General features: G+C 71.0%; 43 protein-coding genes and 10 pseudogenes (1 of these 53 running past the window's edge). 30 read left to right on the top strand and 23 right to left on the bottom strand.

The features are described 5' to 3' along the window. On the top strand, positions 1-424 hold the 3' portion of the coding sequence (locus ACFV6E_RS33070; protein ID WP_385466776.1) for a hypothetical protein. The gene continues 212 nt to the left of window position 1, outside the view; the window shows 424 of its 636 coding nt (coding positions 213-636); its start codon lies beyond the left edge, outside the window; it ends in the stop codon at positions 422-424. A gap of 670 nt (positions 425-1094) precedes the next feature. On the opposite strand, the pseudogene ACFV6E_RS33065 reads toward ACFV6E_RS33070, so the two are convergent. Continuing rightward, positions 1095-1436 (bottom strand): annotated as a pseudogene (locus ACFV6E_RS33065) (helix-turn-helix transcriptional regulator); the annotation flags it as partial. A 294-nt stretch (positions 1437-1730) separates the two neighbouring features. Here ACFV6E_RS33065 and ACFV6E_RS33060 point away from each other — a divergent pair. Further along, positions 1731-3605 (top strand): hypothetical protein, encoded by a 1875-nt coding sequence (locus ACFV6E_RS33060; RefSeq protein WP_385466764.1) that lies wholly within the window; start codon positions 1731-1733, stop codon positions 3603-3605. Positions 3606-3799: 194 nt separating this feature from the next. On the opposite strand, the gene ACFV6E_RS33055 is transcribed toward ACFV6E_RS33060, so the two are convergent. Then, on the bottom strand, positions 3800-3967 hold the full coding sequence (locus ACFV6E_RS33055; RefSeq protein WP_385170099.1) for a hypothetical protein: 168 nt from the start codon (positions 3965-3967) through the stop codon (positions 3800-3802). A gap of 344 nt (positions 3968-4311) precedes the next feature. On the opposite strand from ACFV6E_RS33055, the pseudogene ACFV6E_RS33050 reads away from it, so the two are divergent. From ACFV6E_RS33050 to ACFV6E_RS33040, 3 genes and pseudogenes are all read left to right on the top strand, one after another. Continuing rightward, positions 4312-4518: pseudogene (locus ACFV6E_RS33050) on the top strand (transposase); the annotation flags it as partial. 202 nt (positions 4519-4720) lie between these two features. Next, the gene (locus ACFV6E_RS33045; RefSeq protein WP_385466782.1) at positions 4721-4966 is read left to right on the top strand and encodes a hypothetical protein; all 246 of its coding nucleotides are present in this window, start codon (positions 4721-4723) and stop codon (positions 4964-4966) included. A gap of 44 nt (positions 4967-5010) precedes the next feature. After that, positions 5011-5370 (top strand): annotated as a pseudogene (locus ACFV6E_RS33040) (transposase); the annotation flags it as partial. A 3-nt stretch (positions 5371-5373) separates the two neighbouring features. Here the strand turns inward: ACFV6E_RS33040 and ACFV6E_RS33035 are convergent. From ACFV6E_RS33035 to ACFV6E_RS33015, 5 genes and pseudogenes are all read right to left on the bottom strand, one after another. Further along, entirely contained in the window at positions 5374-5844 is a 471-nt protein-coding gene (locus ACFV6E_RS33035) for a GNAT family N-acetyltransferase (protein WP_385170101.1), read from the bottom strand. 275 nt (positions 5845-6119) lie between these two features. Beyond that, positions 6120-6919, bottom strand: a pseudogene (locus tag ACFV6E_RS33030) (helix-turn-helix domain-containing protein); the annotation flags it as partial. Then, a complete protein-coding gene (locus ACFV6E_RS33025; protein WP_385466761.1) occupies positions 6916-8094 on the bottom strand; it encodes a Cmx/CmrA family chloramphenicol efflux MFS transporter in 1179 nt (392 codons plus the stop codon). The pseudogene ACFV6E_RS33030 and the gene ACFV6E_RS33025, both read right to left, overlap by 4 nt. 265 nt (positions 8095-8359) lie before the next feature. Then, positions 8360-9604 carry a hypothetical protein gene (locus tag ACFV6E_RS33020; RefSeq protein ID WP_385466758.1) on the bottom strand — a complete coding sequence of 415 codons (1245 nt, stop codon included), beginning with the start codon at positions 9602-9604 and terminating at the stop codon, positions 8360-8362. 213 nt (positions 9605-9817) lie between these two features. Next, positions 9818-10161, bottom strand: a pseudogene (locus tag ACFV6E_RS33015) (NADP-dependent oxidoreductase); the annotation flags it as partial. Between the two features lie 45 nt (positions 10162-10206). Here ACFV6E_RS33015 and ACFV6E_RS33010 point away from each other — a divergent pair. From ACFV6E_RS33010 to ACFV6E_RS33000, 3 genes are all read left to right on the top strand, one after another. Further along, the gene (locus ACFV6E_RS33010; protein ID WP_385170152.1) at positions 10207-10344 is read left to right on the top strand and encodes a hypothetical protein; all 138 of its coding nucleotides are present in this window, start codon (positions 10207-10209) and stop codon (positions 10342-10344) included. A gap of 183 nt (positions 10345-10527) precedes the next feature. Further along, entirely contained in the window at positions 10528-11061 is a 534-nt protein-coding gene (locus ACFV6E_RS33005) for a Repetin (protein ID WP_385170112.1), read from the top strand. 33 nt (positions 11062-11094) lie between these two features. Continuing rightward, positions 11095-11352, top strand: a complete 258-nt coding sequence (locus tag ACFV6E_RS33000; protein ID WP_385466756.1) for a hypothetical protein — start codon at positions 11095-11097, stop codon at positions 11350-11352. 236 nt (positions 11353-11588) lie between these two features. Here ACFV6E_RS33000 and ACFV6E_RS32995 read toward each other — a convergent pair whose 3' ends face one another. From ACFV6E_RS32995 to ACFV6E_RS32950, 10 genes are read right to left on the bottom strand one after another with little or no spacing between them, the layout of a single operon-like run. Then, positions 11589-12029: a cupin domain-containing protein gene (locus tag ACFV6E_RS32995; protein ID WP_385170117.1), complete on the bottom strand. Its 441-nt coding sequence runs from the start codon at positions 12027-12029 to the stop codon at positions 11589-11591. Next, positions 12026-12862, bottom strand: a complete 837-nt coding sequence (locus ACFV6E_RS32990; protein WP_385466753.1) for a cysteine hydrolase family protein — start codon at positions 12860-12862, stop codon at positions 12026-12028. Before ACFV6E_RS32990 ends, ACFV6E_RS32995 begins: the two co-directional genes overlap by 4 nt. Then, positions 12859-14463, bottom strand: coding sequence for an amidase (locus tag ACFV6E_RS32985; protein ID WP_385466750.1), 1605 nt, complete (start codon positions 14461-14463; stop codon positions 12859-12861). The genes ACFV6E_RS32990 and ACFV6E_RS32985 overlap by 4 nt, the downstream gene beginning before the upstream one ends. Then, entirely contained in the window at positions 14457-15542 is a 1086-nt protein-coding gene (locus ACFV6E_RS32980; protein WP_385466747.1) for an acetamidase/formamidase family protein, read from the bottom strand. The genes ACFV6E_RS32985 and ACFV6E_RS32980 overlap by 7 nt, the downstream gene beginning before the upstream one ends. Further along, positions 15539-17005 (bottom strand): amidohydrolase family protein, encoded by a 1467-nt coding sequence (locus tag ACFV6E_RS32975; RefSeq protein WP_385466744.1) that lies wholly within the window; start codon positions 17003-17005, stop codon positions 15539-15541. The genes ACFV6E_RS32980 and ACFV6E_RS32975 overlap by 4 nt, the downstream gene beginning before the upstream one ends. Then, on the bottom strand, positions 17002-17808 hold the full coding sequence (locus ACFV6E_RS32970) for a creatininase family protein (RefSeq protein WP_385466741.1): 807 nt from the start codon (positions 17806-17808) through the stop codon (positions 17002-17004). Before ACFV6E_RS32970 ends, ACFV6E_RS32975 begins: the two co-directional genes overlap by 4 nt. A 32-nt stretch (positions 17809-17840) precedes the next feature. Continuing rightward, complete coding sequence (locus ACFV6E_RS32965) at positions 17841-18695, bottom strand: ABC transporter permease (protein WP_385170134.1); 855 nt, start codon at positions 18693-18695, stop codon at positions 17841-17843. Next, entirely contained in the window at positions 18692-19465 is a 774-nt protein-coding gene (locus ACFV6E_RS32960; RefSeq protein WP_385466738.1) for an ABC transporter ATP-binding protein, read from the bottom strand. Before ACFV6E_RS32960 ends, ACFV6E_RS32965 begins: the two co-directional genes overlap by 4 nt. A gap of 50 nt (positions 19466-19515) precedes the next feature. After that, positions 19516-20592, bottom strand: coding sequence for an ABC transporter substrate-binding protein (locus ACFV6E_RS32955; RefSeq protein WP_385466736.1), 1077 nt, complete (start codon positions 20590-20592; stop codon positions 19516-19518). 36 nt (positions 20593-20628) lie between these two features. Further along, the gene (locus ACFV6E_RS32950) at positions 20629-21339 is read right to left on the bottom strand and encodes a FadR/GntR family transcriptional regulator (RefSeq protein WP_385170143.1); all 711 of its coding nucleotides are present in this window, start codon (positions 21337-21339) and stop codon (positions 20629-20631) included. Positions 21340-22452: 1113 nt separating this feature from the next. On the opposite strand from ACFV6E_RS32950, the pseudogene ACFV6E_RS32945 reads away from it, so the two are divergent. From ACFV6E_RS32945 to ACFV6E_RS32915, 7 genes and pseudogenes are all read left to right on the top strand, one after another. Continuing rightward, positions 22453-23985: pseudogene (locus ACFV6E_RS32945) on the top strand (ISL3 family transposase). 356 nt (positions 23986-24341) lie between these two features. Further along, on the top strand, positions 24342-26465 hold the full coding sequence (locus ACFV6E_RS32940; RefSeq protein ID WP_385466733.1) for an ATP-binding protein: 2124 nt from the start codon (positions 24342-24344) through the stop codon (positions 26463-26465). Between the two features lie 786 nt (positions 26466-27251). Beyond that, entirely contained in the window at positions 27252-27779 is a 528-nt protein-coding gene (locus tag ACFV6E_RS32935; protein WP_385466730.1) for a hypothetical protein, read from the top strand. 377 nt (positions 27780-28156) lie between these two features. After that, positions 28157-29572: a Rieske 2Fe-2S domain-containing protein gene (locus ACFV6E_RS32930; RefSeq protein WP_385466727.1), complete on the top strand. Its 1416-nt coding sequence runs from the start codon at positions 28157-28159 to the stop codon at positions 29570-29572. Beyond that, on the top strand, positions 29559-31217 hold the full coding sequence (locus ACFV6E_RS32925; RefSeq protein WP_385466724.1) for a glutamine synthetase family protein: 1659 nt from the start codon (positions 29559-29561) through the stop codon (positions 31215-31217). The genes ACFV6E_RS32930 and ACFV6E_RS32925 overlap by 14 nt, the downstream gene beginning before the upstream one ends. Positions 31218-31299: 82 nt before the next feature. After that, positions 31300-32751: an aldehyde dehydrogenase family protein gene (locus ACFV6E_RS32920; RefSeq protein ID WP_385466721.1), complete on the top strand. Its 1452-nt coding sequence runs from the start codon at positions 31300-31302 to the stop codon at positions 32749-32751. Then, positions 32748-35522: an FAD-dependent oxidoreductase gene (locus ACFV6E_RS32915; protein ID WP_385466718.1), complete on the top strand. Its 2775-nt coding sequence runs from the start codon at positions 32748-32750 to the stop codon at positions 35520-35522. Before ACFV6E_RS32920 ends, ACFV6E_RS32915 begins: the two co-directional genes overlap by 4 nt. Positions 35523-35629: 107 nt before the next feature. Here ACFV6E_RS32915 and ACFV6E_RS32910 read toward each other — a convergent pair whose 3' ends face one another. Beyond that, entirely contained in the window at positions 35630-36352 is a 723-nt protein-coding gene (locus tag ACFV6E_RS32910) for a GntR family transcriptional regulator (RefSeq protein ID WP_385466715.1), read from the bottom strand. Between the two features lie 98 nt (positions 36353-36450). Between ACFV6E_RS32910 and ACFV6E_RS32905 the strand changes: the two genes are divergently transcribed. From ACFV6E_RS32905 to ACFV6E_RS32845, 13 genes and pseudogenes are all read left to right on the top strand, one after another. After that, complete coding sequence (locus ACFV6E_RS32905) at positions 36451-38394, top strand: primary-amine oxidase (RefSeq protein WP_385466712.1); 1944 nt, start codon at positions 36451-36453, stop codon at positions 38392-38394. 204 nt (positions 38395-38598) lie between these two features. After that, a complete protein-coding gene (locus ACFV6E_RS32900) occupies positions 38599-40266 on the top strand; it encodes an ABC transporter substrate-binding protein (protein ID WP_385466709.1) in 1668 nt (555 codons plus the stop codon). After that, positions 40259-41197: an ABC transporter permease gene (locus ACFV6E_RS32895; RefSeq protein ID WP_385466706.1), complete on the top strand. Its 939-nt coding sequence runs from the start codon at positions 40259-40261 to the stop codon at positions 41195-41197. The genes ACFV6E_RS32900 and ACFV6E_RS32895 overlap by 8 nt, the downstream gene beginning before the upstream one ends. Beyond that, the gene (locus ACFV6E_RS32890) at positions 41194-42279 is read left to right on the top strand and encodes an ABC transporter permease (protein ID WP_385466703.1); all 1086 of its coding nucleotides are present in this window, start codon (positions 41194-41196) and stop codon (positions 42277-42279) included. The genes ACFV6E_RS32895 and ACFV6E_RS32890 overlap by 4 nt, the downstream gene beginning before the upstream one ends. Positions 42280-42285: 6 nt before the next feature. Next, on the top strand, positions 42286-42975 hold the full coding sequence (locus tag ACFV6E_RS32885) for an alpha/beta fold hydrolase (RefSeq protein WP_385466700.1): 690 nt from the start codon (positions 42286-42288) through the stop codon (positions 42973-42975). Next, positions 42972-44054, top strand: coding sequence for an ABC transporter ATP-binding protein (locus tag ACFV6E_RS32880; protein WP_385466697.1), 1083 nt, complete (start codon positions 42972-42974; stop codon positions 44052-44054). Before ACFV6E_RS32885 ends, ACFV6E_RS32880 begins: the two co-directional genes overlap by 4 nt. Continuing rightward, positions 44051-45124, top strand: a complete 1074-nt coding sequence (locus ACFV6E_RS32875; protein WP_385466695.1) for an ABC transporter ATP-binding protein — start codon at positions 44051-44053, stop codon at positions 45122-45124. The genes ACFV6E_RS32880 and ACFV6E_RS32875 overlap by 4 nt, the downstream gene beginning before the upstream one ends. Next, positions 45114-45905 carry an amidohydrolase family protein gene (locus ACFV6E_RS32870; RefSeq protein ID WP_385466693.1) on the top strand — a complete coding sequence of 264 codons (792 nt, stop codon included), beginning with the start codon at positions 45114-45116 and terminating at the stop codon, positions 45903-45905. Before ACFV6E_RS32875 ends, ACFV6E_RS32870 begins: the two co-directional genes overlap by 11 nt. Then, on the top strand, positions 45902-46381 hold the full coding sequence (locus tag ACFV6E_RS32865; protein ID WP_385466690.1) for a cytidine deaminase: 480 nt from the start codon (positions 45902-45904) through the stop codon (positions 46379-46381). The genes ACFV6E_RS32870 and ACFV6E_RS32865 overlap by 4 nt, the downstream gene beginning before the upstream one ends. A 56-nt stretch (positions 46382-46437) precedes the next feature. Continuing rightward, positions 46438-47358 (top strand): creatininase family protein, encoded by a 921-nt coding sequence (locus tag ACFV6E_RS32860; protein ID WP_385466687.1) that lies wholly within the window; start codon positions 46438-46440, stop codon positions 47356-47358. Beyond that, on the top strand, positions 47355-47987 hold the full coding sequence (locus ACFV6E_RS32855) for a cyclase family protein (RefSeq protein WP_385466684.1): 633 nt from the start codon (positions 47355-47357) through the stop codon (positions 47985-47987). The genes ACFV6E_RS32860 and ACFV6E_RS32855 overlap by 4 nt, the downstream gene beginning before the upstream one ends. Before the next feature lie 2 nt (positions 47988-47989). Further along, positions 47990-49195, top strand: a pseudogene (locus ACFV6E_RS32850) (gamma-glutamyltransferase); the annotation flags it as partial. A 524-nt stretch (positions 49196-49719) separates the two neighbouring features. After that, a pseudogene (locus tag ACFV6E_RS32845) lies at positions 49720-49866 on the top strand (IS5/IS1182 family transposase); the annotation flags it as partial. A gap of 232 nt (positions 49867-50098) precedes the next feature. Here ACFV6E_RS32845 and ACFV6E_RS32840 read toward each other — a convergent pair. Then, positions 50099-50464, bottom strand: coding sequence for a hypothetical protein (locus ACFV6E_RS32840; RefSeq protein WP_385466681.1), 366 nt, complete (start codon positions 50462-50464; stop codon positions 50099-50101). A gap of 93 nt (positions 50465-50557) precedes the next feature. Next, a pseudogene (locus tag ACFV6E_RS32835) lies at positions 50558-50794 on the bottom strand (ISAzo13 family transposase); the annotation flags it as partial. Positions 50795-50878: 84 nt separating this feature from the next. On the opposite strand from ACFV6E_RS32835, the gene ACFV6E_RS32830 reads away from it, so the two are divergent. Next, positions 50879-52228, top strand: coding sequence for an IS4 family transposase (locus tag ACFV6E_RS32830; protein WP_385466678.1), 1350 nt, complete (start codon positions 50879-50881; stop codon positions 52226-52228). Positions 52229-52245: 17 nt separating this feature from the next. On the opposite strand, the pseudogene ACFV6E_RS32825 reads toward ACFV6E_RS32830, so the two are convergent. The 3 genes and pseudogenes from ACFV6E_RS32825 to ACFV6E_RS32815 all read right to left on the bottom strand — a co-directional run. Further along, positions 52246-52881: pseudogene (locus ACFV6E_RS32825) on the bottom strand (ISAzo13 family transposase); the annotation flags it as partial. Continuing rightward, a complete protein-coding gene (locus ACFV6E_RS32820; RefSeq protein ID WP_385466675.1) occupies positions 52818-55772 on the bottom strand; it encodes a BTAD domain-containing putative transcriptional regulator in 2955 nt (984 codons plus the stop codon). The gene ACFV6E_RS32820 and the pseudogene ACFV6E_RS32825, both read right to left, overlap by 64 nt. A 99-nt stretch (positions 55773-55871) precedes the next feature. Beyond that, positions 55872-56174 carry a hypothetical protein gene (locus ACFV6E_RS32815; protein ID WP_385466672.1) on the bottom strand — a complete coding sequence of 101 codons (303 nt, stop codon included), beginning with the start codon at positions 56172-56174 and terminating at the stop codon, positions 55872-55874. 163 nt (positions 56175-56337) lie between these two features. Here ACFV6E_RS32815 and ACFV6E_RS32810 point away from each other — a divergent pair, with 163 nt between their 5' ends. Beyond that, entirely contained in the window at positions 56338-57363 is a 1026-nt protein-coding gene (locus ACFV6E_RS32810) for a hypothetical protein (RefSeq protein WP_385466669.1), read from the top strand. Positions 57364-57530: the final 167 nt, after the last annotated feature.

Raw genomic sequence — 57530 nt, 5'->3', positions numbered from 1 at the left:
CGCCGTCGGAAACCCGGCGACAGTGGCGACGTTCAACGGACTGTCCTTCGGCACCAGCGTGTCGCCGTGCCAGACTGCCCTGGGCATCGCAACCTTCGTTCCCAGCGCTCCGTGGCACTTTGTCGCGGTGGACTACAACCCGGCCACAGGAGTCGCCTCCGGCTACCTCGCAGACGTGTACCTGCGCATATCGGAGGGAATCTCCTGCGTCTTCACGACGGCGGGGAAGGCGTCTGCCACCTACCGCAATTCCACCGGCGTACTGTCCGTCAACAGTGTGCCCGGCGAACTCGCAGTGACCAGTGTCACCAGCGGCTGCGGGACGACCGTCACCACCGCTACTCTCCCCACCTTCCGCGGGAACTACATCATCAGAATTTCCGGGACCACCACGGCTCCAACCCTGGTCGGCTCCAATCCCTGAGCCGGCCGGTGAATTCTCTTGACTGGCGGCGCCCGTACGCCGACCGGAGCCACGACTGCGCCACGTACCTTCCCCGCCCGCGAACCTCAACCTGAGACCACCAGTCACACGGTGCCGGCCTGCTGAGGGGTGAGGCGCGCAGGAGTGAGGTGCGCAGCGAGGAACGCACGCTCCGCCTCGTTGCCGGTGGGCAGTCTCCGTGGGCCACGGCGCCTGGTGCTCCCGGCGAGGGGCCGCACCCGCAAGTGGTACCGGACGGGCGGCGAGTCGAGCGTGCGAGGCTTTCCGCGAACTGCGTACCTGGCGTAGAACTGCGTACCTGGCGTACGACCCGTGCATGCCTGCTGCCGCGGGTAAATGTGCAAGGCCGCCCCGTCCGACGCTGGCGCGCCGGTGCGGGGCCGTCACGCGTATCCGCGAGGGTCGGATGCAGTAACGCGCTGCCGTGTCCATCGCCCGTACTCGCGTCAGGTCACGGTCCGCGGCTGCTCGTGGTGCGGTCGGCAAATCGGGCCGCGCAGACGGCTGTTCGGCCGGCCGCCTCCTTGAGCCGCAGTCCGGGAGGCGTGCGGGAGCTTCCGCCGGTGGGCCGGGCAAGCGCGGTGACCTGCGAGAGCCAGAAGCATCGTGTCACCGTGCGGGTCCTGGTCGTCCAGGGTCTGCTGGGGGTGCGGCTGGGGTCGGGGTGGGTGGTGTGGTCGGCTTCGCTTGCGGCGAGGAGGGCGAGCAGGCGGGCCACGGGCAGGACGGATTCGGCCGGGTGGCGCAGCACCCTGTCGGGGGCGAGCTGGTAGATGTTGCTGCGTCCTTCGCGGGTGCGGGAGAGGTAACCCTCCTGCTCCAGGTCGGTGATGATGTTGTGGACGGCGCGTTCGGTGAGCCGGCAGTGCGCGGCGAGGTCGCGGATCCGGGCGTGCGGGTCGTCGGCGATGGCGGCCGGCACGCGTGCGTGATGGGTGAGGAACGTCCATCCGGTGGGGGAGGGCGACGTCTTCGCCCCACCGGGCCTCACACGAGATGTCCTGAGCGGCTGCGCACGCGGCACGGACCGCACTCAGCGGACAGCGCGGGCGAATTCGGCACGGACGGCAGGGTCGCGCCAACTGCCCGGCGGGTAACTGCCTCGCGCGGTCAGCGCGTTCAGCCACCGGGGCCGCCGGTCCCGGGGCGCCCGGCCCCGTTCACGAGAGGGCCCGGGCGCCCGTGCCCCGACCTGCGTCGCGATGGTCCCCGGGGGTGGTCAACGACCACAACGTTGCCCGACCACCCGGTGAACGTGTCTGGTCGCAGCACTAGGGTCATGGGCATGACCTCGATCACCGAAGGCGGCGAGTCGGCCGATGTCACCGTGGCCTATTGCGATCCCGAGTCGCTGCGGACGGCGAAACCCGCCCAGGCCCGCAAGGCGGTACGGGAGCTGGTGACAGTTGTCGACGACGGCACCGCGCTGACACTGGCGGCCCGCTACGCGCCGGTCGCGGACCTCGCCCTCGACACGCTGCTGCGCCTGTGGCCGACGGCCGCCGACCCGGACGGCTTCGCCGCGGTCCTGCTGGCGCCGGCCTTCCGCCGTGCGGGCCGTACGGAGTTGACCCTGCGGCGGGTGACCTCGCTGGCGGGCCTGCGGCACCTGACCATGCTGCGCACGCTGACGGTGGAGCGCTCCAAGGAGATCACCGACCTCGCGGAGGTCGGCGCGCTCACGGAGCTGCGGCACCTCGATCTGAACGGCTGCGCGGGCGTCGAGGACCTGACTCCGCTCAGCGGTCTCGGCCAGCTCACCCGGCTCGGCCTGCACCGCTGCCGGCCGGTGTCGGACGTCAGGCCGCTGCTGGCCCTCAGCCGCCTGCGCGACCTCGACCTGAGCATCACCAGGGTCACCTCGGTGTCCGGTTTCGCGGCGGCGTTCCCCCAGCTGGAGCGTCTGAAGCTGCGCGGCTGCCGGTCCTTTGCGTCACCGGCGCAGCTCTCCGGCCTGACCCGGCTCACCCACCTCGATCTCGGCTGGACCGCCGTCCGCGACCTGACCGGCCTGGCGAACGTCCCCGCACTCGCCTTTCTGAGTCTGGCGAGCTGCAAGCGGCTTCGCGACCTGACCGGCGTCGCCGCGGCGCCGAACCTCCGCGAGCTGGTCATCGAGGACTGCCCCCGGCTGCGGTCCTGCCGCGGCTTCGGCCACCACCCCCGCCTGACGACGCTGGCAATCAAGGGCTGTCCGGACCTGCGCGACCTGCGCGGAGTCTCCGCGCTGACGCACCTGACCGAGCTGCGGGTCGTGGACGGCGAGCGCTTCGCCTCCGTCGCGGGGATCGGGCCGCTGCCCGCCCTGGAGAAGATCACCTTCGAGAACTGTCCCGTGCTGGCGGACTTCGCAGACCTGGCCGGACTCACCGCTCTGCGCCGACTCCAGCTGGTCGGGCTTGACCTGATCCGGGACCTCTCCCCGTTCGCACCCCTTCCCGGCCTCCGCGGACTCGGCCTCGACCGGTGTCCCGGGCTGCTGGACCTCACCGGCCTCGGCTCCCATGACGCGCTGGAGGAGCTGTCCGTCAGCGACACCGGCAGCCTGAGCGCCCCTGGTGACCTGGGCGAGCTGCCGGCGCTGCGCGAGCTGGAGTTGCGCGCGCTCCCCGCGCTCACCGGTCTCGGCCGCCTCGACGGCCTGACCGCCCTCGCCAAGGTCGTCGTGCGGGACTGCCGCGCGCTCACGGACATCGGCGGGCTGGCCGGCACCCCGGTCACCGACCTGACGTTCGCGAGGGTCACGGGCCTCGACTCACTCGACGTCCTGGAGGAGTGCCCCGGCCTGCGGGCACTGAGCGTGGACCGGATACCGCTGCTGACCGGCCTCCCCGCCTTACGCTTCCTGACCCGGCTGTATCTCTCCGGCCTGCCCTGGAGCGACCTGTCGCCTCTGGCCGGCCTCACGTCCCTGCAATCGCTGCGCATGGGGTCCCTGGACGAGCTGACGGACATCAGCACCCTGGCCGGCCTGCCCGACCTCAGCGAACTCCTCTTCGGCAGCCATGACGCCCTCACCGAACTCGGCCCGCTGCTCGCCATGAAATCGCTGCGCCGGCTCAACAAGTCGCTACAGATGAACGGGCAGATCCTGGACGGCCGACGCGACCCCGTCCTGGCCGAACTCAAGGAACGCGGGCTCGCGATCGACCAGCGCTGACCGTCACCGGCACCTCGGCCGCCGGGTGGGTCGCGCCTGTCTAGTCTGTGACCACGTACGTTCGCCGGATCGCTCGTGGCGAGGGCATGTCTGTCGGCGCTTCCCGTGCCACGATGTCGGGACGCAGCTGCGGGATGCTTTCGTGGGTCTTCAGCTGTCCGCCTGTCGGGAGCGAAGTGCGCCGGCCGCATCTGTCAGGTGAGGCCGCCCTGGCAGATGATCTCCGCACCGGAATGCTCGGTGAGCCAGACTGCCAACGTTTCGGAGGCGCGGTCGGGCGGCACGTCCACGACTCGGCCGGCTCCGATGTCGACCAGCACGGTGCCGTGGGTACAGCCCTTGCGGGAGGCGAATTCGCCCACCGCCCAGCACCCGCGGGGATGTTCTTTTCAGCTCCACGAAACCCTGTGCGCGTACATCCAGCTCCCGCACCTGCGGGGATGGTCCCATCGTGCGCGCGGCGATCGGCGCGATCGCGCCCCATGAAGTGGTGTGGGCGGGCAGAGTCCCGGAACGCGCGGGTGTCTGCCCGGGGCGTGCATCCGTTGGCTGTGCATGCTTCCTGAGCAAGGGCAGGCCATCGCGCGAGCCTCCTGGTGAACGGGCAGTTCGACCGGAGGAGCACACGACGGCCCTGTCCCAGTCTGAGCTGATACGTCTGCTTGAGGTGTCTACGTCGGGCGGATGGAGTTGAGGCAATCAGGGGGTGCGTGAGCGTATATCGCAGGAGCTCATCGAGGCCGAGGCCACCGACGTGATCGGTGCCGCCCCGGGCGAGCACTCCGACAAGCGCATGGCCTGGCGCAATGGCCACTGGGACCGTCTGCTGACCACCCAGGCCGGCGATCTGGACCTGCGGATCCCGAAGGTGCGGACCGGGTCGTTCTTCCCGTTGCTGATGGAGCGGCGCCGGCGGATCGACCGGGCACTGTTCTCTGTGGTCATGGAAGCGTACGTGCACGGTCTGTCCAGCTTTGCTCGGCAGCCGGCTCGCCTCCCATTCCGGCGGGGTCATCGTCCACGTCCGTACCCACACCACCACTTGAGCCCACCCGGACAGGAAAGATCCGATGGACGCATAGAGTTGCACCGCAGCACTCGCCAGCCTGCGCACCATGCGCGACGAGATGGAGCGGGCCTGCTGGGTGAAGTTCGGCGGGGTGGAGGCCGGACCGGTGGTGTGGGTGAACCAGGCATCCCCGGTATCGCCCGCGGGGACGGCCGGCAGGGCGCGCGACTCCGGCGGTGCGGCGGCCGACCGGCCGGGCCCGGGGCCAGGGTCGGCAGCAGCAGCAGCAGCAGCAGCAGGAGCAGGAGCAGCGGCGGGCTGTGAGGGGACGGCGGGCGTCACCGGCAGCTGACCGCCCCAGTCTGCGCAGGCGCAGGCTCGACGGTCGGCGAGGGCGCGGCCCGCCCGGACGGCGCCCCGATCTACGTGATCCTGGACGACCTGTCCGCCCACAAGAACGTGCGCATCCTGCGCTGGACGGCCAGGAACGAAGTCGAGCTGCGCTTCACTCCGACGAACGCGTCCTGGGCGAACCCGATCGAGGCGCACTTCGGACCGCTGCGGCAGTTCACCTTCGCCGACTCCCACCACCCCAACCGCACCGGCCCGACAGGAGAGTCGCACCGTTACCTGCGCTGGCGCAACCAGAATGCCCGCCACCCCGACGTGCTGGCCGCCCAGCGACGTGAGCGCGCCCGCGTCCGCAGTGAGAAGGGCATCCGCTGGGGTGGGCGACCACTCACCCAGGCGGCCTGAGCTTCAGGACTCCTGCTTCTCAGGCCACCACCGGTATCGAATGTCCGGCTCCCGTTCCTCGTTGCGGTGACCGTCGGTGCGCTCGGCGGCGACGAAACCGTGCCGCTCATAGAAACGGCGTGCCGGCCCGTTGACCTGGAATGTCCACAGCGCCAGACCTGCCGGTCGGCGCTGCTTCGCCACCTCCACGAGACGACCGCCAATACCCCGGCCCTGCCAGGCTGGATCGAGGTAGAGCTGATCCAGGTCCTCGCCGTCCAGCACCATCATCCCGATCACTGACCGGTCGACCGTCGCCACCCAGGTCTCCAGGCCGGGCACGACCACCTCTCGGATCCAGGACCGAACCTGGTCGTCCGTATAAGCTCGTCGCACGCTCGGAAGCGCCGCCATGAAGGAACACAGCCACACCTCGGCCACCGCCGCGGCGTCGGAGTCGACCGCACGTCGGACGGCGAAATTGTTGATCTCCACAGCGCCGCATGCTCGCAGACACACAGCATGGCCGCAACCGACTTTCCGCGACGGTCGGACCTGGGCGAAACCCGTGAACCTAATTCGTTCTCAGCAGCCCACACGGAGCGGTTGTCGCTCCAGCGGGCTGTTCGAGTACGGGGCTGCGACGCCTCCGCTGAACCGGGCGGGTCTGTAAGGCGAGCAGACCCACGGCTTGCCGGCTGTCCCCATGCCTGTCTACCGGTTGAGGCAGCCAAGATCATCAACGGCATCACGGCTTTGGCCCAGGTGTTGCTGGCCATGACGTTGATGATGCTCGCGTGGAGGCGTGAGGCTGGGGGACTGTCACCGGCGGCGGTGTGAGGCCGGTGGTAGTTGTAGTGGACGTTCCAGACCGCGATCGCCCGAGCCCGTTCTGTTTCGGAGGGCCACTGTCTGGCGTAGCGGAGTTCTTCGGCGGGGATGCGCGGGTAGCGCTCGACCTTGCCGTTGTGCCGGGGCGTGTAGGGCTTGATCCGCCGGTGGCGGGAAGCCCACGTGGACGTACCCGCCCTCGGTGCCACCGGTCTTTGCGCGCTGTGCGGCCCTGGCCTGCTCGGAGCCGCGTCCGTGGGCCCGCCACCCGCCGCCGTCGGGGATGCGCCCGACCTTCTCGACGTCCAGGTGGACCATGTGGCCCCGGTAGCGGGCCACGATCCGCTTCGGACTCCTGTTGGTCGAGCCGTCGGGATCGAGGAAGCGGCGCTGGTTGACGCCCAGGCGCGCCAGCCACCGGCTCACGGTGCGCTCGTTGATCCGCACGCCTTGGTTCGCGAGTTCGAGGGTGATTCGGCGGGCGGACCACTTGTTGTTCCGCCGCAGCCGCTCGATCCGTTCGGCGACAGCAGGCGGGATCTGGGTCGGTGAAGACCGCGGGACGCTCGGACGGTTCCGCAACTCCCTCGCCGTGTGTGTCGTAGCGGTTCTTCCACTTGGACAGGCAGGCGCGGGAGACACCGGCCTCGGCGGCGACGTGCGCGATCGGACGGGTGCGGCAGCGCTCCACGAGCCGCCGGCGTCCCTCGAAATCCGAGGGAGCGTTCGGATGAGTCACCGCAGCACCCCGGTGCTGCGGCCGGACGTGATGACGGTGAGGAGGGGGAACGCGATGAGCAGCGCAACCGCGACCAGAAGTCCACTCGCCCAGAGCGGCCCGAGGACCCCGGCTCCGGTGCTGAGCGTGGCCGCAGCGATGACGGGGCCTACGGCGGCGCCCACGTTGAGCGCCGCCGTCGCATACGAGCCGGCCATCGTGGGGGCTCCCGCGGCTTCGTAGAGGACCCGCGTGATCAGTGCGCTGCCCAGCGCGAACGACAACGCGCCCTGCACGAACACGAGGCTGAACAGGGCGGCCGGCTCGTCGGCCAGCACCGCCAGAGCCGGCCAGCCGATGAGCAGCAACGGACCGGCGACCGCGATGACCGGACCGGGACTTCGGTCGGACAGCCGTCCGGCGACGGTGACGCCCACGAAGGAACCGGCACCGAAGAGCACCAAAGCGACGGAGACCCATATTTCTCCCGGTCCGGCGCTGTCGGTCACCACGGGGGCGAGGAAGGTGAGGCTGCCAAAGGTGGCCGCGTTCACCAGCGCGCCGAGCAGCATCACCAGAACCAGCCGCGGCAGGGCAAGCTGGGCGAGCTCCGCTCGCAACGCCGGTCGGTCAGCGGCCTCATTCCCGTCACGTCCTGCGGAGATGCCTTTCAAGATGCCGAGAGCGGCAGGCAGGCAGAGAGCGGCGACGGCCCAGAAGGTGGCCCGCCAGCCGAGCGTCGTGCCGAGCACCGCCCCACCAGGGACGCCGACGATCGTGGCCACTGTCGTGCCGGACAGCAGCACGGCCAGCGCGCGTCCCTTTCTGTCAGGTGAGACCAGCCCAGCCGCAGCCGTCAGAGCGACGGCGAGGAACCCCGCGTTGGCGAGCGCGGCGACGACTCGAGTGGCGAACAGGATGGGAAAGTTCGTGGTGACGGCGCCCACGGCGTGGGCTGCCGCGAACACGAGGACGAACGCGAGAAGGACCGGGCGCCTGGGCCAGTTGCGGGCAAGCGCGGCCGCCAGCGGGGCCCCGACGATCATGCCGATCGCGAAGCCCGAGGTGAGCACGCCTGCTGTCCCGACGGTGACGTCGAGATCCGAGGCGATGTCCGGCAAGAGGCCGGCGAGCATGAACTCCGAGGTGCCCATGGCGAAGACCGCCAGGGCAAGCAGGTACAGCGGGAGAGTCATCGAGTGGCTCCGAGGTGAGGAGAGGCACGAGAAGGTCATCTCGTCACCGCGGCCAGCCCGGGGCGCACACTCGTCCCACCGCAGAAAGCGACGCGACGACTGGGCTATGAGCTCAGTGGTGCAGGGGGCTGACGGCGTGACCGAAAGCCCCCACCTTGTCTGACTCAGGACTCGACATGTCCCGCACGCTACCCGACCGATGCCCGCCAGAGCATCTTGCTTTCACGGGCATCGCCTGCGTCACCAATGTCCTGTCCCGCGACACCTAGGCGCTCTGCAACGCCTTGAACTCGTCGAAGAACGTCGGGTGGTGGGCCTTGGCGCCGCCGGCTGAGGGCTGGGCCACCAGGTTGGTGTAGAGGCTGTTGAGCAGCCAGGGCATCTTGTCCGCGGTGATGTCCTTGACCATGGCGGGCTGCTGGAGGGTGCCGTAGGTGGCGACCGCCAGCCGGCCCGTCGCGCGGAGCTGGCGCACCTGGTTGGTGAGGTAGTTCTGCCGGGTGGAGAACCAGGAGCTGTTCATCAGCAGGTCGCTCCAGCGCTGCTGGGTGACCGGGGCGGCCGCGGCGTCGCGGACCTCCTGCCACACGAGGGTGCCGGCCGGTATGCCGTAGCGGCTGGCGTAGACGGCGGGCACCTGGTCGCTCCAGTGCTCCTTCCACCAGTGCACCAGGGAGAACTCCGTGGCCAGGAAGCGCTGTTCGGCGCGCATCCGTGTCATCACGTAGTCCGTGTAGATCGCCGTGTGCTCGATGGCGGCGACATGCGGGTGGATGTCCACACCGGCGATCTCGGGCGTCGCCTTCACATAGGCCAGCCAGACGTCGGTGGCTGCGGTGCGCCAGGCGGCGTCCTCCAGACGGTTGAGGGCGCCCATGTACAGGGTCGTACGACAGCCGCTCCCGCAGCTGCTCGCGCGTTTGGCGATCACATGGGCGGCGACCGCCTGATAGAACGGGTTCAGCAGGGCGGCACGGTCCTGCTGGCGCGTCTCGATGAACGGCTCGTTGCCGATGACCAGGATGTCGACCTTGCCCAGCACCGCCGCGAGCACCTTGTCGACACGGGCCAGCTCCACGTCCATGGCAGTGCTGCCGGGCTGCGGGATCTGCTTGTCCGCGAAGGGGAACTTCAGCGACAGCACGGTGCGGTAGCCGGCCGCGGAGAACGCCAGCAGCGACTGGATCGCCGGCTGCTGGGCCGCCGCCACGGAGTCCAGCTTCGGCATTGCGACGAAGCCGCGCACCCACTTCGTGCCCAGGGTGTCGAGGACCGTGTTGGTCATGCCGCTGGGCTCTTCGTTGAAGTTGGCGCCCAGCATGCCCTTCGGGTCGGCGGCGAGCGTGGTGTCGGCTGCGGCCTCGTCCTGCCCCTGCGTGGCGGCGTTCGCCGTCAGGGCGAGCCCGCCCAGCGCCAGGGCCGAACCGCCGGCGAGTCCGAAGAGCCCGCGGCGGCTGAGCCCCCGCCGCTCGGCCTGGTGACCGCCGTTCGATTCCCCGAGGTCCTTCATGTCTGTCCCCTCCTGAGGTTCCGGGAGCATGGTGGGCGCGGCACGAGTGCCGGGTGACACGTGTGCCGGGTGATCCGGACAGTAGTGGGGCGGCGGGGGTCGTGGGTGGCATTCGTGTGTTCGGTGTCAAGTACCGTGCGTTATGCCGTGTTTGCGCCGCACCGGTGCCCGTCGGGTGCCCGTTCGGACGACCCTCACGCGGCGTCCGCAGGTGACGACCCTCACGCGGCGTCCGCAGGTATGGCCCGCCTGGCTGCCGGCGTGCGCCTGAGCGGCCCCGGGAAGGGTGTACGGCTCCTCGACCGGGATGTGCAGCCGTCCCCGAAAGATCAGCCCTGCGGCCTCGGCGAGCGCGTAGGGCACGCTCCCGCCCACGCCGGAGAGCCGCCCCCCGGAGTCCGCCGCGCCCAGGTCGGCGAGGGTGTACGACTTTCCCCGGGTTGCCGGTCAGTTCCACCCGTTCGCTCCACCGGTTCCCGGAGCACGAGCGAAGCGGGCAGGCCGAGGGGCGCGTCGGCCCGCCCGAGCCGCAGCACCCGCTCCACCCAGCCGTCGCCGCGCGCAGCGCCATCGTCCGGGAGCCGGAACGGAATCGGCGTACCGTGGCCAAGAACGCACGCGCCTTCTGCTGGCGGGAGTGCGTACGGCGCACTCCGCCTCGCCGGTCCACGAGCCTCGACCCGTATCTGGAGTACTTGCGTCGGCGCTGGGAGAAGGGGGAGTACGAGCTGAGCAGTTGACGGCCGTTGCGATCCGGTGCGCGGCCTCGACCTCGGTCGTACGCGGGGCTCCCTCTGAGGACGCAAGCCGCGGGCGTCCATCACCCCTGAGGTGTAGGCCCGTTGCCGCCTCGGGCGTGATGTGGCGGGAGCGCGGAGCCCGGAAAGTGGGTGCCGTCCGAGCAACTCACCGAAAGGACCGGCATGAATCGCATCACGAAGACCGCCGTGCTTGGTGTCACGCTCCTGCTTACCGCGGCGGCGGGTTCCGCCGCCGCGTCCGGCGACGACCGACGGGAAGCCGCCGCCCTCACCGGCACCGCGAAGCTGGACCGGGTGGCGGCCGGGAGCGACATCACGTTCTCCTTCGACGCCCACCTGGCGGCGAAGGACACCGACAACCCGCTCAAGGCGACGGGGACCTTCGAGTGGAGCCATTACCACGATGGCCACGGCGCCTGGGCGAAGGCGAAGGTCAACTGCCTGCTCACCGGTGGCAAGGTGGCCGTCGTCTCCGGTGTCATCACCGACACGGATCTTCCTGGCGCCAAGGGGAAGCAGGTCGGCCTGACCGTCCACGACCTCGGCCGCCATGACCGGCTCGGCTACAGCTGGGCCGCGACCGGCACACCCGTCGAGACCGGTGACATGCCCAAGTGTGTGAGTTCAGCGCCGTTCGAGAAGGTCAAGCAGGGTACGGGCGACTACCAGGTCGTCCCCTGGCAGCCGGATTTCTGAGCGGCCCACAGCTCGTGACACGACTGCTGCGCGGTGACCGGCACCCAGCTCGCCGCCTGGATCAAGGGCCACTGGAAGATCGAAAACCTTCTCCACCACGTCCGCGACCGCACGTTCCGCGAGGACGACTCCACAATCCATGTCGGCCACCTCCCCCGCACCATGGCCAGCCTGCGCAACCTTGCCATCGGCGTCCACCGCCAGGACGGCCACACTGATATCGCCGCCGCCCTACGCCGCACCGCCCGCGACTACCGAAGGCCTCTGGCCGCCCTCGGTCTCACCGGATGAATCCGGACAGATCTCGATCATGCAACGGGCCCTGCTCACCGACCTGGCAGTCTCACCACGAGGCACCAACTGCATGGGCGATCACGGCCCGTACCTCAAGCCGCTGCGGGAAGAGTGGCAGCAGCGATGTTGAACGGGTGGCACGGAGCCGAGAGTCTCCGTGCGGGGCCGTCGGGCAGGAAACGGCGTGCGCCCGCGGTCGCTGCCACCGTGGCCGCAGGCGCGTGCCGTGCGGTTCAGCCGCTGCCCAGTACCGCCCGGTCGGTGGCGTCCCATGCGGAGGTGGTGCCGGCGGTGACGAGGGCGGCGAAGCCGCCGGGCATGGCACCCGTGTCCTCGGCCATGACGGTGACGGTGTACATGCGCTCGGTCGCGGAGGTGTTCTCGATACGGTGGACCGAACCCGGTGGCAGGACAAGTACGTCGCCGGGTCCGAGCGGTACGGAGTGCTCGTCGCTGTGGGCCAGGCCGTGACCGGAGAGAACCACGAAGATCTCGGTGGACTCGGGGTGGGAGTTGTCGGGCTGGGCGCCGCCCGGCTCCCAGACCTCGTAGAACACGCTGGTGGGTGAGCCGTCGGCCGGTCCGGCCAGCAGGGCCAGCCTGACGGTGTCCGACGGGGAGATCAACTGCGGTGTGACGTCGGTCAGGCGGCGCACGACGGGAGGGGTGCTCATTCGCTGTCCTTCAAGGTGGTGGATCCGGTGGGAGGTTCGGCGCCGAGGGACCGCGCGGTGGCGAGGGCGTCGAGCAGGTCGGCGGTCGAGGTGGTGAAGCCGTAGCACTGGCGGACGTTGTAGACGGTCGCGTCATGGCAGTAGGACGGTGACGTCGTGGCCGACGCGTCGGTGAGCATCACGACGTCGTAGCCCAGGCACGCGGCGTCGACGAGCGTGGCATAGACACACTGGTCGGAGTTGACGCCGGCGAAGACGAGCGTGTCGACGCGGAGATTGCGCAGGATGCTGTCCAGCGGGGTGTCCCAGAAGCCGCTCATCCGGTACTTGTCGACGTGGAGGTCGCCCGGCGCGCTGCTCACCCCGTCGGTCAGGGCGGCGCCCCAGCTGTCCTTGGTCAGTACGGGGGCCCCGGAGGGGGCCGCGCGCGAGCCGATTCCCTCGCCGGTGCCGCGCGGATCGTAGACGTGGGCCACGCCCGGCGGGAGGTTGGCCTGGTCAGGGCGGTTGCCCCAGTTCAGCCAGATGACGGGCACTTTCGCGGCGCGCGCCCCGGCCACCGCCTGTGCGCTGAGGGCCACGGCCGGTGCCAGGACCGACACGTCGACGCCGATGCCGGCCAGCCAGCCGTCGGGGGCGCAGAAGTCGTTCTGGAGGTCCACGACGATCACGGCCGTGCGCGAGGGGTCGAGCACCACGGACGAGGGCCGGGCGCGCAGCGTGGCGGTGCGCGCGGGCAGGTCCGGACGGTGCAGGTCCACCGTGTCGCCGTCGGTGGTGAACTGCCAGCGGTTGCGGTGCCGCAGGGGTGCGAGGTGGTCGCCCGTGCTCATCGGGACACCTCCAGAACGGCGGCGAGGGCCAGCAGGGCGTGGTCGGATCCGGGTGGGCCGAGCAGGCACACGCCCGCCGGCCGGCCGGCGGCGAGCCGCAGCAGGGGCAGGGACAGCCCCGGTGCCCCGGCGAGACCGGCCAGGCAGGTCATCCGCAGCGTCGCCGCCCGTTCGGCCTCGATCCGCTCGCCGGTCGCGGTACGGGCCGGTGCCGGGCCGGACGCCGAGGGGATCACCAGAACGCTTCCGGCCAGCCAGGTACACAGTTGTTCCCGTGCCTGGGCGACCACCTCGCGGGCCTGCGCCGCCTGCTCCCCCGTCACCTCGGCGGCCTGGGCGAAGCGCGCGCCGACGTCGGCACCGAGCGCGCCGGGATGGGCGGTTATCCATGCGCCGTGGGATTGCCACGCCTCCCGCGCCTGGACGGTGCGGAACGCCGCGAACCAGCGTTCCAGCAGGTCGCGGGGGAGATCCTCGGACTCGCACGGCGGAAGGTGCCCCGCGTCGGTGAGTGCCTGGACGGTGGAGGCGAAGGCGTCGCGTACCTCGGGTGCGGCCAGGGACTCCAGCACCGGGAGCCGTACCGTCCGGCGCGGGGCCATGAGCGCGTCCTCGCGCGGCTGCCCGAGCAGGGTGCGGGCGACCGCCGCGGAGGTGGCCACGTCCCGGGTCAGCCAGCCGACCGTGTCGAAGGACGGCGCCAGTGGCAGGACGCCCTCGGTGGAGATCGCGCCGTGCGTCGTGCGCAGGCCGACCAGGCCCTGGTAGGAGGCCGGGACCCGGATGGATCCGGCGGTGTCGGTGCCCAGTCCCACGTCCGCCTGGCCGAGCGCGACGGCGGCGGCCGGGCCGCTGGTCGACCCGCCGCTGACGCTGCCGGGCGCGGCCGGGTTGGGCGGCGTCCCGTAGTGGGCGTTGGTCCCGGCCAGGCTGTAGGCGAACTCGTCGGTGCGGGCGATGCCGGCCACATGGGCGCCCGCGGCCAGCAGCGTGGCGACGGCGGGCGCAGTGCGCTCGCGTGGCCGTTGCTCGTCGAGCCAGGCGGGTACCCCGCCGCCGACCGGCTGGCCGACGACGTCGAACAGGTCCTTCACGGCGACACCGTGCCCGTCCAGCGGGCCGGACGCGGTGGCGGCCGTCAGCGGGTCGCCGACGACGCGCCAGACCGTACGGTCGAAGACGGCCGGGGCAGCGGCCGGTGCCGGAGCCGTCGGCAGGCTCACGTGGGCCGCGCCGACGAGCCAGCGACCGTCCCCGGCCCGGCGCCACAGCTGGGTCTGCAGACCGGTGGCGACGCCGTCGCGGGTGCTCGCCATCACCAGGGCCGCGTGGGGCGCGACTACCTGGACGTGCAGGTGCTCGACGGCGCGGGTGGGGATCCTGGCGCGGGTGGAACGGAAGCCGGCGATGGCGTCGTGGCCGACGAGAAGCGTCCGGCCGTCGCCCCTGAGCGTGTGCGGCCCCGGCATGAACAGCTCGTCGAGCGTGGACCGGTCGTTCGCCAGCAGCGCCTTGTCGTAGGCCCAGAAGGCGTCGAGCAGACCATCGGGCACACCGTCGGGAGCGGTCACCTCAGGGGCATCGGGTGAGGTCGTCACCATGCGCCTCCTTCCACCAGGGCGAAGTCCGAGATTCTGATGCGGGCGTGGACGCCCTTGACGACGTCGACCACTTGGGAGATGTCGAAGTCGGCCGCGGCGCTCAGGTAGGCGTAGGCCAGTGAGGGGTCCATCCCGAAGGATGAGCCCAGTACCTCCAGGGCGTTGCGGGCGCAGGCGGCGACCGCCTCGTCCAGGTCGGTGTCGAGGCCGGTCGGGACCAGGAACTGCGATGTCCGCGCCACCGGGCCGCGGTTGCGGCCGAAGAGCCGTTCGGCGCGTGCCCTGGGCACCACGTCGAGCGTCAGCGTCGCGCGCAGCGGCGCTTCGAGGGCGGTCAGCGCGACCTCTCCGTTGCCCTGTGCGAGATGCGGGTCGCCGGCGTAGAACCCGGCGCCCGGCACCTGCACCGGCAGGTAGAGGGTGCTGCCCTCGCGCAGCAGGGAGATGTCGAGGTTGCCGCCGTGCAGGCCCGGTGGGGTGGAGTGGAGCCGTTCCGGGCCGGGCGTGGCTACGCCCATCACCCCGAGGAACGGGGCGAGGGGGAAGCGGACGGGGCGGTCCGTGCCGTCGGCGACGAGAGGCAGGGTCGCCAGCGCGGTGGCCGGCCCGCCTGGTTCGTCAAGACCCGTCACCGAGCAGAACACGCTGGTCAGTGGGGTGTTGTCGAGGGGGAAGGAGCTGGGAAGCAGGCCCTTGGCGTGGCGGCTGGAGATGACGCCGTAGGCGGTGCGCGGGACGAGTTCGTCGACGTGGACGGCCAGGTAGTCGCCGACCTCCGCGCCGCGTACCTCGATCGGTCCGGTCACCACGTGCGGTCCGTCGGCGGGAGTGTGCGCGCCGTGGGAGGCGATCGCGGCGGCGTCGGCCAGGACGTCCTCGGGGGCCACACCGTGGCGGCCGAAGAAGGCGACGGGGTCGCGGCCCTGGTCCTCCAGGATGCCCTCGTGGCTGACGGTGTCCAGGGAGATCCGCTCGCCCGGCTCGACGGTGAGGACCGGGGCGTCCTCGGAGCAGGGCAGGCGGCCCCACAGGGTCGTCGCCACCGTGGCACCGAGGTGCTGTCGTGCCGCGGTCGTCATCGTTCCTCCGTGTGGTTCGTGAGGCCGGTGCGGTGTTCTCGCCCGGCTGTTCCGGCTGTTCCGGCCACGAGGGCCGGGGACGCGGCGGTCAGGACGGGCGCGGGCAGGCCGCGGTCGTGTGCGGCGCGGGCCATGCGGGCGTGCAGTTCCGGCGTGGCGTCGGCCGCCCGCGGATGCGTGGACCGGCCGTCGGCATGGACGCGCCGTCCGCCGATCCAGACCTCCTTGAGGTTGCGCGGTCCGCAGGCCAGGACGTAGCCGGCGTAGGCGTCCCAGACGGGACCGGTGTCCGGGTCGGCCGGGTCGACCACCAGGAAGTCGGCGTGCTTGCCCGGCTCCAGGCTGCCGATCCGGTCGTCGGCGCCGAGCACTTCGGCCGAGCCCAGGGTGTGCATGCGCAGCACGTCCCTGGGCATGAGGACGGACGCCCGCGAGTGGGCGGCGCGCAGCGCGTACATGCCGATCCGCATGTTCTGGAAGGGGTCGGACACATCAGTGCAGGACTGGTCGTCCAGGCCCATGCCGACGCGGATGCCGCGTGCGCGGTAGCGGGCGATGTCGGCGAAGCCGGAGCCCAGCCGTCCGTTCGAGGTGGGCTGCCACACCACGGCGCTGCCGCTCGCGGCCACGGCGTCGATCATCTCGTCGGTGGGATGGACGAAGTGCCCGAACAGCATGTCCGGTCCCAGCGCTCCCGCCTTCGCGTACCAGTCGAATTTCGCGCGCTGGGCCTCGATGTTCTCGGCCGTCTCGACGAAATGCGCCTGGTTGACCACATCGTGGCGCCGCATCGTCTCGGCCTCCAGGACCGCGGTGTCCGGTGCGGGGGACCACTGTACGGAGCCGTAGACGGAGACGCCGAGGAAGGCGTCGGCCGGGAAGCGGTCGTACGCCGCGGTGGCCATGCGGTCGAAGTTGGCGCGCGCGTCGTCGGGGCCGAAGTGCTGCTCGTCCAGGCGGATCGCGGTCATCACCCGCAGCCCGGAGTCGGCCGCCGCGTCGAACTGCCGGGTCAGGAACGCCTCGGGGTGGACGGCGCCGGGCACGTCGCGGCCGAGGGCCTGGTCGTACAGCCACAGCACCCGGTTCTGGGCGAAGTTGTACGCCGAGGTGATCCCGTTGCTGATGAAGTCCAGGCAGCCGTGCAGGGTGAACCAGTACATGTCCTCGGTGCCGGCGCCGAGGAGGATCTCGTTGTTGGCGCGTACCCAGGGGTAGAGCGTCTCGCCCGCCGCGAGACCGCGCAGCCCCGAGGTGTGCAGGTGGCTGTGGGCGGAGACGAACCCCGGGGCGATGATCTTCCCGGTCGCGTCGAGCACGGTGCCTACCCGGGCGGGCGGTTCGCCGGGTCCGATGCCGGTGATGCGTCCGTCCTCGCCGACGGTCATCCAGCCGGTGAAGGGATCCTGTCCGTCGGCCATGGTCAGCATCAGGCCGCCGGTCACGGTGAGCGCGGCCGTCATGCGGTGCCCTCGCGGAGCAGGGGAAAGGCGAAGTCGCGTACTTCGGTCAGCGCTTCGGCGAGCAGGCCGCTGAAGTGGTCGAGCAGCCGCTTGCCGGTCTCGGCGTCGGCTCCGGTGGGGTCGCCGACGATGCCGGAGGCCGACACGTCGTCGATCAGCCACGCGGTGGGCACCACGCCCTCCAGGGTGAGGTGTCGCTGGGCGCGGTAGAGCTCGCCGACCGCGAGCCCGTCGGCGACGGCCTTGTCGAGGCGGACGAGGCCGGGCGCGATGGCCATGACCAGGCAGGTCTCGAGGAAGCCTCCGTGGATGCCGAAGGGGTCGGGGTCCTCCACCCCGTCCGGGAGGGCGAACCGCGACGGCATGATGTTGAAGACCTCGAGGCCGAAGTGGTGGCGGATGTCGCGTGCGACCACGTCGAGCAGGCTCGGCTGGCCGCCGTGGCCGTTGACGAAGACCAGTTTGCGTACTCCGCCGGCGGCGAGCGACTCGCCGAGGTCCAGACAGACCGACTGCAACGTGGTGGTGGACATGGCGATGGTGCCGGCCCGGCCCAGGTGTTCGGTGGACTTGCCGTAGTGCAGGGTCGGCAGGACCCAGGTGCCGGACTCGGGGCCGAGCCGTTCCACGGCGGTACGGGCGATCGTCTCGGCGGTGAGCGCGTCGGTGATCAGCGGCAGGTGGGGGCCGTGCTGTTCCACGGCGCCGATCGGCTGGACCACCACGGTGCGGTCCTTGGCGAGGCCCGCGACGTCCTCGGTGGTCAGCTCGGCCCACAGGCGGCGGCTGGCGTGGGTGTTCATGGGTGATTCCCTGTCACTCGTCGGTGGGCGGTTCATTCGTCGGTGGGCAGGGCTGACTCGTGCCACTTGCCGATCAGGAACTTCTCGGCGGCCACGACGACCGCGAACAGCAGCAGCGACACGACGCTCGCGCCGAGCACCGCCAGGAAGAGCTGCGGAGTGCGCAGTTGCACCGCGCTCTCGGTGATGACATAGCCCAGGCCGCCCGCGCCGCCGCCGACACCGGCCACGAACTCGCCGACGATTGCGCCGATGACCGAGGCACCCGCGGCCACCCGCAGCCCGGTGAGGATCTCCGGCAGTGCACCCGGCAGCCGCAGAGCAAGGAGCTGGACCCGGGGCGGCGCACCGGCCATCGTGTACAGCTGCACCAGGTTGCGGTCGACCGACTTCAGGCCCTGGAGGGTGTTGGCCGCCACAGGGAACAGCGCGATCATCGCCGCCACCAGGGTGTTGGTCGCCATACCGGGGCCGAGCCACACCACGAACAGCGGCGCGACGGCCACGATCGGGATGGTCTGGAGCAGGATCAGGTAGGGGTACAGGCTGCGCTCCATCAGCCGCCAGCGGCCCATCACCAGTGCGCTGGCCACGCCGACCAGGCCCGCCACGACGAAGCCGAGGACCGATTCGCGCAGCGTCACCCAGGTCGGGGTGAGGAGGGAGCCGGCCTCGTGCAGGACGGTGTCCACCATCGTCATGGGCGAGGGAAGCATGTAGCCGGGGATGGCGAAGACGGTGATCGCCAGCTGCCACAGGACGGTCATGACCACCAGCGCGCCCAGCGGCGGCAGCACGTTCTTCGCGGCAAGGGGCCGCCGCTTGCGGGCCGGCCCGGCGGAGGCGGGCGTCGCGGGGGTCTTTCGCACGGTGTCGAGCGCGGTCATATTCCGGTACCTCCCAGCATGGCCGAGATCTCGGTGCGCAGATCCCGCAGCGCGGCCTCGTCACGCGGGGCGCCGGGATCCGCGGTGGGCGGGCTGGGGGAGCGGAGCACCTCGATGACGCGTCCGGGGCGCGTGCCCATCACGGCGACCTGGTGTCCGAGCCGTACCGCCTCGGGAATGGAATGGGTGACGAACATGACGGTGACCCGGCGGGTGCGCCACAGGTGGATGAGCTCGGCGCCCATCTTCTCCCGGTTGAACTCGTCAAGCGCCGCGAACGGCTCGTCCATCAGCAGCAGTTCGGGGTCACTGGTGAGCGACCGGGCGAGCGAGGCGCGCATCTTCATGCCGCCGGACAGCTCGCGCGGATACGCCTTCTCGAACCCCTGGAGGCCGACCAGGCCGATTGCCTTCTGCGCGCGTTCGCGCCGCTCGGCCCGGGGAACACCCTGCAGTCTGGCGACGAGTTCGACGTTGGCCCGGATCGAGCGCCAGGCCAGCAGCGTCGGGTCCTGGAACACGTACGACATGCGCTCGGTGCGGCGGGACAGGCCGCCGGTGGACGGCGTGGTCAGGCCGGCCGCCATCCGCAGGAGTGTGGATTTGCCGCAGCCCGAGGGGCCGACGAGCACGGTGATCTCCGCCCGCGGCAGACGCAGGTCGATGGGGGCCAGGGCCCGGAATCCGCTGGTGTAGACCTTGTCCGCGCCGTCGAAACTGACCAGCGGATCGAGCGCGGCCGCGGTGTTCTGCACAGGGACTGTACTCATGTGCGTTGCTCCTTGTCGTGCACCGCCTGCGGTGCGCCGTTCTCGGTGGCTCAGTAGGAACCGTCGGGCGCCGCGGGCAGGGCGGCCGGGGCGGCGACCTCCGGCAGCAGGGAGGCGTCGTAGAGGTCCGACGCCTTGGGTGTGCTCTTGAGCTGGCCGAGCTGCTTCATCTGGTCGATGAGCGTGTTCCAGCGGTCGGCCGTCATCGCGCCGAGTTGCTTCTTGCCGTCACCCGCGACCACGTACGCGCGCTGCTTGTCCCAGGCGTACCAGACGCTCTCGCTGGTCTGCTGGTCGTTGGCCTCGAGGATGGCGTCGTTGGCCTTCTTCGCGACGCTCACGTCGCCCATGTAGTCCTGCCAGCCCTGCATGCTCGCCGCGAGGAACTCGGTCAGTTCCGCCTTGTGGCTCTTCAGGTAGGACTCGGACGTGAAGAAGACGTCGTTGTACGGGTTGTAACCCGCGTCGGAGAACGGGACGAAGTTGACCTTCACACCGGACTTCTGCGCCTGGTACGCCTCGTTGGTGGGCCAGCCCTGCTGGACCAGGCCGTCCTTCTTCAGGAAGTTGGCGATGGAGCCCTGGTACACCTGGGTGGTGAAGTCGATGCCGGTCTCCTTCTTGACCCACTGCGGACCGAGCTGACCGGTCTGCGTCACCCAGGTCTTGCCGTCCATGTCGTCGAAGGACGTGATGCCGGTGTCCGCGTGCACCATCACGCCGACCGGGTTGTTCTGGTACAGGGCGCCGATGGCCACGATCGGGATGCCCTGCTGCTGGGCCTGGATGACACCGGCGGCGTCGGCGAACCCGACCTGGGCCCGCCCGGCGGCGACCAGCTGGGTGGCCGAGACCTGCGGGCCGCCGGACTGAAGGGTCACGTCGAGGTTCTTGTCCTCGTAGAGCCCTTCGGACTTCGCCGCGAAGAAGCCACCGCCCTCGGCGTCGGCGTACCAGGGCAGGACCACCTTGAAGGCGGTGGATCCGCCCGGTGAGGAGGCGTCGGAGGAGGCGTTGCCGCCGCAGGCCGAGACCGCGACGAGGGCCAGGGCGGTGGCCGCGACGGTGGTCACGGTGCGCGGCGGACGGACACGCCCGCACAGGGCGCGAAGGATCTGGAATGGCATGAGGTGCTCTTTCGCGGAGGGGCCGGCGAGGCCGGATCAGAAGGAAGGCAGATTGCTCTTCGTGAGATGTGCGACGTCGGCGAGGTGCGCCAGCATCGCGTCCCGGGCCGCGGCGCCGTTGCCGCTCCGTACTGCGGTGAAGATCAGCTGATGGCCGTCGTGCGAGGAGCGCCTGGCCTCGGCGCTGCCGTGGGAGAAGGCGCGGACCGACTCCGTCCAGCTGTTGGCGAGTGAATTGAGGGCGACCATCAGCGGGTTCTGTGACGCCTGGGCGAGCAACATGTGGAAGGTGATGTCAGCCTTGAGCGACGCCTCCTGTGACAGATCGTCGCGGGCGGTGGTCTGCAGTACCTGCTCCAGCGCGTACAGGCTCGCCTTGGTGGCCCGTTCCGCGGCGAGCTGCGCAAACTTGGGCTCGATCGTCTCGCGCAGCTCCGCCACGTCGCGCAGGGTGCGTTCGGACTCCGACATCTCCTCGTACATGGCATGCGCGTGGGCGGGCACCTGCAACACGATGGTGCCCCGGCCCGGCCGGCGTTCGACGACCCGCTTCGCCTCCAGTTCGTGCATCGCCTCGCGCAAAGAGGCGCGGGAGACCTTGAGTACCTGGGCCAGCTCACGCTCCGCAGGGAGCTTGGTGCCGGGTGCCAGCGAGCCGTTGCTGATCAGCGTCTCGATGTGGGCGACGATCTCGCTGCTGACACTGGTCGACTGACGAACGAACGCGTCGAAACCGTCCAACGTCATTCCTCCCCACCGGTGGGCCTGATGGTCAGACCATCTGATGAAGCGAACGTACGGGCGAAGATTTTCAGCCGGAGGACTTCCCGGGCATTGGGAACAAGACGTTTACACGGGAACATCCGGGCGCAACATCGGCTGTCCGCTGGAACCGTAGGACGCCACTGGTCGCCGCGAGCCGATCGGGCTGAGCGGACGAACGTCCAACAGCTGGCGGTCAGGCGTCGGTTGAGTGGGCGCAGACGGTCAGACCCGGACATGCCCACGGCGGTCCGGTCGGCTCGGCACGCCGAAGACTGCGGGATGCGGCTCGAAACATCCTGGACATGTCGCAGCCGTCGCCCAGGAGCTGTGAACGAGCAGGCCGGCATCGTATTGCTCATGGACGGCGGACGGGCGATCCACGACTGAGGCAGCAGATCCGCACGCAGTGGGTGAGCCGGAGCAGTGGGTGGGCCGGAGCAGTGGGTGAGCCGGAGGGGAGGCAGCAGGAAGCCTGCGGAAGGGATGGCGGTTCACCGTGCGGACATGCCGCAGGCCGTCGGACTGACGTGGCGGGTGGCTCGTCGAGGGGAAGCGGCAGCGTCACGAGCCGGCGTGTCTCGGTGTCCTCCATGCCGGACATCCGCAGCACGCTGGGTACCGTCCGGTCGGCGATGTCGCCGACCGGGAGCGTCGGGTCCGCTGCGCCGGTACCACTGCGACTCACGCCTGTGCCTGCCCGCCGGATGGACAGGCACCCCCGGCGGAACACCATGGGACCCCACCCTCACCCGGCACTGACCACCCCCCCCACCTCGCCCTCTCCTCCCACCTCGTCGAACCGGGAGCCGAACTCATGGAGAAGGCCCGAAACCGGACGAGCCGCCGTTCTCGGCATCGCCAAGAAGACGTGAGGTCGCGCGGTTTCTTACACGCACGTCGAGCGCCTGTCGCCGCTGTCTGCCTGTTGAAGTCCGGACGTACCGAAGTGGCCGCGTCCGATTCTTCGATCCCTCCGTGACGCACGATCACAGGTTCGCGGGACTGTCAAAACGAGCGGCTCTTCCAAGAATTTCTTAGGCGTTGATCGTTCTGGCGATTGGCCGCCCGACTCAGGCTGGCGGTGCCAGGCTGGCGATGTGTGACGTTGGTGTCGAAGAACTACTGCCCCAGCTGGCGGGGTTGTGCATTGAAGGGGTGGACGCCGACCCGGACGCCTTGAGGATCACCGCGTTCACCAGTGACGGTGCGCGCCGTGCGTGCCCGGGGTGTGGCCGGGAGTCGGACTGGGTGCACTCGCGGTATGTGCGTCACGTCGCGGACGAGTCGGCCGGCGGGCGACCCGTGGTGAGCGGCCTTTCGGTGCGGCGGCTGTACTGCGAGAACCCGGCCTGCCCGAGGACAACGTTCATCGAGCAGGTCGACGGGCTGACGGAGCGCTACCAGCGCAGGACGCCGGCACTGCGGCGGATCATCGAGGCGGTCGCGGTGGTGCCGGCGGGCTCGGCCGGTGCCCGGCTGCTCGTGGTGCTGCATCAGAGGCTGTCCGCGGCGTCGGTGCTGAACCCTCTGATGCGCGTTCCGCTGCCCGGCCGGCCCACGCCCGTGGTGGCCGGGATCGACGAGTTCGCCCTGCTCAAGGGCCATCGTTATGCCACCATCATCACGAACGCGGACAACGGCGAGCGTATCGACGTGCTGCCCGACCGCCTGGCGGTGACGGTGACCGCCTGGCTGCGTGAGCATCCCGGCGTCCGCGTGGTGTGCCGGGACGGCTCGGGCTCCTTCGCGTAAGGCCACCACCGACGCCGATCCGACGATCGTGCAGGTCGGCGACTGCTGGCACCTCTGGCACGGCCTGGCAGGAACCGCGCTGAAGGAGGTCGGCGCACACGCCTCCTGCTGGAGCAAATTCGGCCCGCCGCTGCCCGGGGGCAAAAGCGCCGCCACCACCCGCGAGCGATGGCGGCAGGTGCACGACCTCCTCGACCAGGGCGTCGGCCTGCTCGCCTGCGCCCGCCGTCTCGGCGTGTCGCTCAACACGGTCAAGCGCTACGCCCGCCACAGCGAGCCGGACCGCATGATCCGCGCCCCGTCTACCGGGCCTGCCTGGTCGACCCCTACCGCGACCCTCTGCGCAGACGCCGCACCGAGGACCCGGCCGTCCCCCTCACCCACCTGCTGGCGGAGATCCGGGAACAGGGCTACACCAACAGCACCAACCTCCTGGTCCGCTCCATCAACCACGGACGCGTCGAGGCCGACCACACCGCCCTGTCACCCCGCAAGGTCACCGGCCTGCTCACCTGCCACCCCGGCCATCTCGCCGAGGCCCAGTGCGCCCTGCGCGACCAACTCGCCGGTGCCTGCCCCGAGATGACCGTGCTGGCCGACCAAATCCGTACCTTCGCCGAGCTGCTGGTTCCGCACGAGGACAATGGCGAAAAGCTGACAGCCTGGATCACTCGAGCCCGTAGTGCTGACCTGCCGTTCCTGCACTCCTTCGCGAACGGCCTGCAACGCGACCGTGCCGCCGTCGATGCCGCCCTCACCCTGCCCTGGCACAACGGCCGCACCGAAGGCGCCAACACGAAGATCAAGTTACTCAAGCGCCTGATGTACGGCCGCGCCGGCCACCGCGTCCTGCGCCAGATCGTCCTGCTCAACTGAAGCCCGCCCCGAACGATCAATGCCTACGAACTTCTTGGAAGAGCCGATCGTTTTACAGACCCGTGATCGAGTGCACTAAATCTGATCCGGATCGAACTGCGAAAGCCTGCTCGAAGTGACTGCGGGAGTCACCATCTGACCGGGATTGCGGTGTCAGCCTGTTCTGACATCGTTCAGAGCCATGCGGTGGGAGCATACGGGGTGCTTGTCCGCTGGGGTCCCGTCTGCCGGCGCGCGGCGGTATCGCGCATCCCGCTTGTCCGTTGTTGCTTCGCGGCCGCGTCGGGTGCCCTGGGCGGTGGGCCCCGCCGTCTGACGCGGGGTCAGGAGAGAGCCGAAACGATGGGGTGGCCGGGGTGGAGTTCTACAGGGCGGACTGGCCGGCGGGTGAGGTGCCGGAGGAGACCACGGGCTTCGTCGGCCGACGGGCCGAGCTGATCAGGGCGGGCTGCGCGCTTCGGGAGGCGAGGATGGTGACGCTGACCGGTGCGGGCGGGGTGGGCAAGACCCGGCTCGCCCTGCGCACCGCGGCCGGGCTGCGTGCTGACTTTCCGGACGGCGTGTGGCTGGTGGAGCTCTCTCCGGTGCCCCGCACCGGCCGGCACGGCGCCGAGGAGCTTGCCCTGATCGTCATGGAGGCTCTGCGGCTGGCCGACCAGACCACCCGTCCGGCGATCGAGGTGGTGGCCGAGTGGCTGGCCGACAAGCGGCTGCTGCTCCTCCTGGACTGCTGCGAACACCTCACCGCTCCGTGCGCCGATCTCGCCGGGAGCCTTCTGACCGCTGCCCCGGGGCTGCGTGTCCTGGCCACCAGCCGCCAGCCGCTGGGCGCCCGGGACGAACGCGTGCTGACGGTGCCCCCGCTGCCCGTCCCCGGGCCCGGCCGGCCGCGGTCCGGGACGGAGCAGGGGGAGGATGCGGTGGCGCTGTTCCTCCAGCGGGCCGCCGGCACCGCGCCCGGTCTGGCCGCCGACACCGCGGCTCAGGGGACGGTGACGGAGATCTGCGCCCGCCTGGAGGGCATCCCGCTGGCCATCGAGCTGGCCGCCGCCCGGCTGCTCGACCTCCCCCTTGACCAGCTCCGGGCCCACCTCCAAGCCCGCTTCGACGTGCTCGCCGCCGACCCCGGCGCCCACGGTCACGGCGAGCCGCGGCATCAGGCGCTGCGCACCACGATCGGCTGGAGCCACGAGCTGTGCGCCCCGCGGGAGCGGCTGCTGTGGGCGCGCCTGTCGGTCTTCGCCGGCGGCTTCGACCAGCCGGCGGCACAGGCGGTGTGCGCGGGCGGGCCGCTGGCCGCCGCCGACGTGCCGCGACTGCTGGACGGCCTGGTGGCCAAGTCGCTGCTGCAGCGGCGGGCGTACGTCGCGACGGGGGCGGTGCGGTACGCGATGCTGGACACGGTGCGCGAGTTCGGCGCCGACTGGCTGGCCGAGCTCGGCGAGGCAGGAGTCACCGCCCGCCGTCACCGCGACCACTTCCTGCACCTGGCCCGGCGGGCCGACGCCGAGTGGGTCGGCCCGCACCAGGTGGCCTGGTGCCGGCGCGCCATCGTCGACCACGCCAACTTCCGCACCGCCCTGGACTTCTGCCTGACCGAGAACGAGGGGCAGGCCGCGCTGGAGCTGGGCGGTGCTCTGTGGTTCTCCTGGTTCGCCTGCGGGTACGCCCGGGCGGGCCGCCACCACCTGGACCAGGCCCTGGCCCGGTGGACGGAGCCGGGCCCGGCCCGCCGCAAGGCGGTCTGGGCCTGCGGTGTGGCCGCCGTCTCGCAGGGCGACGCCGACACGGCCACGCGCCTGGGCAGGGAGTTCCGCCTCCACGCCGAGGCCGCCGACAGCCCGGCCATGCTGACCGCAGCCGCCTACCTCGACGGCATCAGCCTGCTGCTGTGCGAAAAGCCCGCGGAGGCCGCCGCAGTGTTCGACGCCGTGTCCTACACCCAGGACCGCAGCAGCGCCTACGCCGGGGCGCGCTTGATGGTCTGGGCGACCCGGGGGTTCGCTCATGTCGCTCTGGGGGAGTTCGCAGACGCCGCCGCGGTGGCCGACGCCTTGCACAGGGAGTGCGACCGGCTAGGCGAGCGGTGGGCCCGTGCCTGGGCCGACTACATCCACGGGCTGGCGGAGCGCGGCCTCGGCCGGCCGGAGATGGCCGCCGTGTACGCTCGGGCCGCCCTGGAGGGCAAGGCCCTGCTCCACGACAGCCTCGGTACCGCCACAGCCACCGACCTGCTGGCCTCCGTGACCGCGGACAGCGGCCGCGGCGAGCGGGCGGCCCGACTGCTCGGCACGGCCCAGAAGATCTGGGACACCCTCGGCCGCCCCCAGATGGGCATGCCCCAACTCATCGCCGCCCGCACTGCCTGCGAGCGTCAGGCACGGCAGACCGTCGGGGACGCCGCGTACGAGGCTGCCTACCGCACCGGCCTGAAGACCGGCATCGACGACGGCCTCGCCCACGCCCTGCGCCGTACCTGAAAGGTGGGCGTGCCGTGAGGTCGCTGGTCACCGCCTCGAAGTCGCTGCTCAGATGGGTGGCGGAACGTCGCACCGGCGGCGGGGCGGAGCTCTCCGCAGCAGTGATCCACTCCGGATGCCGCCGGTCGTCAAGGCGGGTGAGCATCTCGGCGACGTCACGGACGCATTCCGTGGTGACGTTCAGCTCCGGGCAGCGCGCGAGGAGTTGCTTGGGGTAGAGCGTGACTTCGTCCGGGAGCGCGGCGGGGTGACGGGCGAGCCGGCTGGTGACCTCGCGCGCCGAGGGTGCGCGGGGCACCGATGAGGGTTTTGGCGTCATCAGCCAACTCCTCGACGGCGCCCGCCGCTACTTCGACGGCGCCCGCGACCGACCTCACCGGCCCCGAACCCCGAGGATGCATCGCTGGCGGAGGCGGGTTCTGAGTCGCCAGGTGGTGGTGCGGACCGGGCGGCGTCCCCAGAAGCCCGGACCGGGGCCGGTGCACCTCTTGTGCGCTTCTGCCTTGGTCGCCCCGGCCTTGGCATCGTTACTGGTGGGAAACCGAGGTCGGTCGGCCGCGAAACATGTACGGCTCAGGTTTGTTCCTGTCCGCGAGACGTCGTCCCGCGCGAGTGACATCAGGAGAACCGTGAGCACGTCACCTCATTCATTCGTTCCCTCGCCCGGCACAGGGCGTCCGCGCGAGCGTGGCGGTCCGGCCCGTCTCCGCCGACCGCCGTCCGGCAGGCCCGTCGCGGGTGTGCTCTTGTCCGTTCGGCGTCGGTTCCATGCATGAGGTGTTGTGGGTGACCGGGCTCGTCGGCGGAGCGCTGTGCCTCATCGGCCATCTGCCCTGCCGCGTACGGCAGTGGGCGCCGCACGCGGTTGCGCTGGCTGCCATGTTGCCGATGGCCCCGGGATCGGGTGGGCGGGTCCCACTGGTGGCGGGAACCGTCGCGCTCGTCGTCGCCTTCCTGTGGCAGTTGCGCGCGGGGTGTCCGTCCCGCGGATCCGCGGAGTCGGTGGACACGGCCGCGATGGCGCTGCTGGCGGCGGCCATGGTGGTTGTGGAAGGAAGCCATCATGCCGGTGGCGTCACCGGTGACGTCTCCGCCGGCCTCGCAGATGGCGTCGCACCGGCCGGATTCGCGACATGGCCGGTGCTGTTCGCCGTCGCGTGCTGGGGCGTGGCCCGCGCGGCTGCGGTGCTCGTGCGCCAGGCGTGGCCGCCCCGGCTCGTCGCACGCCCTCCGGCGCGGCGCGCGTTGTTGCTCGGCGAGGCGGGCGGCGCGCTCATGGTCACCGCCATGGCGGTCATGCTCGGACTGCCCTGACGGCGTCGCGGCACGCGGCGGCGACGATGCCCCGCCGGAATCGAGGACGCCGAACCGCGGCGGGCACGTACACCCCGCCCCGCGTTCGCGTGGACCACCCGCCCCGCGCGTTCGCGTGGACCACCCGCCCCGCGTACATGTGCGGACCACCCGCCCGCGTACACGTGCGGACCACCCGCCTCGCACCGTGCAACGCGCGCGCCGCACGCCCCGGTTTAGCGAGAACCGGCACGGCCGGGGGAGGTCGCGCGGTGACGCCGGCGTATGCGCCTCTGTTGTTTTGGATCTCCTTATGTCAAGATTGGATCCAACTGCACGTAGGTCGGATGCAGAAACAGATGTCAGTCGGAGCTGAACCGGATCGCAGGAGGAGCGCGATGCTCAGACGCGAGGACAACGAGCGCGTTACCCGCACAGGCCCGGGCACGCCCCTCGGACAGCTCATGCGTGCTTACTGGCAGCCGGTCGCCCTCGTCTCGGAGATGCCGGGGGAACGGCCGGTCAAGGCGATCCGCATCATGAGTGAGGACCTGGTTCTCTTCCGGAGGGACGGCGCCCCCGGTCCGGCCGGCGACGGGACGGGCCGTCCGCAGGGCGGGACGGACCGTCCGCAGGGTGCGGCCGAGGGCGGTGCCTGGGGCCTGGTCGGCCGGTACTGCGCCCACCGGGGCGTCGACCTCTCCTACGGACGCCGGGAGAACGGCGGACTGCGGTGCCTCTACCACGGATGGCTCTACGGCCCGGACGGCCGCTGCCTGGAGCAGCCCGCGGAACCCGAGCACAGCGGCTTCGCCGCCAAGGTGCGCATCCCGAGCTACCCCTGCGTGGAGCGCAACGGCATCGTCTTCGCCTACCTCGGGACCGGAGATCCGCCGCCCTTCCCGGCGTACGACTGCTTCCGTGCGCCCGAGGAGTACACCTTCGCCTTCAAGGGCTGGTGGGAGTGCAACTGGCTGCAGGGCGTGGAGGGCGGGATCGACCCGAGTCACGTCTCCTTCCTGCACCGCTTCGTCGGCGAGGACCCGCGCGAGGTGTACGGGCAGCAGTTCAGCGAGGAGGTGGCGGGCACCGGGAAGAAGCTCTCGGAGCTGGTCGGAGCCAGTTTCCGTCCGGACATCGAGGTGGAGAGCGCCGAGCACGGCCTGCGGGTCTTCGCGCTGCGCGACCTCACCGAGGACGTCCGGCACGTACGGATCACCAACCTGGTGTTCCCCAACGCCTTCGTGGTGCCCTTCGGCAACGGTAAGGCCTTCTGCCAGTGGCACGTCCCGATCGACGACGAGAACCACTACTGGTTCATGATCCTTTACGACTTCGAGGGAATCACCGACAAGGAGACGCTGCTCGCCCAGCGCCTCAAGGAGGTCTCCCTGCCCGACTACCGGCCGCTGCGCAACCGCCGCAACGACTGGGGCTTCGACCCCAGGGAGCAGCGGGAGCTCACCTACACCGGCATGGGTCTCGACATCAACGTCCACGACCAGTGGGCGGTGGAGAGCATGGGGCCGATCCAGGACCGTACCGTCGAGCGGCTGGGCGTGTCCGACCGAGCGGTCACCGCCAACCGCAGGCTCCTGCTGAAGGCGATCACGTCCTTCGAGAACGGCAATCCGGTGCCCGGCCTGCCGCTCGACGCGCGGTCGGCCGAGGAACTGACCGGCCCCCTGGCCATCGACACCATCACGCCCGCGGACGGCTGGGAAGAGGCCTGGCGGCAGCGGGAGTCGGAGCGTCGCGCACGGTCCCCGTGGGCGGGCCTGGAAGTGCGGGAGGTGGGCAGTGCGCAGCGCTGACGAGCGGCCGCGGGCCGAGGGCGGCGACGGGCCGAGCGCCCGCCCGCTGGCCTCCGCCGCAGCCGGCGGCTTCGTCGAGCGGCACGGGCTGTGGGACGAGCGGCAGTACGCGGCGGCCGGCCACGTCCGCCGGGTGATCGACGAACTCGGTCTGGAACGGGTGCGGTTCTCCTTCGCCGACCAGCACGGGGTGCTGCGCGGCAAGACACTCACCCGTGAGGCGGTGCCCGGCGCGCTGCGCTCGGGCGTCACCGCACCGTCCTCGCTGCTGCTGAAGGACACCTCGGGCCGGACCGTCCTCCCCGTCTTCTCGGGAGGCCCGAGCGGCTCGGGCGGCGGCCCACTGCTCCCCGGGCGTTTCACCGGCGCCGGCGACATCGTCCTGGTGCCCGACCCGACCACGTTCCGGGTCCTGCCGTGGGCCGGACGGACCGGCTGGATCCTGTGCGACCTCTACCACCCGGACGGCACTCCCGCGTCGTTCTGCCCGCGCGGTCTGCTGCGCGGCAGGCTGGCCGCACTGGCACAGGCCGGGTACGAGCTCACCGTCGGCGTGGAGCTGGAGTTCCACGTCTACCGTCCGGTGGCCGGCGGGCCCGCGCCGGTGGGCGTGGGACGGCCGGGCGCGCCCGGCCCGGCACCGGAGGTGGAGCCGCTGAGCAGCGGCTCGCAGCTCCTGCACGAGGAGGGTCTGGACCGGCTCGACGACCTGGTGGACCTGTTGTACCGCGGGCTCACCGGTCTCGATCTGCCGCTGCGCTCCCTGGAGCTGGAGTTCGGGCCCAGCCAGCTGGAGCTGACCCTGGACGCACGGGACGCGGCGCGGGCCGCGGACGACGCGCTGCTGGCACGCGCGGCGGTGCGGCAGATCTGCCGCAGGAACGGCTACCACGCGACGTTCATGTCGCGTCCGGCCACGGCGGAGACCGCGTCGACCGGCTGGCACCTGCACCAGTCGCTGCGCTCCCGGGCGACCGGTGAGCCCGTCTTCGACCCGGCGGCGGGAAGGGCCTCGGCGGGACAGGTCTCGGCGGCACGGACCCCGGTGGAACGGACCCCGGCGGAACGGATTCCGGCGGAACGGATTCCGGCGGGGCGGACCTCAACGGGTCAGACCTCGGCGGCGGAGGCGCTGTCACCGGTGGGCCGGCACTACCTCGCCGGGCTGCTGGAGCACGCGCCCGCCGCCACCGTCTTCACCACGCCCACCGTCAACGGCTACAAGCGCTACCTGCCGATGTCCCTGGCGCCCGACCGGGTGGTGTGGGGCATCGACAACAAGGGCGCCATGGTGCGGGTCGTCGGCACCCAGGGTGGGGGCGGCACCCGGCTGGAGAACAGGTCCGGAGAGCCGGCGGCCAACCCGTACCTCTACATCGCCTCGCAGGTGGTCAGCGGGATGGACGGGATGGCCCGGCGGCTCGACCCCGGCCCGCCGGTCTCCGACCCGTACGACGCCGCGGCCCCCGGCCTGCCCGTCTCGCTCGCCCAGGCGCTGGACGCGCTCGACGCGGACCCGGTCTTCGCCGAGGCGTTCGGCGAGGACGTCGTCTCCTGGCTCACCACCATCAAACGCGCGGAGTTCGCGCGCTATCTGGCGCATGTCTCGGACTGGGAGCAGCGCGAGTACTTCGATTTCGTCTGACCCGTGTTCCGGCCCTTCTGTTCGGGCATTCCGGACCGCATCCCGGCCTTCCGCGGCCGACCGACACCTCACGGAAGACTCCATGACCACGTTCAAGGCCCAACCCCTGCCGCTGGAACCCTTTCTCGTCGACGGCCGGTGGATCGCCCCCGGCGACCGCCGTACGTTCCCCGTCCTCGACCCGGCCACGGAGACCGTCCTGAGCCACGTCGCGCAGGCGACACCCGAGGACGTCGACGCCGCGGTGAGCGCGGCCGCCCGGGCGCACGAGGACGGCCGCTGGCGTGGTCTGCCGGCCGCCGAGCGAGGCCGGGTGCTGAACAGGATCGCCGAGCTGATCGAGGAGCACGCCGAGGAACTGGCGGTCCTTGAGACCCGCGACAACGGCAAGCCGATCGAACGCTCCCGCGCGGACACCGCGATGAGTGCCCGGACGTTCCGCCACTTCGCGGGCGCCCCGACCCGGCTGACCGGCACGGTCGTGCCCCTGGACGCCGGCCACCACGTCTACACGGTGCCCGAACCCGTGGGCGTGGCCGCGCTGATCCTGCCGTGGAACTTCCCGGTCATGACGGGCTGCTTCAAGCTGGCCCCCGCGCTGGCCGCGGGCTGCACCGTCGTGGTCAAACCCGCCGAGCAGACCCCGCTGACCATGCTCCGTGTCGCCGCCCTGTGCGCGGAGGCGGGTCTGCCGCCGGGGGTGCTCAACGTGCTCACCGGCGACGGCGAAGCGGGTGCCGCGCTTACCGCGCACCCGGGTGTCGCCAAGGTGTCCTTCACCGGTTCCACCGAGGTCGGCCGACTGGTGATGTCTGCCGCCGCCCCCACCGTCAAGCGCCTCACCCTGGAGCTCGGCGGCAAGAGCCCCAACATCGTCTTCGCCGACGCCGACCTGGACGCCGCCGTCACCACCGCGATGCGGGCCGCCTTCGGCCACTCCGGGCAGATGTGCACGGCCGGCAGCAGGCTGCTGGTCCAGCGCGCGATCCTCACCGAGATGGAGGAGCGCCTGGCCGAGGCGGTGCGCAAGGTGCCCGTCGGAGGCGGCCTGGACGGCGGGATCACCGTCGGTCCGCTGGTCTCCGAGGAGCAGCGCGGGCAGGTCCTGTCGTACGTCGAGGCCGGTGTCGCCGAGGGCGCGACGCTGGTGACGGGCGGTCAAGTGCCGGACCGACCGGGTTACTTCATCGAGCCGGCCCTGTTCACCGGCGTCACCAACGACATGCGCATCGCCCGCGAGGAGATCTTCGGCCCGGTGATGGGAGTGATCCCCTTCGAGGACGAGGAGGAGGCCGTCGCCATCGGCAACGACACCGCCTACGGACTCGCCGCGGGCGTGTGGACCAAGGACCTCTCCCGCGCCCACCGCATCGCCGCGCGGCTGCGGGCCGGAACGGTGTGGATCAACACGTACAACGTCTTCGACCCGGCGCTGCCCTTCGGAGGGTTCGGCGACTCGGGCCTTGGCCGGGACCTGGGCGACGACGCCCTGTACTCCTACTGCGAGCGCAAGGCGGTGGTCGTCGCACTATGAGTACCGACACGGCTGCGGTCTCCCCGCCGGCGCCGCGAGGACCGGCCCTCGACGTCGCCGCGCTGCGCGCCGCCACCCCCGGCATGCGCCACGCCCACCACATGAACGCCGCCGGCGCGGCCCTGCCCAGCGCGGCGACCCTGGCCGCCGTCACCGAACACCTGCGCCTGGAGTCGCTGCTCGGCGGCTACGAGGCGGCCGAGGCGCTGGCCGACCGTACGGAAAGCGTGTACCGCTCGGCGGCCCGGCTGATCGGCGCCGCGCCGGAGGACATCGCCCTGGTGGAGAGCGCCTCCACGGCCTGGCAGCGGGCGATGGGCGCCCTGCGGCTCAAGGCGGGCGACCGCGTCCTGGCCTCGTCCTCCACTTACGTCAGCTCCGCCCTGCACCTGCTTCAGATGCGGGACTCGCACGGCATCGTGCTGGAGGTGCTGCCCACGGACGCGAGCGGGCAGGTGGACCTCGGCGCCCTGGAGCGTGCCCTGCGCGAACCGGCGGCGCTCCTCACGATCGCCCATGTCCCCACCTCCTCCGGTCTCGTGGAGCCGGTCGCCGAGGCGGGCGCCCTGGCCGCCCGTGCGGGGGTGCCGCTGCTGCTGGACGCGACGCAGTCGCTGGGCCAACTGCCGGTCGGCGTCGAGGAGATGCGCTGCGGCATCGTCGTCGCCACCGGCCGCAAGTTCCTGCGCGGACCGCGGGGCACGGGCCTGTTGTACGTCGCTCCGCGGGTGCGGGAGCGTGCCAGGCCGGCCGCTCCCGACGTACGCGGCGCCCAGTGGTCGGCGGCCTACCGCTACGAGGTGGTACCGGGCGCCCGGCGCTACGAGACGTGGGAGTCCTCCCACGCGCTGCGGCTGGGTCTCGGTACGGCCCTGGAGGAGGCACTCGGCCTCGGTGTCGAGCGGATCCGGGACCACGTGACCGCGCTGGCCGCACGGCTGCGGGCCGGGCTGTCGGCCGTACCGGGCATCCGGCCCGTCGACCCGCCGGCGGCGGCCTCGGGCATCGTGACCTTCCTGCGCGAGGACGAGGACCCGCGCGAGACGGTACGGGACCTGCGGGCCACCGGATTCCGCCTGACGACCGTGCCGGCCTCGCACGGCCAGTGGGACCTGGGCCGGCGCGGCCTGGACCGGGTCGCCCGCGCCTCCCTGCACGTCTACAACAGCGAGGACGACGTGGACGCGCTCATCGCCGCGCTGACGGCACGCGAACGGCGGCGCCGAGCGGTACGGACCGCGGCTCCCGGGTCCCCGACGGCCGCGGCCCCCGTCGCCGAGTCCGCGGCCTCTCCCGCCGCCGAGTCCGCGGCCTCTCCCGCCGCCGCTTCCGCCGCTTCTCCCGCCGTCGCCTCCACCCCGGTGGCCGGGACCACCACGGCTTCGGATGCTGCCTCCGTGCGGGTGGCCGGGACCACCGCTTCGGATGCTGCCTCCGTACGGGTGGCCGACTCCACCGCTTCGGATGCCGCCTCCGTGCGGGTGGCCGGGACCACCGCTTCGGATGCCGCCTCCGTACGGGCGGCCGACTCCACCGCTTCGGATGCCGCCTCCGCACGGCTGGCCGGGACCACCGCTTCGGATGCCGCCTCCGCACGGGTGGCCGGGACCACCCGCGCTTCGGAAGCAGCCTCCGTACGGGCGCCCGTGACCACCGGCGACCGGGCCGACGTCATCGTCGTCGGGGCCGGTATCCACGGCTCGTCCGCCGCCTGGCACCTGGCGGCGCGCGGCGCGCGCGTCATCCACCTCGACCGGTTCCCGGCCGGCCACACCGAGGGCTCCTCGCACGGCCGGACGAGAATGATCCGGCGTGCCTACCCCTCCCCGGTCTGGGACGGCCTGGTCGACACCGCCTACGGGGCCTGGGAGGAACTCGAACTCGCCGCCGGACAGCGATTGGTGACGACCACCGGGGGCCTGTACGCCAGGCCGGCCGGTGCCCCGGGCACCCTGCGCGGTCCTGGCTGCGAGAACGTCGACCACGTCCGTGCCGCGGAACTGTTTCCCGGGCTGCGCCTGTGCGAGGGCTTCTCCGCGGTGCACGACCCGGCCGCCGGAGTCATCGACGCGCAAGGCGCGCTCACCGCGCTGGCGGCGCTCGGCCGCGCGCACGGCGTGGACCGGCGGGACGGCTGCGGGGTGCTCGGCTGGCGCCGGGACGGCGGCGGCGTGCGGGTCGACACGGAGCGGGGCGTGCTGCGCGCGGACCGGCTGGTCGTTTGCGCGGGCCCCTGGACCGGTGAACTGCTGCCCGCCTTCGCCCGGGCGCTGAGCGTGGTGCGGATCGTGAACGTACACCTCGGCTCCTCGCGGCGGCACCTGCTGGAGCCGCCGCTGCTGGGCGCCTTCTCCGTGGAGGTCCCGGACATCGGCCTGCTGTACGGGATTCCGGCCGTCGACGGTGCCGGCGTCAAGATCGGCCTGGACCACGGTCCCGGGGACGACCCCTCGGTACCCGCCGGGCCGGTCACCGGGGCCGAACGCGACCGGCTCCTCGGTCTGGCCTCGCGGTTCCTGCCGGCGGCCGACGGGCCGGTGGAGGAGACGATCACCTGCCGCTACACGATGGCGCCCGGCAACCGGTTCGCCGTCGGCCGGCTGCCGGGTGAGGAAAGGGTGTTCGTGGCGGCGGCCTGTTCCGGGCACGGCTTCAAGTTCGGGCCCGCGCTCGGAGCCGCGCTCGCGGATCTGGCGGAGGGCAAGGAGCGCCCGGACCTGGACTTCCTGTCCCCGGCCGCGATGGGCGTCACGGACGGGGCCGGAGCGTGAGCCGCGCGCCTCGCGCTGCCTGCGCGTCAGCCCCGGTCCGAACTGCCTGTACGTCAGCCCCGGTCCGAACTGCCTGTACGTCAGCCCCGGACCCAGCCGTCCGCTCGTCAGCCCCGGAAGACGGTGGCCGACCGCTGCTCGTACCAGCGGGCCAGTTGCTCGCCCGCGTTGATCACATGGGCCTTCATCTCGCCGCGCGCCCGCTCGGCATCCTCCGCGGCGAGTGCCTCGACGATCCGCTCGTGCTCCCGGATGTTGTCCTCGCGGTGGCGGGGGTTGTCCTGGAGGACGAGGGCGGAGACGTTGCGCGGGAACGCCTCGTTGATGTCCTTGATGGCGCGGGCGAGCCGCTGGTTACCGGCGACGGTGTGGATCAGGGTGTGGAAGCAGTCGTTGGCGGCGGTGGAGGGCGAGGCGCCCTCGCCGGGCGCGGGGCGGCCGCTGACGGTACGCACCGTGTCGTTGGCCTCGCGCAGTTCCCGCAGGGTGTCGGGGGTGATCGCGCGGACCGCGCGGACGCAGGCGAGTCCTTCGAGCTCGGCGCGGATCTCGTACGCCTCGCGGACCTCCCAGGGGGCGGGGACGCGGACCACGGCGCCACGGTGGGGGAGCACCTCGATGAGGCCGCCCGCCTGGAGCTGGCGCAGCGCCTCCCGTACGGGGGTGCGGCTCACGCCGAGCATCTTGGCGAGTTCGGCCTGGCGCAGCTGCGCCCCGATGGGGATCTCGCCGGAGAGGATCCGTGCGCGGATCGCGGCGGCGGTGTCGTCGACGAGCGCCTTGCCCTTTCCGGCGGGGGAGTCCGCGTCGGGGGCCGGGGCGGTGTCCATGAGGTCTCCCTCTGGTCGGGACCAAAAAGCTGTCTGTATCCATTCTATCGGTTACAGGATCCAAAAAATCCGGTCAGTGCAAGTGAGCGGAGCGCATCATGAACAACCAGCCCGGCAGCGTCAGCACCCGTGTCCTCGCGCGGCGCGAGCGCACCCACCCGCTCGACCCGCTGTCCCCCGGGGAGATAGACGCGGCCGTCACCGTGGCGCGGGCCGACGGCCGGCTCGGCGAGCGGACCAGGTTCTGGGGCGCGGTCCTCGACGAGACCTTCGCCCGTGAGGTGATGGCCGGCCGGCAGCCCGCGGGCGAGGTGCGGGTGGGTCTCGTGGCGATGGACCACGACGTCCCCGGCGCCTGGGAGATCGACGTACAGCTCGGGGCCGAGCCGCGCTGCCTGGCGTGGCGCCCTGTGGACGTCCGGCGGCCCGGCATCACCTCGACGGAGGCACGCGCGGCCGCGCGGGCGTGCCGGGAGAGCCCGCTGTTCCGCGAGGCGCTGGCCCGGCGGGGCATCCACGACGTGTCGCTGACGGTGATCGACGCCGAGTCCATCGGCGGGTTCGTGCCGGAGAAGTACAAGGACCGCAGGGTCACCTGGGGTTCGGTCTGGCACCGGGTCCAGGAGGACGACAACGCCTATGTGCGTCCCGTGCAGGGAGTCATACCGATCATCGACATGGCGACGATGGAGGTGCTGGAGGTCGAGGACCACGGCGTCGTCCCGGTCTCCGAGGAGGCGGGTCCGCTGTCGGCCGGCGGGTTCGGCCCGGACCGCGAGGGGCTGAAACCGCTGGAGGTGGTGCAGCCCGAGGGGCCGAGCTTCACCGTCGACGGGCACCGGGTCTCCTGGCAGGGTTGGGAGTTCCGGGTCGGCTTCACCCACCGCGAGGGCCTGGTCCTGTACGACCTGGCCTTCCTGGGGCGCTCGGTGCTCAAGCGGGCCGCCTGCAACGAGATGTACGTCCCCTACCTCGACCCGAGCTCCACGCAGTTCCGCAAGAACTTCTTCGACTGGGGCGAGTACGGCGCGGGTCCGCTGACCAACTCGCTGGCGCTGGGCTGTGACTGCCTGGGCGTCATCCACTACTTCGACGCGGCCTACCTGGGCGGTGACGGAGCCGCCGAGGAGATCGCCCAGGCGGTCTGCATGCACGAGGAGGACGACGGCATCCTCTGGAAGCACAACGACCTGCGCCGCGGGGTGAGCGAGGTGCGCCGCTCCCGGCGGCTGATCATCTCCAGCTTCCAGACGGTGGCCAACTACGACTACGGCTTCTACTGGTCGCTCTACCAGGACGGCCGGATCGAGCTGGAGATCAAGCTGACCGGCATGCTGTCGGCCTCCGGGATCGCGGAGGGCGAGGAGGTGCGGCACGGCCGGGTCGTCTCACGCCACGTCCAGACCCCCACGCACCAGCACTACTTCGGCCTGCGCCTGGACGCCGCCGTGGACGGCCCGCTCAACCGCCTGGTCGAGGAGAACGCGCAGGCGGAGGACGACCCGCGTCACGACCCGTACGGCAACGCGGTCCGTATGGTGCGCACGCCGCTGCTCAAGGAGTCCCAGGCCGCCCGCCGGACCGACCCGGCGACCTCCCGGCACTGGCGGGTGGAGAGCGCGGAGAAGGAGAACCGCTACGGGGAGCCGACGGCGTACCGGCTGCTGCTGCCCAACACCACCCGGCCCTTCGCGCGGCCCGACTCGGTGATGGCCCGCCGCGCACCCTTCGTCCACCAGCACCTGTGGGCGACGGTCTCCGACCCCGCCGAGCGGTACATCGGCGGGCAGTACCCGAACCAGGCGGAGCCCGGCGAGGACGGGGTGCAGGTCTGGCAGCGTCAGGACCGCTCGCTGGACGGAGCCGAGCTGGTGCTGTGGCCGGTCGTGGGGACCCACCACTTCCCCCGGCCCGAGCAGTGGCCGGTCATGCCGGTCGACCGGGTGCGGCTGGTCTTCGAGCCCGACGGCTTCTTCGACCGCAACCCGGCCATGGACATCCCCGACCCGTCGGCCGGCACCGACCACTGCTGCACGAACTGACGAACCGTCACAAGTTCGTACCCAGTGGCGGATCTGCGCAGATGTCGCACAAGATCCCGGTTTCATGCGCACGTAACACCCGGGACACGGCTCGGACTCGCGAGCCGGACAGCATGCCTTTGGATCCAATCGGGACAAGATTAGATCCACGAACTCCTGAGATCAGATCCTTTCGTTGAGGAACGGTGCCCCAAGGAGGCCCTCATGCCGGATCAGCCGCAGGGATCACCCGCACTCCGCCCGGCCGAACCGCAGGTTTCCCGCCGCTCCGTGCTGCGCGGCGCCGCCGTTCTCGGCGTCGGAGCGGGCTTCGGACTGACGCCGCTGCTCACCGCCTGCGGTGTGGCCGACGACGGGTCAGGAAAGTCCGGCGGCGGATCCGGCGAGGGCGGCACCCTCACCCTCGCGATCGACTCCACCAGCGCGGTCAACGACCCCGCCTTCTACACGACCCTGGGCGACTGGATGGCGGTGGACTGCATTTGCCGCGGGCTCACCTTCATCTCCTTCGAGACCAGCGAACCCACGCCCGACCTCGCCAAGAGCTGGACGATCTCCGACGACCGGCTCACCTACACCTTCGCCCTCCGCGAGGACGTGAAGTTCCACGACGGCACGGTGCTGACCTCCGCCGACGTCCTGGCCAGCCTGGAGCGGCAGTTCGACCCCGAGCACAAGACCCTGCCCAAGGGCGCGACGAGACCGCTCGCCTCCCTCGGCAACAACGTCGCCTCGCTCACCGCCGAGGACGACCTCACCGTCAAGCTGGTGCTCAAGGCACCCGACCGCACCGTCCTCGCCCAGCTCTCCGACATCGGCGGCCGCGTCATCTCCAAGGCCGCCCTCGACCAGCACGGACCCGACATCGGCAAGCACCTCGTCGGCACCGGCCCCTTCCAGTTCTCCTCGGCCACCTCCGGGCAGTCCATCACCCTCGAGGCCTTCGACGGCTTCCGGCTCGGCCGGCCGCCGATCGACCGCCTGGTCCTGCGCCAGGTCCAGGACCCCTCGGCGATCGTCAGCTCCCTGCTCAGCGGCGAGGTCTCCGCCACCCAGTTCACCCCGTACTCCGCCGTCGACCAGCTCAAGAATGATCCGGCGGTCACCGTCCACGACACCCCGAAGGTCTTCGACGCGATCCTGATGATCGACGCCCGGCGCGTACCCGAACTGAAGGTGCGCAAGGCCATCAACCTCGCCATCGACCGCAAGGCGATCGTCCAGCAGGCTTTCTTCGGCGTCGCCGGCACACCCGACGGCTACGCGATCCCACCGGCTCAGCCCGGCTACGACACCGGCCTCGCCGACCTCAGCACGAGGAACCTCGCCCAGGCGAAGAAACTGCTGAAGGAAGCCGGCGCCGAGGGCCGCGAACTGGGCCTGATGGCAGCTAGCGACTCCTGGCATCCCAAGGCCGCGCAGATCGTCAAGCAGAACCTGGAGGACGCCGGCTTCAAGGTGAAGACCAGCTCCGTCGACCCGGCCTCCTACTTCAGCCGGCTCAGCGACGGCGAGGACGAGTACCACGACCTGATGATCTGGGAGCGCAACTCCTACGTCCCCGACCCCCACAACATGGTCGGCTCCATGGCTAACCCCACCGGCCTGTACGGCTCCACCATCACCGGCTTGGACACCCTCGACGGCGCCGACACCCTGGCCGAGGAACTGGCGGAGGCCAAGAACCTGCCGATCGGCAAGAAGCGCACCGCCGCCTACTCGAAGCTCCAGCGGCGCTGGGCGGAGGAGTACATGGTGATCGCCATGCTGGCGTGCGCCACCAACCTCGTGGTCAGCGGCTCGAAGGTGAAGGGCATCAACACCGCCGCGCTGGGCACCCACCGCTGCTTCATGGAGAAAGCCAGTGTCTGACCCCACGGGCGCCGCCACCACCGGCACCGCCGAGGTGCCCGCCGCGCTCCCCGCCCCCGGCCGCACCGCCGGACGCCAAGGCCGTGGCCGGGGACTGCCGGCGAAGCTGCGGCGGTACGGCATCGGCACGTCCTGGCCCGCGACGGTGTCCTGGGTGTTCCTCGTCGCGATCGTCCTGACCGCCCTCGCCGGACCCCTGCTGCTCTCCGCCGACCCGGTCCGGCAGACCGGCTCGGTGCTGCTGCCCTTCGGCTCGCCCGGCCATCCGCTCGGCACCGACGACCTCGGCCGCGACGAACTGGCCCGGCTGGTGCACGGAGCGAGGCCGCTGCTGCTCGTGGCGTTCGCCTCCACCGCCCTGGCCGCCGCCATCGGCACCGGCGTCGGACTCCTCGCCGGCTACGCGGGCGGCGCCCTGGAACAGGTGCTGATGCGCGCCGTCGACCTGGCCCTCGCCTTCCCCTCCATCCTCCTCGTCATCCTGCTGGTGGCCACCGCCGGACCGGGCACCACCAGCCTCGTCGTCGGGGTCGGCGTGTCCCTCGCCCCCGGCCTGGCACGGCTGGCCCGAGCGCTCACGGCCCGGGAGACGGCCCGGGACTACGTCGTCGCCGCACGCCTCGGCGGCACCCGCACCCCGCGCATCCTGGCGCAGGAGATCCTCCCCAACATCGCCGGACCGATGGTGGCCCAGGTCGTCATGACGCTGTCGGTCGCGGCCGGCTTCGCCGCCGGCCTGTCCTACCTCGGCCTCGGCATCCAGCCGCCCACCCCCGACTGGGGCTACATGGTCCAGGCCGGCCAGGAGTTCCTGTACACCGCACCCCGCCTCGTGGTGCTGCCGGCGGCCCTGACCCTGGTGTTCGTCGTGGCCTGCAACTTCGTGGGCGACGACCTGCGGGACGCGCTCGACCCGAAGGGCACCGCATGACCACCCTCCCGCTGCCGCGCGTGCGGCGCCCGCACCGTCCCAGGTCAGAACGGGCGGAGACGCTGAAGGCCATGTCCCGCAGGCTGCTCGGCATCCCGGTCGTCATGTTCGCGCTGGCGACCCTGGTGTTCGTCGCCATGCGCCTGCTGCCCGGCTCGCCCGCCGCCTCCCTGTCGGGCGGCGGAACGAACCTCACGGCCGAGGAGATCGCCCGGAACGAGGCCCGGGCAAGCGCGGCGCTCGGCCTCGACCAGCCGCTCCTCACCCAGTACGTCACCTACCTCGACGACTTGGTGCACCTGCGCCTCGGTGAGTCGTTCTTCGGCTCCAACAGCGTCCTCGGCCTGCTGGGCGACGCCCTCCCGGCAACCATCGAACTGACCCTGGCGGCGATGACCGTGGCCGTACTCCTGGGCGTGGTCACCGGTGTGGCCGCCGCACTGCGCAAAGGCACCTGGACCGACACCGCGACCCGGGCCGTGGCGACCGTCAGCTTCTCCCTGCCGTGGTTCGCGCTCGGTGTCATCGCCGTCGTCGTCTTCGGCGTCCAACTGCGCTGGCTGCCCGTCCTGGGCCGCCTGCCCAGCTCGCTCGACTACCGGCCCACCACCAACTTCATCCTGCTCGACGCGATTCTGCAGAACCGCCCCGATCTGATCGGTCCCTGGATCCAGCACCTGATCCTGCCCGCCACCACCCTGGCGCTGTCGATGGCCGGGTACGTCACCCGCATCGTGCGCGCCTCCGTCCTGGACGTCCTCGGCGACGACTACGTCAGGACCGCCCGGATGAAGGGGCTCGCGGAGGGCGTGGTGATCCGGCGGCACGTGCTGCGCAACTCCTGGCTGCCGATCGTGACGGTCCTCGGCCTGCAGTTCGGCTCCCTGCTGGGCGGCTCGGTGATCACCGAGACCGTCTTCTCCTACGGCGGCGTCGGCCGGCTGCTGGTGCAGGGCGTGCTCCAGCGCGACTACCCCGTGGTCCAGGGCGCCGCGCTCGCCATTGCCCTGCTGTTCGTCCTCGTCAACTACGCGGTGGACGTCCTCTACACGGTCCTCGATCCACGCATACGGAAAGGCTAGAGCCGCATGGACATCGTGCTGGTCCACGGAGCGGGCGGACGCCCCACCACCTGGTGGGAGGTCGAGCCCCTGCTCGCCGCCCTGGGACACCGGACGGTCGCCGTCACCAACCCCCTCACCTCCCTGGAGGAGGACGTGGCGCACACCACCGCCGCCATCGAGGAGATGGCGGGACCGGTGCTGCTGGCCGGTCATTCCTACGGGGGCGCGGTCATCACCAACGCCGGCCGGCACCCCGCCGTCCGGGGCCTGGTCTTCATCGCCGCCTTCGGCCCCGAGGAGGGCGAGACCGTCAACGGCATCGTCGAACGCTACGAACCCGCGGAGATCTCGAAGTACATGCGGCGCGGCCCGAACGGGGAGTGGAAGTCGGAGCCGAGCGACGAGTTCTGGGCGGAGATCGGCCCCGACCTGTCACCCGCGCACCGGGCCGTCGTCGAGGCCGAGGGACGCAAGGCGGAGAACGCGATCTTCCGGCAGCCCACCGGGAAACCCGCCTGGCAGACACTGCCCAGCTGGTACCTGGTCGCCGACGACGACCGCACCCTGCGTCCCGACGCGCAGCGCGACATGGCCGCCCGGATGGGGGCGATCACCGGACATGTGCCGGGCAGCCACTACACGACGCTCGTGCACCCGCGGCGGGTGGCCGACCTCATCCACACCGCGGCCACGGCCGTGAGCGGCACGCCGTGACCGGGGCCGCACCCGCCACCCGCCGGACGGAGAGCCCACCCGCGGTCCTGGAGATCCGCGGCCTGAAGGTCGGGTTCGACGTACCCGCGGGACGGCTGCCGGCCGTCGCCGGCGTGGACCTGACCCTGCACCAGGGCGAGATCCTCGCGCTGGTCGGCGAGTCCGGTTCGGGCAAGTCCGCACTGTCCATGAGCCTGGTCGGCCTCAACCGGGGCCCGCGCACACACATCAGCGGCGAGGTCGCCTTCGGCGGCCGCAACCTGGCCGAAGCCTCCGAGAGCGAACTGCGCCGCGTCCGCGGCAAGGACATCGCCGTCGTCTTCCAGGACTCCCTGGCGGCGCTCAACCCGCTGCACCGGGTCGGCGCCCAGGTCACCGAGATGATGCGCGCCCACCGCCGGATATCGCGCGAACAGGCCGTGGACCGGGCCGTCGACCTGCTCGGCGAGGTCGGCATCGCCAGCCCCCGCGCCAACGCCCGAGCCCTGCCGCACCAGTTGTCGGGCGGTATGCGCCAGCGCGTCATGATCGCCATGGGCCTGGCCAACGACCCCGCCGTACTGATCGCCGACGAACCCACCACGGCGCTGGACGTGACCATCCAGGCGCAGGTCCTCTCCGTGCTCCAGCGGGCGCGCGCCGACCACGGCACCGCCGTCCTGCTGATCACCCACGACCTGGGCGTGGTGGCCGAGGTCGCCGACCGGGTCGCCGTGATGTACGCGGGCCGCATCGTGGAACAGGGCACGCGCGACGAGGTGCTGTTCGATCCCCAGCACCCGTACACCATCGGCCTGCTCGGCTCGGTGCCGCCGATCGACGGCCCCGTCGCCGACCGGCTGCCCGCCATCCCCGGCAGCCCGCTGACGGGCGTGGACCGCCCGAGGGGGTGCGCGTTCGCCGCGCGCTGCGCCCACGCCCGGGACGAGTGCGCCGAGCAGCCTGAGCTGCGCCGCCGGCACGGCGGCCCCGGCCACCTGGACGCCTGCGTCCTGCCCGGCCCCGTACGGGAGACGGCGCGTGCGGCGGGCCCGGAACCGGCACGGGATCCGGCATACGACGACAAGGGGCGCTCATGACCTCGCCACCGGCCACACCGGCCACACCGGCCACCTCCGTCACCGCGGCTTCCGGCCCGGTCCCCCCGGCGCGGCCCGGCACACCGCTCATCCGGGCCGAGAGGCTGCGCGTGGAGTACCGCGGCCGCTCGGGCGGCAGGGTCCGGGTGCTGCGCGACATCGACCTGGAGATCCTGGAGGGCGAGACGCTGGGCCTGGTGGGGGAATCGGGGTGCGGCAAGTCCACGCTGGGCCGCGCCCTGCTGCGGGTGATCGAGCCCGCCTCGGGCGTCATCGACTTCCTCGGCCTGAACATCACCCGGCTCAGGGGCACCCGGCTGCGGCGGACCCGGGCCGACCTGCAGATGGTGTTCCAGGACCCGTTCGGTTCGCTGAACCCCCGGCGCCGGATCGCCGACATCGTCGCCGAGCCGCTGCTGCGGGCCCGCGGTGTGAGCCGGGCCGAGGCCGAACCGGTCGTGAGGGAGCTGCTGGAGAGGGTGGGCCTGGGCGCGGAGGCCGGCCGGCGCAAGCCGCACGAGTTCTCCGGCGGCCAGCGCCAGCGCATCGGCATCGCCCGCGCGCTGGCCTCCTCGCCGAAGTTCGTCGTCGCGGACGAGGCGGTCTCCGCGCTGGACGTCTCCATCCAGGCGCAGGTACTGAACCTGCTGTCGGACATGGTCCGCGAGCGCGGCCTGACCATGCTGTTCATCTCCCACGACCTGGGCGTCGTACGGCACATCGCCGACCGGGTGGCCGTCATGTACCTGGGGCAGATCATCGAGGTCGCCTCCCGGGACGACTTCTTCTCCGGTCCCGCCCACCCCTACTCCGACGCGCTGCTGTCCTCCGTCCCGTCCCTGCGCCGCGGAGGGCGGCGCGAACGGCAGGTCCTGGAGGGCGAGTTGCCCGACCCGGCGAACCCGCCGGAGGGCTGTCTGTTCCAGACCCGCTGCCCCTTCGCCGAGGACGGGTGCCGCACCCGGATGCCGGAACTGCGGGAGGTCGCGCCCGGCCGCACCGTGCGCTGCCACCTGCCCCTGGTGCCCGGCCCCGTGAGAAGTCCTGACGAACATGTCCGTGAGAAGTGAGAGAGGCTGGCCCCGCGTGATCATCGACGCGTACAACACCACCCAGGACGTCCGGGGACGGTCGGACTACCTCACCGGCGTCCGCAAGGGCGAGGCACCGCCGCCGTACACACCGTTCGATCCCCGGCGCATCCTGGACCGCATGGACGCCGCCGGCGTCGACATGGCCATGGTCTGCTCGCTCGCCCAGCGCATCGAGAACGACTTCATCGCCTCCCTGGTCGCCGCCCACCCCGACCGCTTCTTCGGCTTCGGTCAGGTCCTGCCGCAGGCCGACGACGCCGTGGCGGAGATCGACCGCATGGCCGACGCCGGCCTGGTGGGCCTCAAGCTCCACCCCAGCCTGCACGGCTACCACGTCGCCGACCACGGACTGCTGGACCCGCTGTTCGAGGCCTGCGCAAGGCGCGGGCTGATGGTGCTGGTCAACGCCCTGGACGACTCCTTCTGCGCCCCGCTGGCCATCGAGGAGATCGCCCGCGACCACCCCGGAGTGCCCACGATCATCGCCCACATGGGCGCGGTCTGGAACGTCCCCGAGGCGATCATCGTCGCCGAGCGGCAGCCCCACGTGTACCTGGAGACCTCGGCCACACTCATGAGCGACGTGAAGCGTGCCTACGCCCGGCTGGGCCCTGAGAAGATCCTGATGGGCAGCGAGTGGCCGGGCTCCGACTTCGATCTGGAGCGCATGAAGATCGCCAAGGCGGTGCCGGACGACAAGGACCGGGCGCTCGTCGAGGGCGGCAACATGGCCCGACTGCTCGGGATCACCGCGTGAGCGCCGCACACCTCGATACGGCATCGGCCGGGGTGACACCCGTTGCCGTACCCACGGCCATGGACGACGACGCCGCCGAACTGCTGCGCATGGCTCAGGAGTTGCTCGGACGCGTCTGGCGTGACGGCCGACACGAGGTCGCGACCGCGCTGCGCACGGCCGACGGCGCCGTGCACACCGGGGTCCACGTCGAGGGCTCCTGCCGGCGCAGCTCGATCTGCGCCGAGGGCGTCGCCCTGGGCACGGCCCGCGGTGCGTACCCGGGCGAACGACCACTGGAGGTGACCTCGGTGGTCTCCGTCCAGATCAAGCCCGCCGGACAATTCCGGGTGATCGCGCCGTGCGGCGTGTGCCGGGAACTGATCAGCGACTACAGCCCCGACGCGACGGTCTGGATCACCACGGTCGAGGAGAACGAGGTCGTCCCGGTCCGGGCCCTTGACCTGCTGCCGGACAAGAGCCGGCGCGCGTGGTGACCGCGGACCGCGTGACGCGCCCGAAGACTCCTGGCCGTGAAGAAGAAGGAAGCACCATGACATCAGTCATCCCCGTTCCCCTCGGGCAGCCCGTCCCCACCGGCCTGGACGTCCCTGCCCTCGCCGCCGGACTCGGCGGCTCCGGCGCCCCGGTGCTGTGGGAGCACCTGACCTGGCAGGAGACGGAGACGACGGCCGCCGCACAGAACGCCGTCATCATCCCCGTCGGAGCCACCGAACAGCACGGCCCGCACCTGCCGCTGGCCGTCGACACCCTCATCTGCCGCGCCGTCGCGCTCGGCGTATCCGCGCTGACCGGTGTACCGGTGGTGCCGCCGCTGAGCTTCGGTGTGTCCGCCTCCCACGGCGACTTCGGGGGCACGGTGGCCCTGCGCCCAGAGACGATGATCGCCGTCGTCGAGGACGTCATCGACTCCCTGTACGCCTCAGGAGTACGGCAGTTCATCCTGCTCAACGGACACATCTGGAACAACGGCGCGCTCGACGTGTCCGCCGAGAAGCTGCGGGTGCGTCATCGCGACGCCCGGGTACGGGCCCTGGGCTACGTGACGATGTACCCCGGCCCCGAAGTGGACGGACATGTGCGGTACGGCCGGGCGCTGATGCACGCCAACTTCTTCGAGACCTCGGTCATGCTCCACCTCCACCCCGAACTGGTGCGAATGGACAAGGCCACCTCGCACGTCGACGTGGACTCCTTCTGGGACTACCGGATGGACCAGGTCAGCGAGACCGGCGTCTGGGGCCGCGACGTCACCGACGCCGACGCGAAGCACGGCGGCGAGGAGTTCGACCGCTGCCTGCTCACCACCGCCCGCGCCGTGTCCGCCGCCGTCCGTGAACCCTGGCCCGACCCGACCCACCGCCCTGGAGCGACCGAAGCAACCGGAGCGACTGAGGCAACCGGAGCAATCGGAGCGACTGAAGCAGTCGGAGCAACTGGAGCGACCGCGTGAAGATCTACGACATCACCCTGCCCATCCACCCCGAGATGCTGCACTGGGGACGCAAGCCCGAGGTCGAGATCGTCGAGTCCCTCTCCCACGGCGACGCCTCCAACGTCACCCGCTGGCGGCTCGGCGCCCACACCGGCACCCACGTCGACGCCCCCGCGCACTTCCGCGACGGCGCCACTCCCATCGACGAGGTGTCCCTGTACTCGCTGGTCGGCCCCGCCCTGGTCATCGACCTCACCCATGTGGAGGGCGACGTGGAACCGCACCACCTGGAGGAGGGCGGGGCCGCCGGACACCGGCGCGTCCTGCTCAAGACCTCCAACTCCGCGGGGCCCCTCAAGGAGACCGAGCGTGCCCCGAGCTGGGTGGGCCTGTCCCCGAAGGCGGCCGACTGGCTGATCGAGCACGAGGTCGAACTCGTCGGCATCGACTACCTCACCATCGAGAGCCACCATCGCACCGACACCTGGGACGTACACCACTCCCTGCTCGGCGCGGGCGTGCTCATCCTGGAGAACGCCGACCTCGATCAGGTGCCCGCCGGGACCTACGACCTGACCTGTCTGCCCGCCAAACTGGTCGGCGCCGACGGCTCCTTCGCCCGCGCCATCCTCACCACCCGGGACTGACCATGGCCACGATCGCGATCGCCGCACCCCATCCCGCCGGGATCGAAGCGGCCCGTCAGGTGACCGCCGAGGGCGGCGGCGTGATCGACGCCGCCCTCGCCGCCGCGGCGGCGCTCACGGTGGCCTACCCCCACCAGTGCTCGATCGGCGGCGACCTGATCGCCCTGATCCGCGACGGCGCGCGCGGCACCGTACGCGCCGTCCTGTCGGCCGGAGCCGCCGCGGCGGCCACCGACCCCGCACCCCTGCGGGCGGCGGCGGACCGGATGCCCGGCGGCGGCCCGCATACGGTGACGGTCCCCGGAGTGGTGGCCGGTTGGGCGGAACTCGCCCGTCTCGGGGCGCGACTGCCGCTCGCCCGGGCCTTGGCCCCGGCCATGGCCCTGGCCGGGCAGGGCGTCGCGGTCAGTGAGGGCCTGGCCCGCGCGATCCGCAACCGCCTCGACGTCGTACGGGCCGACCCGGGACTGTCGGCGCTGCTGCTGGACAAGGCAGGGGAGCCGCTGTCCGCGGGGGCGTGCCTGCGCCAACCGGCCCTCGCCGCGACCTTGGGGGAACTCTCCGACGACTGGCGTCACTTCTATACCGGACCGACCGCTCGGCGTCTGGTGGCGAACCTGCGCGCACGCGGCAGTCTGCTCGACGCGGCGGACTTCGCCGCCCACCGCGTGGAGAACACCGCTGCGCTGAGCGCGACCCGCAACGGCGTCACCTGGTGGGTGGCCCCGCCGCCCAGTCAGGGCGCTTCCCTGCTGGCCGTACTCGGCCGCGACGGCGACCCGCTGACCGCCGCCCGGCGGGCCGAACTGAGCCGGGACGCACTCCTCGGCGATCCCCGGTCGGGCCCCATAGACACCGATGGCTTGCTGCTGCGCGAACCGCGCGACATCGCCGCACTGCCCTCAGGGCCCAGACCGGCAGGAGACACGGTCGCCGTCACCGCCGTCGACGACGAGGGCAACGCGGTCACCCTCATCCAGAGCCTGTTCCAGAGCTTCGGCTCCGGCATCGCGGACCCGGCCACCGGCGTGGTGCTCCACAACCGCGGCTCGGCGTTCAGCCTGGACCCGGCGCACCCCGGCACGCTGCGTCCCGGAGCGCGGCCCCCGCACACCCTGTGCCCGGCGCTCGCCACCGCACCGGAACGCGTCGTGGCCCTCGGCTGCCAGGGCGGCCGGGCCCAGGCGTGGATCCTGTCGCAGGTGGCCGACGAACTCCTCGACGCCCCCGACCCGGAAGCCCTGCTCGCCCGCCCCCGCTGGGTCATCGGCTCCCGCGACCTGAACCGTCCGCAACCCCACCCTGGTCCTGGAGCCGGGCACCCCGGACACCGACCGCCTGATCTCCGCCGCGGACCGACTGGGCCTGACGGTGGCCTGGACGGCAGGCCCGCACGACGAGGCGGGCCATGTGCAGACGGCACGGCTGCGCTCGGGCGAGGTGGACGCGGCGAGCGATCCCAGGGCGGACGGGACAGCCGTCGTGTTCACCGGCTCCGCACGCCGATGAGCCGGCACTGCGCGATCTCGGTGGCGAACCCGAAGTACCGCTGCCAGGAGCTGACCCGAACAATCGCCGAAGAGGCGGCGGCGATTGCACCGAGGCGGACCCCCGAGCCGTCCCGGCACACGGGACGGACCTGCGTCTGTGCGCGCAGCCAGCCGGTCACCGCCTCGCCATCGCGGCTGCCCCAGGCGTCCGGCGGCAGCCGACTCTCCACGTCGACCATGTCCACCGGCTCGCCCGCTGCTACGAGCGCCGAGCCACCGTCATTGACGCCTTCTTCGACCTCGCCGACACCATCATCACCGTACGCAGCCTGATTCGACGAGCATGGACCACCCACCGCTGGGACGAACGCCCCGGCCGCCGGCCATGACCGGCACCCCTCTACCCGCGCGACCGCAGATGGTGTCCCTCGTCGTGGTGTTGGGGATCAGCGGCCGGGAGTGCGCGGGCGTCTGCCCGGGGCGCACTTCCACGGGTGAGTACCGCTCCCTGAACAGGAGGCGGGCCATCGCGTAACTCTCCGTGATAAACAGCCAGTTCAACCACGAGGAGTACACGATGGCCCTGTCCCAGTCTGAGCTGAACCTGTGCGGCAACTACTGTCAGTCTTGATGTTGCCGGGCCGTGTCGATGAGGGCCTGCAACTGCGCGCGGGTCGCGCCTTGGGGCCTTCGGCCGGGGCGATGTAGACGTCGTGGCGCGCGAGAAGTTCGGCAGCCCCCGTCAGCACACCGGTTCAGGTAGGTGCGGTGGCAGCCGATGATCTCGGTGATCAGGACAGTCGTGGCTACCCGGCGGGCCCGTAGGACTGCGGCCAGTACGCGGATGTGATGTTCGAGTTGACCGATTCCGTGGGCGGAGGGGCGCTGACGGGGATGGCCGGTGCGGCGGGTCAGGTCACGGTCGGCGAGCCACTGCCAGTCGTCGGCGACCAGCTCGACCAGGGAGTCCAGCTCCTGGCGGGGCATGCCGGTCAGGGCCGGGTCCGACAGCCAGGCGGTAGCGGCGGGATCGATGCGGCGAGGCGGCGTTCGCTGCGGTTCCGGGGCCGGGTGGAGGGTGTAGTTCCAGTCACCGTGGAAGGCGTCGCGGCTCAGCGGGAGGGCGGCGACCTGCCAAGGGGCGGGGTTCTGCCCGGTAGGGTAGCGATGGGTGTCCAGCTCGGCCCGAACGACAAGTCCGGTGCGGGTGTGAGCCGAGGCGATCGCCTGGACGGCGACCTCGTGGCTGGTCAGCGGGATGACGCGCCAGGCGCAGGTGATCCGGGAGAACAGCCGGTGTTCGACCTTGTTCCATTTACTTGTGCCAGGCCAATGCTGTTGTTTGCCTGTTCATCAGTTCGGTGGTGGGGACGTGCTGGGCCCGCCGGGCGTTGATAGGTCATGCATCCGTGGATAGGGCGATCCGATGACGTGCGGCTGGGTGCGCTTACGTCGTGGGTGACGCCGGAGCTGGTGGATGGGGTGTTGGCCGAGTGTGGTCGGGGTGGGGTTAAGCCAGGGGCGCTGTCGCCGCGGTTCATGGTCTACTTCACGCTCGCGCTGGCGCTGTTCGCGCAGGACTCCTACGACGATGTCGCGGAGAACCTGGTCGGGGCACTGGAGGGGATGGACAAGACAATCCCGAGCCGGGCCTCGTTCACCCGTGCCCGGCAGCGCCTGGGACCCGAGGTGTTGGAGGCGGTCTTCCGCCGGGTGCGCGGACCGGTGGCCCCCGCCAAGGTAGGCAGGGCGTTCTGGCGCGGGATGCGGTTGGCCGCTGTCGACGGCTTCGTACTGGACCTGCCGGACAACAAGGCCAACCGGGAGTTCTTTGGCGGGTGGAGCGACGCGCGCGGGGCGCCGGCCGGGTTTCCGCAGGTGCGGGTCGTGACGCTGACCGAGACTGGCACGCGTGCCTCGATCGACGCTCGGATCGGCGGCTTCAACGGTGGCGAGCGGGAGTTGGCGGTGCAGATGGCCTCCTCCGCGGCCTGGATGCTGGTCATCATGGACCGCAACTTCCCCGGGGTGGAACTGTGGAAGACGTACACCCACGCCGGAGCGCATCTCCTGCTGAGGGCTCGGTCGACGGTCGCCTCCCGGCCGCTTGAGGTGCTGGCGGACGGGAGCTATCTGGGGCGGATGAGCCTGGCCGGGCAGCGGGCCTCGCATCCGGGCGGCGTGACGGTCAGAGTCGTCGAGTACCGCATCGACGGCGGCGAGCTGATCAGGTTGCTGACCGATCTGCTGGACGTCGAGGCCTATTTGGCGGCGGAGTTGGCCGCGCTTCACCATGATCGCTGGGAGGCGGAATCGGCTTCCCGGCAGGGCAAGACGTTCCAGCGTGGGCCCGGGCAGGTGTTGCGCTCGGCCACTCCGGCGCTGGTGCACCAGGAGGTCTGGGCGCATCTGGTGGTGCACCACTGCCTGAACGGGATCATCATGCAGGTCGCCGACGGCGAGGAGACCGACCCGCATCGGATCTCCTTCGTCAAGGTCCTCAAGCACGTACGGCGCAGCGTGATCCGCCAGGCCAAGGACGCCGTCTCGGCCGTCAGGGCATTCCTGGCGATGCTGGAGGCCAAGGTCCGCCGCAAGCTCGACACCGGTCCTCGCCGCAGCCGCAGCGCGCCGCGGGTCCTCAAACGCCCGGATTCGAGGTATTCGCCCTCGGTGAAGAAGCAGCAACACGGACCCACCCGGCAGGTCCCCGCGAAGGTGATCACCCCCAGTCCGGCGATGCTTCAGTAGCTCAAACAACGGCATTGTGTGCCAGGCGGGAAGTGGCAGACCGTGATCGAAATGTCCATCTCGCGGGCAAGGGCGGCCAGTTGCCACCTCCAGGTGTGGAAGAGAACGCCGTTGGGTCCACCGGCATCGGCGGTGATCAGCAAGGCGGCGGCGCGGGGGTGGTCGAGATGCCCGCGGTCGTACCACCAGCGGCGGATCGACTCCACCGCGAAGGCGGCGGTGTTGCGGTCGGTGCCGACGTTGACCCAGCCTCTGTCCTTGCCGAGGTCGTATATTCCGTACGGGGTGATCAGGTCGGTGTCGGCCGGGAAAGCATGATCGTCGACCTCAAGCGGGGTGCCCTTGGGTCGCCAAGTGCGGCCCGGGAGCAGGTAGTTGCCAATGGCCTCCTTCTTCTTCGCATCCACACTGATCACCGGCTGCCCGTCGGCGAGGAAGGCATCGACGGTGGCATGGATGTGCCGGAACTGCGCATCCCGGTCAGAGTGGTTGTCCCCAGAGCGTGTCTGCGCGGCGGCCTGCAGCGAGTAGCCCATCTGGTGCAGCAGCTTGCCTACGGTGGTCGCGCCGACCGGGTGCCCCGCGGTGGTCAGCTGCTCAGCCAGGTCACGGAGCGAGGCAGTGGTCCAGCGCAGCACAGAGGCCGGATCGCCCAGCTCGGTCGCCGCCGGCGCAGCCTGGCGCGGAGCTGCTCAGCGTCCGCGTGGCCGAGTCGTTCCATGATGACCAACCCTTCCGTCCATGCGGCGCGCGCCGCCTCCGGACGCCCGGCGCTGAAATGGGTGTCCCCGAGGCCCATGAGACTGGTGGCTGTGAACCAAGGGAGGCCGCCTTGCCGCTGGTAGAGGGCGAGGGCCTCGCGAAAGCTGCTGACGGCTTCCTCGTACTGTCCGAGGTGGTGCTGGGCGTGGCCGATGCTGTCCCAGGTGAGCGCCGCGTTGGTGTTGTCCCCGAGTTCCTGGCACAGGGCCAGTGCCTGTAGGCAGCTGTCAAGAGCCTGCTGGTGCTGTCCGAGCAGAACGTGGTTCCAACCGACCGCGTTGAGCGCGGACGCGATGGCCGTCCGGCTGCGACGGTCGTCGGCACCACGACCTCCACACGCGCGGAAGAGCTCGAGGGACCGCTGTGCGGCGCCGAGCGCGTCTTCGAGGTCGCCCTGCTGTTCCGCTATCCAGGCCAACGTGCGGCAGCTTTCCGCGCAGGCTCGCATATCGCCGCACGCAGTGAACAGTTCGATGGCCCGCTCGGCTTCGGACCGTGCCTCGTCGAAGCGGCCCAGACCCGCCATGGCGGTCCCGAGTCCGCGGTGGACGTAGCCTTGAGCGGTCTGGTCGCCCAGTCGAAGAGCACCACGCAAGGCAGTACGGTGCACTGCCTCCTCCTCCTGCCACAGGCCGCGCCAGTGCAGGTGGTTGGCCATGGCCCAGGCGAGCTGCCAGGTATGGGCGTCGTATTCGTGGGCGTCGGCCTGTGTGACGACTGCCGGCAGTACCGCCTCTTCGGCCTTGAACCAGGCCGTCGCTCTCTCGGCGTCCGCGGTGAAATCCTGGATGAACACGCCTTCGGCCGGCGGGGTCAGGGAGATCAGCGCCCGTGCACGGTTGGTCAGTGCCGCTGCTCCATGGGCGGTATGGAGGTAGTGGTCGAGCATTCGGTGGCGGGCGGCCTGTATCTGCTGGGACGGCTCGATGCTCCGGATGAGTTCGGTGGCGTACGTACGCAGGAGATCGTGCGAGGTGTAGCGGCCGGGGGCGGTTTCGTCGACGAGGTGGGCCTGTATGAGTTCGGACAGTACTTGTCTGGCATGGGGGAGGGTGAGGGCGGCGAGGCTGGCGGCGGCGGGCAGGGTGATGTCGGGGCCCGGGTGCAGGGCGAGCAGCCGGAACAGGCGGGCGGCATCGGGGGTGAGGGCGTGGTACGACCAGGAGAACACGGCGCGTATGTCAGCGGCGGTGTCGCCTCCGTGGAACGCGTCGAGGCCGTCAGAGGTGTCGTGTAGTTCGGCCGCGATCGCCGCCAGGGGGATGGCGGAGCGGGTCGCCGCGCGGGCGGCGGTGACGGCCAGGGCCAGGGGCAGGCGCGCGCACCGGGCGATGATTTCCTCGACGGCGTCGGGTTCGGCCGTGACGCGCTGCTGTCCGAGACGGCGGACGAGCAGTTCGCGGGCTTCCGGCACGGTCAGCACGTCGAGGTTCAGCGGATGGGCGCCGTCCACGGCGATGAGGCCGGTGAGCCGGTCGCGGCTGGTCACGATGACCAGACTGCCGGCCGCTCCGGGCAGCAGTGGCCGCACCTGCGCGGCGTCACGGGCGTTGTCCAGGAGCACGAGCACGCGTTTGCCGCTGAGCCGGGTACGGTACGAAGCGGCGAGCGCGTCGACGTCCTGCGGCAGGTTGTGCGGGTCGGCGCCCAGTGATTCCAGCAGTGTGCGCAGGGCGTGTTCCGGCGGGACCGGCAGACCGGCCGGGTCGAAACCGCGCAGATTCAGATACAGCTGGCCGTCCGGGAAACGCGCGGCGACCTGTCGGGCCCAGTGCACCGCGAAGGTCGTCTTGCCCACACCCGCCATGCCCGCGATGGCGCTGATGACCACCGTGCCCGCCGAGGGCAGTCCGGCCGCCTCCGCCAGCTGAGTGTTCCGGCCGACGAACACCGACAGCCCGGCGGGCAGCTGAGCCGGGGGAGCGGAAGCAGCCCGGACAGGCGTCGAAGCCGGTGCTGGTGCTGGTGCTGGTGCTGGTGCCGGTGCCGCTGCCGGATGGGGAGGGGCCTCTGGAGCGAGGAGCGTGCCGTCGGCACGCAGCACACGGTGATACATCGTCTGCAGCGCCGGCCCGGGGTCCACTCCCAGCTCATCCGCAAGCAGGGTCTGCGCTTCCCGGTAGGTTTCCAGGGCTGCGGCCTGCCGCCCCGAGCGGTACAGGGCCAGCATCAGCAACTCACGAAACCGCTCGTCCAGCGGGTGTTCGACAACCAGCCCGGCCAACTCCACGGCTGCTCGCGCATGATTCCCGCGGTCCAGGTCGGCCTTGCCGTACGCCGCCTGCGCGGACAGGCGCAGCTCATCGAGCCGCTGCCGCTGACTCTGCGCGTACTCGCCTCGGACGCCGGCCAGCGCGGTCCCGCGCCACAGGCCCAAGGCCTCCCGCAGATACTTCACCACGCCCTGGGCATCCTCTGCACCGCGCGCGCCCTCAGCCTGGGTCAGCAGCGCCCGGAAGACACCAAGGTCCAGGTCGTCCGGCGAAACACGGAGCTGATAACCGTCTCCGGTGGAACGGATCACCGACGTCGCGACGTCGCCACGGGGTTCGAGAGACTTCCGCAGCCCGTGCACGTACCCACGCAGGATGGCGAGCGCGGAAGCAGGTGCCTCCGTGCCCCACACCGCGTCGACCAATGCGCCCGCCGACACCTGCGAGCCCTCCGCCAGCAACAACACGGCCAGCACGGCCCGTTGCTGAGGCGGACCGAGCTCGATCTGCTCCGAGTCGCGCCACGCACTGACAGGCCCCAGCACCGCGAACCGCAATCGCTCTTCCAAACCTGTATTCCCCCTGAAAGACCCGCAGCCGGTGCACGAGCGGTGCAGCCCAGTTGCCGGGCCGGCGACAAGACAGTCTCCCGAGTGTACTGAAGTAGCTCACCGGCTCACGGCGTCGGACAGCAAGGAGGCATGCGCGGCAAGTCGTTCTCTCAGCACGACAACGGCCGCATCTCTCGGCAGCCGCATCCTGAACTGCTCGCCGGCCTGGCGTTGCACATCAGCGACCAACACTACGGACTCACCATTCTGCAAGGCGTGCAGCACCGCCGACGTCGCGGCGGCTCTGGCGCGACGCCAGTCATGGTCCGAAGTAACGCCGGCGCGCTTCTTCTCTCCCAGAGCGGCGGCTCGCCGACTCACCAACAACTGCACGAGGTCTTCCCAGCCCAAGTGACGCATGTAGGTAACTACGGCTGCCGGGTCCGTTCGGGTCAACTCATCCCCTCTGCCACCTTCCGGTGCCGAGCGGCGCTGAGTCGCCCGAGACCTCATACGGAATGTCACGGAACGGTATCGAAGGATGGTTCTTAGAACTCGTGGGACGGAGTGGACCGTATCCGGGGTGTCGACGTTCTGGAAGAGCCGGAACGGCACATTGATGGAACTTCTCATGGGGGTTTGTGTGTCTCGCACTCGTAGTTCAGTTTTTGCGGCGGTTGCCCTTGCGGGTTCTCTTCTGCTGACCGCTTGCGGTGGCGGTGACGAGGGCAGTCAGAAGGCCGATGGCTCGAATGCCGCTGGCTCCGTGGATCAGAGCCAGCTGTCATTCAAGAGCGGCACGGCCAAGCAGAACAATGCCAACCTGAGCACGGGTGACCTGGCTGCGGATGCGGCGCCCGTAAGCCAGTCCAAGGTGTCCAGCCCGGTTATCCGGAAGTGGGTGCAGCTGTCGGCCAGTTCGGCGGGTGATCTGGATCCGGTGGTCACGAACGGCGCCGGGTTCGTTCTTTACCGTTTCGACAAGGACAATGCGGATCCTTCGAAGTCGAACTGCTTCGACGACTGCCAGAAGACATGGCCTCCGCTCGTGGTGGCGTCGAACGGCAAGGTCTTCATTGACGGAATCGACAAGTCAAAGATCGGTTTCATCAAGCGGGGCAAGGGCTTCCAGGTGACGATAGGCGGCTGGCCGGTCTATCTGTTCAGCAAGGACACGGCGCCGGGTGACACCAACGGCCAGGGCGTGCAGGGGACCTGGTTTGGTGTCACACCCGATGGCGAGCGGGCCGGTCAGGCGTCCGACGGGTCCGCGCCCGAGGTCGACCCCGCCGACGGCGGCCAGCAGGGTGGTGACGACCAGTCGAAGGGGGAGGTGGTCGAGCGTGCCGAGGAAGGCCGGTACAAGATCGTCGAGGACCCCAACGACCCGGACAGTGCCTCGGGAATCGTCAGTGGAAAGGGTTGCGTGAACACTCCGTCGTTCGGCGCGGCCATCGGCCCTGACGACGCGTCCGGTCCGATCAAGATCTGGTCGGGTAAGGACTGCACCGGCAAGTCGGCCCTGCTGGAGAACGGCAGCGGGACCTTCGCGGACTTCGGTATCGACAAGGTCAACTCGATCTTCATCGGCCAGTTCGCCACGAATTAGCGGAGAGCGCGGGCCGCGGCCAGGATTCTGCGCGAACTCCTGCGCGAACTCCTGCGCGAACTCCTGCGGGAGCTCCAGCGCGAGCTCCTGCGGGAAGCGGCCACCCCACCCGAGATGACGTCGCCTCGGCCGCACATGACGCAGGCAGTGGCTGGACAAGTGATCCG

The organism is Streptomyces sp. NPDC059785 (assembly GCF_042732375.1).
In the GTDB taxonomy this organism is placed as follows: domain Bacteria; phylum Actinomycetota; class Actinomycetes; order Streptomycetales; family Streptomycetaceae; genus Streptomyces.
The sequence above is the reverse complement of the archived record's forward strand: the minus strand, read 5'-3'. Positions and strand labels throughout refer to the sequence as shown.

What these genes read in the sequence shown, in the direction of transcription:
- ACFV6E_RS33060 (WP_385466764.1), top strand. Translation starts at nt 1,731, where the DNA reads ATGACCTCGATCACCGAAGGCGGCGAGTCGGCCGATGTCACCGTGGCC.
- ACFV6E_RS33045 (WP_385466782.1), top strand. Translation starts at nt 4,721, where the DNA reads ATGCGCGACGAGATGGAGCGGGCCTGCTGGGTGAAGTTCGGCGGGGTG.
- ACFV6E_RS33025 (WP_385466761.1), bottom strand. Translation starts at nt 8,094, where the DNA reads ATGACTCTCCCGCTGTACCTGCTTGCCCTGGCGGTCTTCGCCATGGGC.
- ACFV6E_RS33020 (WP_385466758.1), bottom strand. Translation starts at nt 9,604, where the DNA reads ATGAAGGACCTCGGGGAATCGAACGGCGGTCACCAGGCCGAGCGGCGG.
- ACFV6E_RS33005 (WP_385170112.1), top strand. Translation starts at nt 10,528, where the DNA reads ATGAATCGCATCACGAAGACCGCCGTGCTTGGTGTCACGCTCCTGCTT.
- ACFV6E_RS32995 (WP_385170117.1), bottom strand. Translation starts at nt 12,029, where the DNA reads ATGAGCACCCCTCCCGTCGTGCGCCGCCTGACCGACGTCACACCGCAG.
- ACFV6E_RS32990 (WP_385466753.1), bottom strand. Translation starts at nt 12,862, where the DNA reads ATGAGCACGGGCGACCACCTCGCACCCCTGCGGCACCGCAACCGCTGG.
- ACFV6E_RS32985 (WP_385466750.1), bottom strand. Translation starts at nt 14,463, where the DNA reads ATGGTGACGACCTCACCCGATGCCCCTGAGGTGACCGCTCCCGACGGT.
- ACFV6E_RS32980 (WP_385466747.1), bottom strand. Translation starts at nt 15,542, where the DNA reads ATGACGACCGCGGCACGACAGCACCTCGGTGCCACGGTGGCGACGACC.
- ACFV6E_RS32975 (WP_385466744.1), bottom strand. Translation starts at nt 17,005, where the DNA reads ATGACGGCCGCGCTCACCGTGACCGGCGGCCTGATGCTGACCATGGCC.
- ACFV6E_RS32970 (WP_385466741.1), bottom strand. Translation starts at nt 17,808, where the DNA reads ATGAACACCCACGCCAGCCGCCGCCTGTGGGCCGAGCTGACCACCGAG.
- ACFV6E_RS32965 (WP_385170134.1), bottom strand. Translation starts at nt 18,695, where the DNA reads ATGACCGCGCTCGACACCGTGCGAAAGACCCCCGCGACGCCCGCCTCC.
- ACFV6E_RS32960 (WP_385466738.1), bottom strand. Translation starts at nt 19,465, where the DNA reads ATGAGTACAGTCCCTGTGCAGAACACCGCGGCCGCGCTCGATCCGCTG.
- ACFV6E_RS32955 (WP_385466736.1), bottom strand. Translation starts at nt 20,592, where the DNA reads ATGCCATTCCAGATCCTTCGCGCCCTGTGCGGGCGTGTCCGTCCGCCG.
- ACFV6E_RS32950 (WP_385170143.1), bottom strand. Translation starts at nt 21,339, where the DNA reads ATGACGTTGGACGGTTTCGACGCGTTCGTTCGTCAGTCGACCAGTGTC.
- ACFV6E_RS32930 (WP_385466727.1), top strand. Translation starts at nt 28,157, where the DNA reads ATGCTCAGACGCGAGGACAACGAGCGCGTTACCCGCACAGGCCCGGGC.
- ACFV6E_RS32920 (WP_385466721.1), top strand. Translation starts at nt 31,300, where the DNA reads ATGACCACGTTCAAGGCCCAACCCCTGCCGCTGGAACCCTTTCTCGTC.
- ACFV6E_RS32915 (WP_385466718.1), top strand. Translation starts at nt 32,748, where the DNA reads ATGAGTACCGACACGGCTGCGGTCTCCCCGCCGGCGCCGCGAGGACCG.
- ACFV6E_RS32910 (WP_385466715.1), bottom strand. Translation starts at nt 36,352, where the DNA reads ATGGACACCGCCCCGGCCCCCGACGCGGACTCCCCCGCCGGAAAGGGC.
- ACFV6E_RS32905 (WP_385466712.1), top strand. Translation starts at nt 36,451, where the DNA reads ATGAACAACCAGCCCGGCAGCGTCAGCACCCGTGTCCTCGCGCGGCGC.
- ACFV6E_RS32900 (WP_385466709.1), top strand. Translation starts at nt 38,599, where the DNA reads ATGCCGGATCAGCCGCAGGGATCACCCGCACTCCGCCCGGCCGAACCG.
- ACFV6E_RS32890 (WP_385466703.1), top strand. Translation starts at nt 41,194, where the DNA reads ATGACCACCCTCCCGCTGCCGCGCGTGCGGCGCCCGCACCGTCCCAGG.
- ACFV6E_RS32885 (WP_385466700.1), top strand. Translation starts at nt 42,286, where the DNA reads ATGGACATCGTGCTGGTCCACGGAGCGGGCGGACGCCCCACCACCTGG.
- ACFV6E_RS32875 (WP_385466695.1), top strand. Translation starts at nt 44,051, where the DNA reads ATGACCTCGCCACCGGCCACACCGGCCACACCGGCCACCTCCGTCACC.
- ACFV6E_RS32860 (WP_385466687.1), top strand. Translation starts at nt 46,438, where the DNA reads ATGACATCAGTCATCCCCGTTCCCCTCGGGCAGCCCGTCCCCACCGGC.
- ACFV6E_RS32840 (WP_385466681.1), bottom strand. Translation starts at nt 50,464, where the DNA reads ATGCCCCGCCAGGAGCTGGACTCCCTGGTCGAGCTGGTCGCCGACGAC.
- ACFV6E_RS32830 (WP_385466678.1), top strand. Translation starts at nt 50,879, where the DNA reads ATGCATCCGTGGATAGGGCGATCCGATGACGTGCGGCTGGGTGCGCTT.
- ACFV6E_RS32815 (WP_385466672.1), bottom strand. Translation starts at nt 56,174, where the DNA reads ATGCGTCACTTGGGCTGGGAAGACCTCGTGCAGTTGTTGGTGAGTCGG.